Annotated in this window: 54 protein-coding genes (1 of these 54 cut by a window edge); 16 read left to right on the forward strand and 38 right to left on the reverse strand. The window is 40.4% G+C overall.

The annotated features are described in order from the left end of the window. Positions 1–12: 12 nt before the first annotated feature. The 5 genes from ACFX4I_RS01415 to ACFX4I_RS01435 all read right to left on the reverse strand — a co-directional run bounded on the left by ACFX4I_RS01415 (position 13) and on the right by ACFX4I_RS01435 (position 5960). Positions 13–1221: a competence protein CoiA gene (locus ACFX4I_RS01415; protein WP_377418630.1), complete on the reverse strand. Its 1209-nt coding sequence runs from the start codon at positions 1219–1221 to the stop codon at positions 13–15. Between the two features lie 93 nt (positions 1222–1314). Continuing rightward, entirely contained in the window at positions 1315–2823 is a 1509-nt protein-coding gene (cls, locus tag ACFX4I_RS01420) for a cardiolipin synthase (RefSeq protein WP_283932683.1), read from the reverse strand. 114 nt (positions 2824–2937) lie between these two features. Continuing rightward, positions 2938–3606, reverse strand: coding sequence for an adaptor protein MecA (gene mecA / locus ACFX4I_RS01425; protein WP_034314498.1), 669 nt, complete (start codon positions 3604–3606; stop codon positions 2938–2940). Between the two features lie 497 nt (positions 3607–4103). After that, entirely contained in the window at positions 4104–4499 is a 396-nt protein-coding gene (gene spxA / locus ACFX4I_RS01430; protein ID WP_034314502.1) for a transcriptional regulator SpxA, read from the reverse strand. An 879-nt stretch (positions 4500–5378) separates the two neighbouring features. After that, positions 5379–5960, reverse strand: coding sequence for a GNAT family N-acetyltransferase (locus tag ACFX4I_RS01435; protein WP_230301484.1), 582 nt, complete (start codon positions 5958–5960; stop codon positions 5379–5381). 96 nt (positions 5961–6056) lie between these two features. Here ACFX4I_RS01435 and ACFX4I_RS01440 point away from each other — a divergent pair, with 96 nt between their 5' ends. After that, entirely contained in the window at positions 6057–6245 is a 189-nt protein-coding gene (locus tag ACFX4I_RS01440) for an FAD:protein FMN transferase (RefSeq protein WP_230301483.1), read from the forward strand. A gap of 50 nt (positions 6246–6295) precedes the next feature. Here the strand turns inward: ACFX4I_RS01440 and ACFX4I_RS01445 are convergent, their stop codons facing one another. Then, positions 6296–7441 (reverse strand): putative glycoside hydrolase, encoded by a 1146-nt coding sequence (locus tag ACFX4I_RS01445; RefSeq protein WP_377418742.1) that lies wholly within the window; start codon positions 7439–7441, stop codon positions 6296–6298. A gap of 573 nt (positions 7442–8014) precedes the next feature. Between ACFX4I_RS01445 and trpS the strand changes: the two genes are divergently transcribed. Continuing rightward, entirely contained in the window at positions 8015–9001 is a 987-nt protein-coding gene (gene trpS, locus ACFX4I_RS01450; protein WP_098371292.1) for a tryptophan--tRNA ligase, read from the forward strand. 34 nt (positions 9002–9035) lie between these two features. On the opposite strand, the gene ACFX4I_RS01455 is transcribed toward trpS, so the two are convergent. The 4 genes from ACFX4I_RS01455 to ACFX4I_RS01470 all read right to left on the reverse strand — a co-directional run bounded on the left by ACFX4I_RS01455 (position 9036) and on the right by ACFX4I_RS01470 (position 13348). Continuing rightward, a complete protein-coding gene (locus ACFX4I_RS01455; RefSeq protein WP_034314514.1) occupies positions 9036–9791 on the reverse strand; it encodes a YjbA family protein in 756 nt (251 codons plus the stop codon). Positions 9792–9899: 108 nt separating this feature from the next. Further along, positions 9900–10670, reverse strand: a complete 771-nt coding sequence (locus ACFX4I_RS01460; protein WP_377418633.1) for a DUF2268 domain-containing putative Zn-dependent protease — start codon at positions 10668–10670, stop codon at positions 9900–9902. A gap of 453 nt (positions 10671–11123) precedes the next feature. Next, entirely contained in the window at positions 11124–12362 is a 1239-nt protein-coding gene (fabF, locus tag ACFX4I_RS01465) for a beta-ketoacyl-ACP synthase II (RefSeq protein WP_230301481.1), read from the reverse strand. Between the two features lie 50 nt (positions 12363–12412). Then, the gene (locus ACFX4I_RS01470; RefSeq protein ID WP_230301480.1) at positions 12413–13348 is read right to left on the reverse strand and encodes a beta-ketoacyl-ACP synthase III; all 936 of its coding nucleotides are present in this window, start codon (positions 13346–13348) and stop codon (positions 12413–12415) included. A gap of 202 nt (positions 13349–13550) precedes the next feature. On the opposite strand from ACFX4I_RS01470, the gene ACFX4I_RS01475 reads away from it, so the two are divergent. Next, positions 13551–13772 (forward strand): hypothetical protein, encoded by a 222-nt coding sequence (locus ACFX4I_RS01475; protein WP_230301479.1) that lies wholly within the window; start codon positions 13551–13553, stop codon positions 13770–13772. A 41-nt stretch (positions 13773–13813) separates the two neighbouring features. Here the strand turns inward: ACFX4I_RS01475 and ACFX4I_RS01480 are convergent, their stop codons facing one another. The 3 genes from ACFX4I_RS01480 to ACFX4I_RS01490 all read right to left on the reverse strand — a co-directional run bounded on the left by ACFX4I_RS01480 (position 13814) and on the right by ACFX4I_RS01490 (position 15935). After that, entirely contained in the window at positions 13814–13996 is a 183-nt protein-coding gene (locus ACFX4I_RS01480; protein WP_034314525.1) for a ComZ family protein, read from the reverse strand. Positions 13997–14279: 283 nt separating this feature from the next. Next, a complete protein-coding gene (locus ACFX4I_RS01485; RefSeq protein WP_377418637.1) occupies positions 14280–15110 on the reverse strand; it encodes a Rossmann-fold NAD(P)-binding domain-containing protein in 831 nt (276 codons plus the stop codon). Between the two features lie 102 nt (positions 15111–15212). Continuing rightward, positions 15213–15935, reverse strand: a complete 723-nt coding sequence (locus ACFX4I_RS01490) for an alpha/beta fold hydrolase (RefSeq protein ID WP_230301477.1) — start codon at positions 15933–15935, stop codon at positions 15213–15215. Positions 15936–16231: 296 nt separating this feature from the next. Between ACFX4I_RS01490 and ACFX4I_RS01495 the strand changes: the two genes are divergently transcribed. Further along, complete coding sequence (locus ACFX4I_RS01495; RefSeq protein WP_076367140.1) at positions 16232–16423, forward strand: YjzD family protein; 192 nt, start codon at positions 16232–16234, stop codon at positions 16421–16423. A gap of 90 nt (positions 16424–16513) precedes the next feature. Here ACFX4I_RS01495 and clpB read toward each other — a convergent pair whose 3' ends face one another. The 5 genes from clpB to ACFX4I_RS01520 all read right to left on the reverse strand — a co-directional run bounded on the left by clpB (position 16514) and on the right by ACFX4I_RS01520 (position 23229). Then, positions 16514–19102 (reverse strand): ATP-dependent chaperone ClpB, encoded by a 2589-nt coding sequence (clpB, locus tag ACFX4I_RS01500; RefSeq protein ID WP_283932680.1) that lies wholly within the window; start codon positions 19100–19102, stop codon positions 16514–16516. A 222-nt stretch (positions 19103–19324) separates the two neighbouring features. Beyond that, positions 19325–20524 (reverse strand): FAD-dependent monooxygenase, encoded by a 1200-nt coding sequence (locus ACFX4I_RS01505; RefSeq protein WP_377418640.1) that lies wholly within the window; start codon positions 20522–20524, stop codon positions 19325–19327. Between the two features lie 121 nt (positions 20525–20645). Then, the gene (locus ACFX4I_RS01510; RefSeq protein WP_283932679.1) at positions 20646–21758 is read right to left on the reverse strand and encodes a cupin domain-containing protein; all 1113 of its coding nucleotides are present in this window, start codon (positions 21756–21758) and stop codon (positions 20646–20648) included. A 30-nt stretch (positions 21759–21788) separates the two neighbouring features. Beyond that, positions 21789–22280, reverse strand: a complete 492-nt coding sequence (locus ACFX4I_RS01515; RefSeq protein ID WP_377418643.1) for a DinB family protein — start codon at positions 22278–22280, stop codon at positions 21789–21791. Position 22281: 1 nt separating this feature from the next. Next, positions 22282–23229: a fumarylacetoacetate hydrolase family protein gene (locus ACFX4I_RS01520; protein ID WP_230303965.1), complete on the reverse strand. Its 948-nt coding sequence runs from the start codon at positions 23227–23229 to the stop codon at positions 22282–22284. A 396-nt stretch (positions 23230–23625) separates the two neighbouring features. On the opposite strand from ACFX4I_RS01520, the gene ACFX4I_RS01525 reads away from it, so the two are divergent. Next, a complete protein-coding gene (locus tag ACFX4I_RS01525) occupies positions 23626–24384 on the forward strand; it encodes an IclR family transcriptional regulator (protein ID WP_377418646.1) in 759 nt (252 codons plus the stop codon). 53 nt (positions 24385–24437) lie between these two features. Here ACFX4I_RS01525 and ACFX4I_RS01530 read toward each other — a convergent pair whose 3' ends face one another. The 8 genes from ACFX4I_RS01530 to argC all read right to left on the reverse strand — a co-directional run bounded on the left by ACFX4I_RS01530 (position 24438) and on the right by argC (position 34527). Beyond that, positions 24438–24617 carry a YjzC family protein gene (locus tag ACFX4I_RS01530; RefSeq protein ID WP_034314546.1) on the reverse strand — a complete coding sequence of 60 codons (180 nt, stop codon included), beginning with the start codon at positions 24615–24617 and terminating at the stop codon, positions 24438–24440. Positions 24618–25074: 457 nt separating this feature from the next. After that, positions 25075–26034: an ornithine carbamoyltransferase gene (gene argF, locus ACFX4I_RS01535; RefSeq protein ID WP_230303963.1), complete on the reverse strand. Its 960-nt coding sequence runs from the start codon at positions 26032–26034 to the stop codon at positions 25075–25077. Beyond that, entirely contained in the window at positions 26031–29150 is a 3120-nt protein-coding gene (locus tag ACFX4I_RS01540; protein WP_377418649.1) for a carbamoyl-phosphate synthase (glutamine-hydrolyzing) large subunit, read from the reverse strand. Before ACFX4I_RS01540 ends, argF begins: the two co-directional genes overlap by 4 nt. After that, entirely contained in the window at positions 29143–30225 is a 1083-nt protein-coding gene (locus ACFX4I_RS01545; protein WP_377418652.1) for a carbamoyl phosphate synthase small subunit, read from the reverse strand. The genes ACFX4I_RS01540 and ACFX4I_RS01545 overlap by 8 nt, the downstream gene beginning before the upstream one ends. A gap of 81 nt (positions 30226–30306) precedes the next feature. Further along, positions 30307–31458 carry an acetylornithine transaminase gene (locus ACFX4I_RS01550; RefSeq protein WP_230303960.1) on the reverse strand — a complete coding sequence of 384 codons (1152 nt, stop codon included), beginning with the start codon at positions 31456–31458 and terminating at the stop codon, positions 30307–30309. Then, complete coding sequence (gene argB / locus ACFX4I_RS01555) at positions 31455–32228, reverse strand: acetylglutamate kinase (protein ID WP_230303959.1); 774 nt, start codon at positions 32226–32228, stop codon at positions 31455–31457. The genes ACFX4I_RS01550 and argB overlap by 4 nt, the downstream gene beginning before the upstream one ends. A 12-nt stretch (positions 32229–32240) precedes the next feature. Continuing rightward, positions 32241–33473: a bifunctional ornithine acetyltransferase/N-acetylglutamate synthase gene (gene argJ, locus ACFX4I_RS01560; RefSeq protein ID WP_230303958.1), complete on the reverse strand. Its 1233-nt coding sequence runs from the start codon at positions 33471–33473 to the stop codon at positions 32241–32243. A gap of 16 nt (positions 33474–33489) precedes the next feature. Continuing rightward, positions 33490–34527 (reverse strand): N-acetyl-gamma-glutamyl-phosphate reductase, encoded by a 1038-nt coding sequence (gene argC / locus ACFX4I_RS01565; protein WP_377418656.1) that lies wholly within the window; start codon positions 34525–34527, stop codon positions 33490–33492. A gap of 233 nt (positions 34528–34760) precedes the next feature. Between argC and ACFX4I_RS01570 the strand changes: the two genes are divergently transcribed. Beyond that, positions 34761–35450, forward strand: a complete 690-nt coding sequence (locus ACFX4I_RS01570) for a Crp/Fnr family transcriptional regulator (protein ID WP_098371314.1) — start codon at positions 34761–34763, stop codon at positions 35448–35450. A gap of 280 nt (positions 35451–35730) precedes the next feature. Here ACFX4I_RS01570 and moaA read toward each other — a convergent pair whose 3' ends face one another. From moaA to ACFX4I_RS01585, 3 genes are all read right to left on the reverse strand, one after another. Next, a complete protein-coding gene (gene moaA, locus ACFX4I_RS01575; protein WP_377418660.1) occupies positions 35731–36744 on the reverse strand; it encodes a GTP 3',8-cyclase MoaA in 1014 nt (337 codons plus the stop codon). Positions 36745–36850: 106 nt separating this feature from the next. Next, a complete protein-coding gene (locus tag ACFX4I_RS01580; protein ID WP_076367171.1) occupies positions 36851–37159 on the reverse strand; it encodes a metal-sulfur cluster assembly factor in 309 nt (102 codons plus the stop codon). Positions 37160–37277: 118 nt separating this feature from the next. Continuing rightward, the gene (locus tag ACFX4I_RS01585) at positions 37278–38066 is read right to left on the reverse strand and encodes an alpha/beta fold hydrolase (protein WP_230303969.1); all 789 of its coding nucleotides are present in this window, start codon (positions 38064–38066) and stop codon (positions 37278–37280) included. Positions 38067–38295: 229 nt separating this feature from the next. Between ACFX4I_RS01585 and ACFX4I_RS01590 the strand changes: the two genes are divergently transcribed. From ACFX4I_RS01590 to ACFX4I_RS01600, 3 genes are all read left to right on the forward strand, one after another. Further along, positions 38296–39111, forward strand: coding sequence for a Cof-type HAD-IIB family hydrolase (locus ACFX4I_RS01590; RefSeq protein WP_076367175.1), 816 nt, complete (start codon positions 38296–38298; stop codon positions 39109–39111). A 102-nt stretch (positions 39112–39213) separates the two neighbouring features. Beyond that, positions 39214–39366: a hypothetical protein gene (locus tag ACFX4I_RS01595; protein WP_283932673.1), complete on the forward strand. Its 153-nt coding sequence runs from the start codon at positions 39214–39216 to the stop codon at positions 39364–39366. Beyond that, positions 39366–39614, forward strand: a complete 249-nt coding sequence (locus ACFX4I_RS01600) for a DUF3813 domain-containing protein (RefSeq protein WP_230303970.1) — start codon at positions 39366–39368, stop codon at positions 39612–39614. Before ACFX4I_RS01595 ends, ACFX4I_RS01600 begins: the two co-directional genes overlap by 1 nt. Positions 39615–39885: 271 nt before the next feature. On the opposite strand, the gene ACFX4I_RS01605 is transcribed toward ACFX4I_RS01600, so the two are convergent. Next, positions 39886–40728, reverse strand: a complete 843-nt coding sequence (locus ACFX4I_RS01605) for a YitT family protein (protein WP_377418663.1) — start codon at positions 40726–40728, stop codon at positions 39886–39888. A 156-nt stretch (positions 40729–40884) separates the two neighbouring features. On the opposite strand from ACFX4I_RS01605, the gene ACFX4I_RS01610 reads away from it, so the two are divergent. The 5 genes from ACFX4I_RS01610 (at position 40885) to ACFX4I_RS01630 (ending at position 44551) form a co-directional block, all read left to right on the forward strand. Continuing rightward, positions 40885–41751, forward strand: coding sequence for a DegV family protein (locus ACFX4I_RS01610; RefSeq protein ID WP_377418666.1), 867 nt, complete (start codon positions 40885–40887; stop codon positions 41749–41751). Positions 41752–41819: 68 nt separating this feature from the next. Then, positions 41820–41951 carry a DUF3941 domain-containing protein gene (locus ACFX4I_RS01615; protein WP_076367185.1) on the forward strand — a complete coding sequence of 44 codons (132 nt, stop codon included), beginning with the start codon at positions 41820–41822 and terminating at the stop codon, positions 41949–41951. Positions 41952–42054: 103 nt separating this feature from the next. After that, entirely contained in the window at positions 42055–42546 is a 492-nt protein-coding gene (locus tag ACFX4I_RS01620; RefSeq protein WP_063232211.1) for a YajQ family cyclic di-GMP-binding protein, read from the forward strand. A 229-nt stretch (positions 42547–42775) separates the two neighbouring features. Next, on the forward strand, positions 42776–43651 hold the full coding sequence (locus ACFX4I_RS01625; RefSeq protein ID WP_377418669.1) for an SDR family oxidoreductase: 876 nt from the start codon (positions 42776–42778) through the stop codon (positions 43649–43651). 120 nt (positions 43652–43771) lie between these two features. After that, positions 43772–44551, forward strand: a complete 780-nt coding sequence (locus tag ACFX4I_RS01630; protein ID WP_377418745.1) for an MBL fold metallo-hydrolase — start codon at positions 43772–43774, stop codon at positions 44549–44551. Between the two features lie 40 nt (positions 44552–44591). On the opposite strand, the gene ACFX4I_RS01635 is transcribed toward ACFX4I_RS01630, so the two are convergent. The 4 genes from ACFX4I_RS01635 to ACFX4I_RS01650 form a co-directional block, all read right to left on the reverse strand. After that, entirely contained in the window at positions 44592–45635 is a 1044-nt protein-coding gene (locus ACFX4I_RS01635; protein ID WP_230303974.1) for a LacI family DNA-binding transcriptional regulator, read from the reverse strand. Between the two features lie 341 nt (positions 45636–45976). After that, positions 45977–47626 carry a glycoside hydrolase family 13 protein gene (locus tag ACFX4I_RS01640; protein ID WP_377418672.1) on the reverse strand — a complete coding sequence of 550 codons (1650 nt, stop codon included), beginning with the start codon at positions 47624–47626 and terminating at the stop codon, positions 45977–45979. 79 nt (positions 47627–47705) lie between these two features. After that, a complete protein-coding gene (locus tag ACFX4I_RS01645; protein ID WP_377418675.1) occupies positions 47706–49241 on the reverse strand; it encodes an alpha-amylase family glycosyl hydrolase in 1536 nt (511 codons plus the stop codon). 148 nt (positions 49242–49389) lie between these two features. Next, on the reverse strand, positions 49390–50640 hold the full coding sequence (locus ACFX4I_RS01650; RefSeq protein WP_377418677.1) for an extracellular solute-binding protein: 1251 nt from the start codon (positions 50638–50640) through the stop codon (positions 49390–49392). A 366-nt stretch (positions 50641–51006) separates the two neighbouring features. Here ACFX4I_RS01650 and ACFX4I_RS01655 point away from each other — a divergent pair, with 366 nt between their 5' ends. After that, on the forward strand, positions 51007–52761 hold the full coding sequence (locus ACFX4I_RS01655; RefSeq protein WP_377418680.1) for a glycoside hydrolase family 13 protein: 1755 nt from the start codon (positions 51007–51009) through the stop codon (positions 52759–52761). A 44-nt stretch (positions 52762–52805) separates the two neighbouring features. On the opposite strand, the gene asnB is transcribed toward ACFX4I_RS01655, so the two are convergent. Continuing rightward, the gene (asnB, locus tag ACFX4I_RS01660) at positions 52806–54653 is read right to left on the reverse strand and encodes an asparagine synthase (glutamine-hydrolyzing) (protein ID WP_283932670.1); all 1848 of its coding nucleotides are present in this window, start codon (positions 54651–54653) and stop codon (positions 52806–52808) included. Positions 54654–54936: 283 nt separating this feature from the next. On the opposite strand from asnB, the gene ACFX4I_RS01665 reads away from it, so the two are divergent. Next, positions 54937–55503 (forward strand): DUF2777 domain-containing protein, encoded by a 567-nt coding sequence (locus ACFX4I_RS01665; protein WP_076367203.1) that lies wholly within the window; start codon positions 54937–54939, stop codon positions 55501–55503. 57 nt (positions 55504–55560) lie between these two features. Here ACFX4I_RS01665 and ACFX4I_RS01670 read toward each other — a convergent pair whose 3' ends face one another. The 3 genes from ACFX4I_RS01670 to ACFX4I_RS01680 form a co-directional block, all read right to left on the reverse strand. After that, positions 55561–55905: a YisL family protein gene (locus ACFX4I_RS01670; protein WP_230303885.1), complete on the reverse strand. Its 345-nt coding sequence runs from the start codon at positions 55903–55905 to the stop codon at positions 55561–55563. A gap of 134 nt (positions 55906–56039) precedes the next feature. Beyond that, positions 56040–57221: a DUF418 domain-containing protein gene (locus ACFX4I_RS01675; protein ID WP_377418683.1), complete on the reverse strand. Its 1182-nt coding sequence runs from the start codon at positions 57219–57221 to the stop codon at positions 56040–56042. 41 nt (positions 57222–57262) lie between these two features. After that, positions 57263–57671, reverse strand: the final stretch of a protein-coding gene (locus ACFX4I_RS01680) for an MFS transporter (RefSeq protein WP_377418686.1). 866 nt of this gene lie beyond the right edge of the window; 409 of the gene's 1275 nt are visible here — the last part of the coding sequence; the start codon falls outside the window, past its right edge; its stop codon occupies positions 57263–57265.

The following is a 57671-nucleotide window of genomic DNA, read 5'->3' on the forward strand; positions in this document are numbered from 1 at the left end:
ATAGAAATGTTATCACTGATTATACTGGATATTCCCCTTTTCCATCATCAATTTATGCTTATCATAGAAATCTTTTTCCAAAATTTGAGCTTGATCACTGGTGAAGGGAAGGATAATTTCCCTTTCAACTCTAAAAACCCCTTCTTTCAGCTTTGATAGATAACCAAATTGCTCCAAAAGCATGATATATTGACCTACAGGATACTCGATGGGTTTTTCATGAAGCAATGGCAACGGTCTGAACTTTATTTCCCCTTTGTTTGAACGCTTTCTAAAAATATCGACAATATCAGCCATAGAAATCTTTTCCCCTGTTCTTTTCTCTTGAAACACATCCATGTATAACCATGCCTGCCATTCGATCGAGGCAGTTTCAATCAACAGCATCCCTCTGACGGGAACACCCACTTCAATTGGAATTGTCGCAGGTGAAATATGATGTAAATATAGCCCTTCGAAAAAAGGATCGCATCTCTGTGCTGTTTTCACTCGATGGAGGGACCAGCCATTTCGTTTATATCTCCATGCAGGCAGAAAAGGGAATCGAAAGCAGTTTTGGGGCAATGCCCGACTAGGGGGAAGGAGCTTTAAAGAAGCAGTTGTCAATTCGGCAAAGACGGTTCTAGGGGTAAAAGGAGTGAGGTTCTTCAATACTGATAAATGATCAGTTTCCGGGCAATACATCCAAAGAAAAGGATGATGGAAGCTGCCGGTGACGAAGAGCCAATGGAAGCGGGATAAACTGAATTCATACAAACTTTTCCTTTTTAAGCGTTTTGCAGCGAGAATCCAAATTGGCTTGATGCCTATGCTTTGATAGGCTTTTGTCCTTTCCATGAATTCAACCTCGGGGATAACTGAGCATTGAAATTCTATTGCATAGCGATTACCTCCTATCCTAGCTAAAATATCAGCCCTTTTCTTAATTTCGGGAAGGTAGGCTTCTAAATCCACTTGATAACCATGTGATAAGAACCACTGAAACAATTTTCTTTTTCCCATTAAATGATAGGCGGATTCCGGTTCTGAAGAAGCGCGGCATGACGTACTATTTTTATGGGCGAAATGCGGGATCCTGACTTTTCCCGCTTTGATGGTCATTTCCATCTTGCAGCATGGACAGAAATAATCTGCTGACTTTCTCCATTCATCAATCACGTTTGCCGGTATTTTTTCAGGGAGGGTAATCCATGTCCCATCCTTCTTTATCGCAGTTAGCATACATCTCCTCCTCATCCACTACATTCGCCTGCTTCGCTCAGGATTCCTTTTAATCCGCAAAAAAAAATGCCTGATCGGCATAAGAGAAAGTATCTAAAGAAGGGGTGAAAGCAATCGGCAAGTGGACTCCAAAACTTTCAAACCGAAATTCCGTTTGGAAAACGCATCAATCTCCACTTCTTGGGATACCTTTATATCTTCCAAAAAATCATTCACCAGCTGCTGAGTACTTTCCGTCCGGTAGAGAAAAGCATTGACTTCGAAATTCAGGTGAAAGCTTCTCATATCCATATTGGTTGTCCCAATTGATGCCAGTTGGTCATCCACGATGATGATTTTACTATGCATGAAGCCTTCATTATATTGAAATATACGAGCTCCGGAAGCTAGCAATTCGGGAAAATAAGTTCTCGAAGCATGAAATACGATACGTTTATCGGGGTTCTTCGGGACGAGCAGCCTGACATCCAAACCACTTAAAGCAGCCACCTTCAATGCTTGTAAGATATCGTCATCAGGAACGAAATACGGGGAGGCTATCCAGACGGACTTTTCTGCTGAAGTGATCATCTTAAAAAAAATGCTTTTAATGATCGCCCACTCACTATCAGGCCCTCCGCCAATCAATTGAATTCCGCCATGTCCGTGATGGCTCGGCAGTCCGGCCATGAGATATTCATCACTTAAAAAACTATTATTGGTGCTATAATACCAATCCTGCAGAAATATGAGCTGTAAAGTCCTGACCGCTTCCCCCTTTATGATAAGGTGCGTATCCCGCCAAGAACCGAATTTCCGATCTTGTCCCAAATATTCATCCCCAATATTGAGACCGCCGATGAAACCGACAGAGCCATCTATCACAATTATTTTACGATGGTTACGAAAGTTGAACTTATTATTTAATAAAGGGAGATGCACCGGGCCAAAGGCCACCATTTCGGCTCCCGCATTCTTCAGTTCATTGATATAAGAGCGTGCTAACTTCCAAGAACCAACCGCATCATAGAGAAATCGGACCTCTACCCCTTCTTTTACTTTTTGTATCAAGATGTCTTTTAACAGTCCGCCAATGCGGTCATCCCTAACAATATAATATTCTAAATGAATATGATGTCTGGCTTTTTTTATTTCTTCGATGATATTGGAAAATGTCTCCTCACCATTCCTTAAAACCCGGGTTTCAGTCTGAAATGAAATAGGGCTATTCCCCAGCCTATTTGCAAGAGTGATTAACTGCTGAGAGTTCTCGCCCATCTCCTTTATTCGTTCATTATAATCCGCTTCGCCGCTTATTTTCACGAAACTCTGTTTGTCCAAAAAGTACTTCTTGCGAAATATCCTCTCTTTCCGAAAATTACGGCCAAACAAAAAGTAAAAAATGAAACCGATGAATGGGAAAGCGCCAAAAATAACAAGCCATGTTATGGTCTGGATGGGATCTCGGTTTTCCAGGAAAATGTTGAATCCAATTACCACCAATAAAAGGGTCAATATAAGGCTAGAATAAAAAATCAGCCCGCCATCGACGCCATTTATTAGAACATACCAAGTACTGACCAATAAGAGAATAAGCAGACCGACGCCAACTATATTCTTCACCTAGACTACCTCCAATTAACAAACACAGGCATATTTAAAAAACTCCATGATAAGGCAAAAAACATTTATTCTTGGACGAAAAGGCCGATTTCTACTGAAATCGGCCTCAACAGTCTATGCGAAATATTTATCGACCGTTGTGAATACATCATTTTCGATAACTATCTTCCCGTACTCTTCAAGCATGTGCACCGTTATAGGTGACTCCTGACTATATTCCAATAAAAGACTTAAAACATTATCGATTTCTTCCTCATCAATCTCCGCCTCGGAAAATTCGATATAAAGATAATATTTATTCTGATAAACATAAAGCTTTGTCGTCCAGTCATCCAAGCCATGACGCTTGCTTAATGAAATGACATCTTCAAAATCCTCGAAAGTCGTGATGAATTCAATCATACCATCTTCGAATGTCATACCGCTTTCTTCATCTTTACCATGAAAATGTTGATCAAGAAGCGTATCCATCTTGTCTGATACATTCAAATCCCTTAACTTATCATCTGAAAGAGGCAGCTCGAGTTTCTGACCATCTTTGGCAAGCTGGGCTTTTGTGACCAAAACTTCCAAGCCTTTTTCAAGGGCTTGAACTTGAATCCATAAGGGTCCTTCAATCATGAATTCTTCTTCTTGATGCACTTCATCCATCATTTCCCAAAAAAGTTCCTCACTTCGCTCGCGGCTGTACCAAATTTCTTCGCGATCAAAGCCTCTTTCCTCAATATCTATATAGGAAATATAAAATTTAACTGTATCGTCATTAATGCGTTCGATTTCCATGATTCCCCTCTCCCTTCCTTTCTCATTTTGAAGGGATAATAACCCCCAAGCGAAAATTGCTCTTAAAAGCTCTTTACCCGTAAGTGAATACTGTAAATCATGATAGTCATTAAAACAGACTATTTTACATCATTTTATGACAAAACCTTGAAGAAGGGAAATAAAAAACGTTACTTATCTAAAAAACAATTGTTTGCCTAATATTCCATTCATTCTATAAAATAATTCATCCTCATGCAACTATCATAATGCTTTATTCAATTTTAATCTTACTGCCATTAATTCCTTATTATATACACAGCATGATGAGCTGCATGCTTTATTTTTTCTTTAAATGATGACCGGTTCAAGGGACCTGCTGCAAATCCGAAAAATCTGCTGCTCTCGCCTAAGGATTCTTTTATATTCCCCTTCATTTAGTTAAAAAAATCAGCGAAAAATCGTTATGTATAAAGAAAAAGCCCTGCACATTTCCTGGCAGAGCTTGAAAGACCTTATTAGTTGACCATACGTTGTGCTTCCCGTAACTGGAAGGTACGAACTTTACGTGGTAAAAAGCGTCTTATCTCATCTTCATTATAACCAACTTGAAGCCGTTTCTCGTCAAGGATAATTGGACGTCTCAACAAACCTGGATTTTCCTTGATCAATTTATATAATTCTTGAAGAGGCAGGCTCTCTAAATTTACGTTTAACTTTTGGAAAGTTTTTGACCGTGTTGAAATGATTTCATCGGTTCCATCTTCTGTCATTCGAAGAATTTCTTTAATCTCATCAATCGTTAACGGTTCAGAAAAAATGTTTCTTTCTTTATATCCAATCTCATGTTCCTCTAACCATGCTTTTGCTTTTCTGCATGAAGTACAACTAGGTGATGTATATAATGTTACCATGTTTACTCACACTCCCTAAATATAGAATCGGTGATCTATGAGGGGAAATCTACTATTAGTATTCATAAGTACCACTCTAATTTGAAATAATTTTAAATAAGTATTTCATTTTCTTTATTATACACTAATTTATTTAAAATGAATACCCTTTTTGATATTTGGAAAAATCCTTTTAAACTTCTAGTTTAGCCTGTACTATAGCTTTTTCTTTTTTTTATGTAATACATTAAAACCGCTTTTTCTAATTGAAAATACCTACCTACCATTCTCATTTAACTCTCAATACGGCCCTCATGATTTTTTAAATAATTCGTTACTTTTATTTACCCCCAATCTTTGTCAATAAACAAGATCATGTTAATATATTTTCTTTAATCAAATGCAAATTCCTCCTTTTACATTAAAAACCATTCTTTTAGCACATATATTTCCAAAAGTAAAAAGATAACTAGAAAGAATCAGCGATATGGGAGCAATCTACCATCCAAGAAGTTATAGATATTCATTTTACCGCAAAATATGCACAATAAGAAAAGACAGATTGCCTACAGTCTAAAAAACGATCCAGTTGTTTTCAGAAATCCCTCCCTTTCCGCCGACTGTCTGCCAAGCCTCATCAAAGCAAGCGTCTGCGTGGTCTTGGCTAGCCAGTTTTTCGGCAGGAGTGTCGCAAATTTCTTCACTCTAGTGTGAGTTTAATCCAATATGAAAAATGAGGGGAAACAAATCTTCTTTTAAAATCATGGTTCGGGGTTCTAAGCTTCCTTTTACCAATAAATTCCAAAAAAGAAGTTTGCCTCAATGTTCCGGTTGTTTTCTGCTGGAACACTTTTTTCGACAAATTAAAATGGGCCAGTGAAAAACAACCGGCCCTTTTTCTTAAATTTGCACCTCTTTAAAAATATCCGTTTCCTGACCTGCATTCAAGCTTAGTACATCCTCTACATCTTGATAAGATTTCCCATAAAGATCATCATCTTTGTAAGTATGGATTTCAGAATAAATCTCTTTCATGAAATCAAATACGTCTTCTTCATCAACAGATCGATTTGCGGGCCAATATAAGATTTCCATAGGCGTATCCTCTTTGGTGGCAAGCGATTTTCTGCTGTAGGAAATCGAAGAGGCATGCCGGAATCCTTCCCTTTTATAAAATTTCAGCCTTTTAAATGTGTCATCATCATTTTCTTGAACTGGTTCCACTTCCAGCAAGATCGTTTTCTGCTTTTTTTGCAATTTTTGAATCAATTTTCTCCCTAGTCCCTGCCCCCTTGATCTCTTTGATACAAAAAGGTAATCAACGAATATAAACTCTTCCCCTTCCACATACAATAAAACATGGTCGGGACCTTCATCTTTTTTATAAATTTCCTGCTTATCTTCTAAAAGAACTTCTATATGTTCTTTGGACTTCATTTCTTCAATAGGGAAATACTGGTTTAGCTTTTCATACCAATTCATAATTTAATCTCCTCATTTGCTAGTTTATACTTTCCAGATTATTTCTTATCCACTACAATGGAACTTGAATAGCTTGAAAATATTAGGAGGGTTTTGATGGTCAGTTACTTTTTGGACTTTTTTTTAGTCGCTGCTTGCGTTATTGGCATTACCGCTGTGAATGGCGTTGTGACGAATGGCATCGGCGAAAAATGGTTTGGCGGGAAACGTCACTCTCATATTTTCGATCAATCGAAACGAATTCAGTCAGGGTGGAGTCAAGTTGGCGGGAATAAAAAGCGGTAATTCAGAGAGAATATGGATGACCGGAAGAATCTTCCTAGGTCATCCTTTTTTCATGGGGTATAGTCTACTCCCTTTGTATATCGATTTGCTGCATTCCATAATAAGTATTCATCAATACCATTGTCATTCAATGCTTTTATTTGGGCTTCCACTTCTTCCTTACCATACCTTTGGTAATTCCCCTCTCCTAAATATGAGGCAGTAAAATCTTGTAACCAAGGTCTTGAAGTAGGTGGTGTTTTTAACTCCTTCAGCTTCCCTTTCTCTAATTTCGCATATTCCTTAACAAGATTATATGGCTCCAAATCTGGCTTATCGATACCAAAATAAGATGTCCAGTGACTTGGATAAATCATCGAGGAAATTACATCAACATTCTCAGAGATTTTTGTGAAGTTTTGCCCAATTCCGGGAGCTTCAGGCAATGTAGCCGCATATCCAAAAATATCCACTGATACTTCCACACCATATGGCTCCAGTTGTTTCCTCGCATAACTTACGAAATCTGTCACTGCCTGAACCCTTTTGGCTGTATTACTCACTTTCGCTTCATCATATTCACCTACATCATATTTCAAATCATCTTCTTTATTTTCGAATCCTTCGGGAAAACGGACATAGTCAAATTGAATTTCTTTAAAACCCATCTTTGCCGCTTCAATGGCAATACCGACATTATAATCCCACACCTCTTTTAAGAATGGGTTAACGAAGGCTTCCCCTCGACCATTCTTCCATACCTTTTCCCCATCTAAAAAAGACAATTCAGGCTTCTCTTTGGCCAAATGGGAGTCTTTAAAGACGACTACCCTTGCAATCGGATAAATCTTTTTATCCTCAAATTTTTTCAGCATTGACCTTGGGTTTTTTATGTAGTCTTTACCGATCCCAGCATATGGAGAATCGGGATCTTCGGGTTTATACGTAACGTTCCCCCTGTCATCCTTAATGTCAATGACCATCGCATTCAAATCGGTTTCATCTACATATTTAATAAGTTCATTCAATTTATTTCCGCCCGCTGCAGGCCCTGTCACATATATTCCGCGCACAGCATCCGGATAGTCGAATTTCAATCCCGAATCAAAAACAAAACGCGGTACGCTCACAGGCAATTCTTTATTTTCTAATGCCACCTGCCTGTTTTCGTTCATGCCTTGCGCATGAACTGGCTGTTGAATCAGGAATATGCACATACCTGTCATCAACCATTTACACATTGGTTTCATTTTCTCCACCTCATTCGCCATCAGTCATCAATATTCAACAAATATAATAAACCCCTTTCTTTAATACCACAAACAATTAACTTTACTCCTATATCTTATAAATAATTTAAAAAACTGCCTTACAAAGTTTCAACCTTAAGAATACGTTCACAATCCTGTATTCCCTTGTGAGTATCCTTCCCTAAAATGGTCTGCTCATTGTGATATATGTTAAACGGTTTGATTTTCCTTGAACCCTTCATTTCTTCCAAGTCAAAAAAAAGAAACGGAAAATCCGTTCTATTGGCTTGATTGCCGTTTCGATTATACATTTAATATGAATAAATGCTAAAATACAGTATAGTGGACATTTCGTATTCTCAGAATGGCATCGATACAGGACAAAACGGCCCTCCACAAGATTTAAATGAGCGTTTTTTCCCATCACAGGAGCACGCACATTTCTTTCAAAGAAAGTGGATTCATTTTCTATTTATCCTTACAATAATGAAGAGCGAATATCCATTTATCAATAAACGCATTTAGAGGAGTGACTAGCAGTTGAAAAGGATTTTCTCCGGCATTCAGCCATCCGGTTCCGTTACTTTAGGAAATTACATCGGAGCCATGAAACAATTCGTTAACTTACAAAATGAATATGAATGTTTCTTTTGTATTGTTGACCAGCATGCAATTACAGTTCCACAAGATCGCATTAAGTTAAGGAAAAACATTAAAACATTGGCCGCTTTATATTTGGCCATTGGCCTGGATCCTGAAAAGAATACCATCTTCATTCAATCAGAAGTACCTGCGCATGCTCAGGCAGGCTGGATTTTACAAAGTATATCCTATATTGGGGAACTTGAGAGAATGACGCAATTTAAGGACAAATCCGCTGGCAAAGAAGGGGTATCCGCAGCACTGCTTACATACCCGCCACTGATGGCTGCCGATATTCTCCTTTATAGTACAGATGTGGTTCCTGTCGGGGAAGATCAAAGACAGCATCTTGAATTGACACGCGATTTGGCTGAACGGTTCAATAAAAAGCATAATGACATTTTTAAAATCCCGGAAATCAGCCTTCCTACAGAAGGGGCCCGTATCATGTCCCTTCAGGAACCAACCAAGAAAATGAGCAAATCTGATCCTAATAAAAAGGCAACGATTGCCTTATTGGATGATCCGAAGCAAATCGAAAAAAACATCAAAAGCGCAGTTACCGATTCGGAAGGAATTGTCCGTTATGATAAGGAAAACAAAGCGGGTGTTTCCAACCTGATGTCCATATACTCCATCTTCAGCGGAAAATCCTATTCAGAAATTGAAGAGATGTATGAAGGTAAAGGTTATGGTGACTTTAAAAGTGATTTGGCTGAGGTGGTTCTTGGAGAAATCCTACCAATCCAGGAACGCTTTAATGAATTGATCGATTCGCCTGAATTGGATGAGATTCTGGACCGCGGTGCAGAAAAGGCGAATATTGAAGCCAATAAAATGATCAGAAAAATGTATAATGGCATGGGACTTGGCAGAAAGAGATAAAAAAAGACGATCCTCATCGGATCGTCTTTTTTTATCATAATATCGATGGGCTATCGCCAGCCTCCACTTGCCAAAGCTTTTCAAAAAAAGGCTGCCCCTTCACAAGGTTTTCACAAAGTTGAAGGTGCTTCTCTGACCAGCCTTCCTTCATTTCTTCATATAACTCAAGCCAAGCTATCTGAAAATCCATTTCTTGAATGCTTTCATATTTTTCGGGGGCCCATTCTGTATACCAATAGCGGATTTCAGCTGTGTTTTTCGCAGTGAATAATTGGTCCATGGCCATGAATAGCAATTGCTTAAGCTGTCTTTCTTTTCTTGTCAAACCGTTCATGAATAAGGGAGACGGCGACAAAATATGATATTCTTTCTCAGATGTAGGTTTTTCAGTAAAGGTGTAATCCATCTCATCGTGGTTTTCTATCATGTCATAAACAATTTGTTCCTGCCGTGGAATTATTCTGCTTTTCCTAATCGGAATATGATAACCTATCGTATCAACAGCTAAAATTCCATTTCCGTCAGTCACGATAAAACAATAGTCAAGCTGAATTCTTTCATGATTTTTCCTTGCATATGCTTTTTGATAAACATCATTGAGCAATGGCTTAGGTAATTCTGACAAGTCGTTCTCTATGTAGTGGAACAATGTTGATGACACTTTCAACAAAGGAACTTGATCTAGTAGTTCGATCCCATCATCCTTCCTCCATTCATGAAAATGACAAATATTATAGCCGTTTTCTTCTCCTTCAAACCAGTTAACCCATACATCATGAAGATATAGCATCATTCATCCCTCACTTAAACAAATTTCTGTTTGTCAATCAGTATAGGCAGGAACCATACAATTTATTCCTATTCTAGAAAACAGATTAAGAAAAAAAGAACGTATATATTAACTCTTTTTTGATAAGAATTCTTCAGATTGGATAATGAATGATTTTTTCACAGAGAGTTTTTCAAAGTTTTTCACCAGGTAATAGCCACTACAGTATCCAAGCATATATGGATATCCTTTCGTCCCAAGGAGAAGTACATCATGAAAAGGATCTGTACGTTTTATCATGTGCTTTTCTTCTAAATGCTTGTTCCAAAATTCCCGTAATTTATCTTCCTGATATAACTTAGTCCATTTCGCTAAAAATTTTGTTCCTAAATATTTTCCCACCGTTCTTTCCGCCAGTCCTTCCATGATCATCGTATCCAGGAGAGTGTATTCTTTTTGGTCCTTTTTCAAATGATGCAGACGGCAAACATGATGATATTCATGAATCAGCAGGGCCTCCATTTCCTTTTCGGCCATCCCCTTGCCGTAAAAAAGGAATAGTTTATCTTTAAATGCCAATCCTGACTTCGTTTCAACTTTTTTATTCCATATCCCTGAAGACATGAGCGGAAAAATATATATGGGAACATCAGGCCCTCCCCAAAGCTTCTTATAAGCTGTAAACAAGTTTTGTGTTTTTTCCCATGCATTATTTTCTTTTAAGTCTTCCCATGTGAGTTTTGTTTTTTGATTCGGCGAATACATGCCATGCTTTAATAAATGTTGATAAATCATGTCTGCATCAAGGGTATTGTTGAATGTACTTTTAAGTCTTTCCATCATCTGGACCGGGCGGTTGAAATCCTTCATCATCCATTCATCGGTTGAAATGACTCCCATTTCCCATACACCTCCGCTTCTATTGACTATCGTATGATTTTAAGAAGGTCGTTGACACATTTTATCTCCCTTGCATTTGCATTTTCCCTTCAAAATAAAAAGAGCAGATCCCAAAGGATCTGCTCTCAGACTGTAGGCAAATTCGAAGAATTCAAGTTTACCTGCAGTTTTTTTCTTTAAAAAACGTTCCAGTTGTTTTCAGAAATCCACTCCCTTTCCGCCGACTGTCTGCCAAGCCTCCTCGACGCAAGCGTCTGTGGGGTCCCGGCTAGCCAGTTATTCGGCAGGAGTGTCGCAAATTTCTTCAATCCAATAAGGATTTCATAAGACAGTAAGAAACCATTAAGTATAATCCAGTCTTGTTTAAATTCATGGTTCGGAAGACCATTCCGAACTCCCTTTTATCGACAAACTAAAGAGCAGATCCCGAAAGATCTGCCCTTCCTTCATACCTTATTGATACTTCTTGAAAAGAATGGTTGCGTTATGTCCACCGAATCCAAGTGAATTGCTGATGGCTGCATTGATTTCGCCCTTCCTTGCTTGATTCGGAACATAGTCCAAATCACACTCAGGGTCTGGTGTTTCAATATTGATGGTTGGAGGCAAAATGCTGTCCCTTATTGCCTGAATCGTGAATATTGCTTCCACACCTCCTGCTGCCCCTAACATATGGCCTGTCATCGATTTAGTGGAACTTATTGCAAGTTTATTAGCATGGTCGCCAAAGACTTCTTTGACTGCCATCGTTTCGTATTTGTCATTGTATGGCGTACTCGTTCCGTGGGCATTCACATATTGGATGTCTTCCGGATTCAAACCTGCATCCTCAATTGCGATTTTCATCGCCCTTGCCCCGCCTTCGCCACCTGGTGCCGGAGCGGTAATATGGAAGGCATCTCCAGTTGAGCCATAACCAGCTATTTCAGCATAAATCTTGGCTCCTCTACTCAATGCATGTTCAAGATCTTCCAGAACGATAATTCCAGCTCCTTCCCCTATTACGAAACCATCACGATTAAGATCAAAAGGACGGCTAGCCGTTTGTGGATCAGGGTTGGTCGATAATGCCGTATTTGCACAGAAGCCTGCAACCGACATTTTCGTGATTGGCGCTTCGGCCCCGCCTGTGATCATGACATCGGCATCGCCGCGTTGAATGGCTTTAAACGCATCACCAATTGAATTTGTTCCTGTTGCACAGGCTGTCACCGTACATGAATTGATTCCTTTAGCACCCAGTAAGATAGAAACCTGGCCGGCTGCCATGTCCGGAATCATCATTGGAACGAAAAATGGGCTCACCCGTTTATATCCTCTGTTTAAAAAGTTTTCATGCTGTGTTTCAAGCGTCTCCAGCCCGCCGATACCCGAACCGATCCAGACCCCGACACGTGGAGCATTTTCATCGGTTATTTCGAGCTTGCTATCATTATATGCCATAACGGAAGCTGCAATTGCATAATGGGTAAAACGGTCCATTTTGCGTGCTTCTTTACGATTTATATATGTCTCTATATCAAAATCCTTGATTTCAGCAGCCACTTTAACGGGGAATTCCTCAGCGTTCAAACGAGTTAAAGGCCCTATCCCCGACTTCCCCTCAATTATATTCTTCCATCCAGTTTCTGCATCATTACCAACTGGAGAGATTGCTCCAATACCTGTTACAACTACACGACGATTAGTCATTAAAAATGGCTCCTTCCTATTTTTAAAACTCTTACGATTTGCTTCTTCTTTTATTTACCCCACCTAAGAGCGATCGCTCCCCATGTAAGGCCACCACCAAAACCGACCATGACGATTAAGTCATTGTCCTTGATTCTTCCTGCTTCCATTTCTTCCACAAGGGCCATTGGAATGGACGCTGATGAAGTATTTCCATATTTATGAACCGTTTTTGTCATTTTTTCAAGTGGGAGACCCAAGCGTTCCCTTGAGGCTTCCATAATGCGTATGTTTGCTTGATGCGGTACAAGCAGATCCACATCTTCCTTTGTCAAACCAGCTTTGTCCAATACACCCAGGCTGGATTCCCCCATCTGACGGACAGCAAATTTAAATACTTCACGTCCATTCATATGAATGAAATCTCCTTCCTGTAATAGGTGCTTCCCACCAGTTCCATCTGCGCCTAATTCAAAGGAAAGGACCCCTTTGCCTTCAGATACAGGTCCAATTACAGCTGCACCCGCTCCGTCACCAAAAAGTACAGCAGTATTACGGTCTTCCCAATTGGTTACTTTCGAAAGTTTTTCAACACCGACAATCAACACATGCTTATATGCACCTGTCTTAATAAATTGCTGTGCCGTGATCATTGCATACATAAAACCGGCACATGCAGCACTTACATCCATTGCAGCTGCCTTCATCGCTCCCAATTTCTCTTGAATCATGCAAGCGACAGAAGGAAACGACTGATCAGGTGTAACAGTAGCTACAAGAATTAAATCTATCTCTTCAGCCGAAATTTCCGCATTTTTCAATGCAGCTTTTGCGGCTTCATAAGCCATATCTGATGTATCAATATCATCATTGGCAATTCTTCTTTCCTCAATACCCGTCCTAGTCCGGATCCACTCGTCGGAAGTGTCCATAATTTTTTCTAAATCCGCATTTGTAACGATTTTGTCGGGTAAGTAGCGGCCAAGCCCTAGTATTCCAGCATTCATCTTGCCATCCCCTTATATTTTAATGAGTTATTATAATCATCTATTATTACCTGGTACTAATTTTATATAAAAAAAGACTTCCTTGCAAGAGTTAACAGTTTGAAAAGCTAAAGAAATCTCTTTCAGAATTCGGTCAAGCGCCTATGCCAAGGGAAATTTAGGACATACATTATAAATAAAAGGAGTATAGGAGGAATTCATTGTGGACATCTTCAATCGCAACCACGAAAGAAACCCGGATGATCATTTTTCGAATTTGATGTTTGGCAGGAAAGCTGAACCGGAGCAAGAGGAATCCAAGGTTGATTACATGCAATTGATGGTGAGCGTTGAAACATTGATGGGCTTATACAGTCAATACAAACCGACCATTGATAAAATTAATCTGAACCCATTGATCGCCAAGTTCTTGAAAAAAGAATAAAAAAATTAAGGCTGCCCTTTAACCGGACAGCCTGCCTTTAATTAACGCTGAGCATCTTGTTTACCAAGCTCATAAGCTTCTTGCATTACGCTTTTAAAGAGCTCCATGAATGGCTCTGCCATCTCCATTGAGAATGGAATCCCGCTTGCTTCAAGCTTCGCTTTAGCCTCTGGGAAGTATTTCATGGCGATTCCCATAAATTCAAGAGTTTTATCTGAACTCATTCGCGTTTCCCCCCTATCTTTTGAATATTCATCCAATTGATCATTGTGATGCCAAATAAAGCTCAATATTATCATAATTCCACAAGACCCTTTCGTAAAGGGCGCACATATAAAATCATGAATATCTTTTGATGTGAATTCCTATCCTTGAACATTATAGTACAAGACATATAGATTAGAGGCAAATATACAGTTTTGTCCTTCCCTAAATATCGAAAGCTATCGATTTCAAATTTTCCCGATCATGTGCTTCGCCTTCATATCTGGTTATCGCTCTCCCAAGTTAATCTCGCTTTCTCCACTTTTTAAGTAAGTTTAATCGTTTATTATGTTTTCTTTGTAAAGCAATGCCTTCTTCTGGTTCCATTTTGCATTGCACTTCAAATATTGTTCCTTTTTTGATTTTAGTTGTTGATTGGGAAGTGAATGAATCCATACTTTCACCAAATATCAACTTGGCACATTTATTCCAATGATCATCAATACTGCTGCACAATTGGATGTCCCTATCGGAACTTGAGGTAAGCACTGCTTCCAAAGCATTAACAAAATCAGTGATATAGAGGGCATCTCCGGTATATTCGGCAGCAATTGCCGCATTGATATCAGACTGTCCAAGCTGGTTGATTCCGGCTTCAAAGCTCATGCCTTCCGATTGCCAAGGTCCATAAATCGTCGGTAAAAATATGATTTTCGCAGAATCTATTTCACGAATTGAGCTTAATATGGACTGAAATATACTGACATCTTTCTCGATGGGCATGAAAAGAACGAAATTTGGCGCTTCATCCTTGCCATTTTTGAATTTCTCAATAAAGGAAACGATTTCGCCTATCAGAAAATCGATTTTGTCCAATTTTCCGCTTTGAATATCGTAAAGTGATATGAACACCATGTCCTGCTGTGAAATATCCAATAATTTAAGTTTATTTATCGGAAAGTATATATAATTTGAATTCCTGCCTATTTCGAGTTCCTTTTCTTCCATAATATATTGACTTGCTTCGGAATCAGCCCAATCGATTCCGATTACTTCTTTACCTTTGTTCAAAAAATATTGAGTCACATAGAATCCCACAAATCGATAAGTGCCAATGACAATGTTTGTTTGCATAAATACAGCCTCCTCGTATGCCATCAAGCCCACTTCACCCGGCACGTCTAGTTTTTTTAGATGCTGTATCGTATGCAAACTATTGTAAAAATATATCACTTCTCATAAAATCTCTTCATTCTCATTGAAAAACTTTTGTATTTGATAGGGGATTTTATAACGTTTTTCGGGCAATATATACGTCAGTTGCAAATCTGCTTTCCTTGCCAGCTGGATTTGCCGATAAAGGGAGGCTTGCTCTTTCCGTAAGCTTCCAAAAACCTGAATCACTTTCATGGGAATATTCTCTGCGATTACTGAATCTTCAGTGTCCAGGATATGCTGTTCACATTCTGCCGGATCGAGCTCATATGCAGCAGCAACCTCGGACAGCCACTTTTTATAAAAGAACTTATTTTCCTTTTCTTTCTCCAGTTGTGCTTTCAACGAAAAAACCGGATCAATCAATACGACAGACCGAATTTTATTTCCAAGTTCATTCATTAGCTGTAGGGCAAGTAGTGCGCCTGTCCCCTCTGCCAATATATGAACCCTTTGATTGACTATTTCTTTTTTCATGAAAAGAATATATAGGTTAAGGGAAAGGTCCAGTGCTTTAGGACTGCCCCAGTTGGCTCCGTGAAAATTGGATGAAAATAGCGTGTATCCGTATTCCTTTAAATATTCCAATATCTGCAGCCTGCCAGGATGCTGCAGCCAAAAGCTGCTGTCTTTTTCGACAAAATGACTACGGTCTCCAATTACCATTATGGAAAAACCACTGGGCCGCTCTGGATAATAGATGATATTCCATTGGTCATCAATTTGAAAAGTTCGTTGTTCCATCGTTCAAACTCCTTTAAGGAATATTACTACTACTATATTAATTTATGAAGAAAAATAGAAAGGGTCAGTGAAAACGCCTAACTTCTTATCTTAAATTAACCAAGCAAGGACCATTTTTGTTGTATTTTCCCCCTATGATTTCCCTTTTGAAGTTTGGAACCAACTTGTCTGCCAGAAAAAGTTCTCTTATGATTTAATGTATTGAATTATTTAAAGGTTATTATTAAAAACACGTTTTAACTGTATATTAATTATGGTAAGATAAAAATGAATGTAGTGGAATGAGGTGAAATTCGATGCGTTATGCTTGGGCAATTTTTTGGACATTCTTATTAGTGCATATGACTGTATATGTTGTTTCTTCCATGATCGGAGTTTCATACGATGCTGCGCAGGGAACGATTTTAGGATTAGCTGCTGCTATCCTGATTTGTATCATCCCTGCTATCTTGCCTGCCGGGCCAGCTAAAGACTCTCATCAACATTAAGAAGCAAAAGAGGACATCCTTTTTAGGATGTCCTTTTTGTTATACCGTACTTTGCTTTTGTGTAAACTACATAACTACATTTCAACGTTTTTATATGAGGACCAATTCAGCATGATCATAATCAATCGTTATTCCTTCTTTAAGCTCAGCAGTCCCAGCTATGATTTTACGGGCGATTTTCGTTTCCAGATGCTTTTGGATGAATCGCTTCAGCGGTCTTGCTCCATATACCGGGTCATATCCTTGGTCCGCAATGAATTCCTTAGCCGCTTCTGTGACGTTCAAAGCTATATTTTGTTCAGTTAACCTTACCTGTAATTGATGAACCATTTTATCCACGATTTCAACGATTTCTTGTTTCGTCAGAGGTTTGAATAAAACAATGTCATCAACGCGATTTAAAAATTCGGGACGGAAATGGCCTCTTAATTCTTTAAAGACCTGATCTTTTATTTCTTCTTCAATGCCACCATCCACCCGGTTGGACTGTAATAAGAAATGGGAACCGATATTGGAAGTCATGATGATCACCGTATTTTTACAGTTGATTGTTCTTCCTTGGGAGTCTGTTATCCTTCCATCATCCAACATTTGCAGCAAAATATTGAAGACTTCCGGATGTGCCTTTTCAATTTCATCTAATAATATGACTGAGTATGGGTTTCTCCTAACAGCCTCCGTAAGTTGACCTCCTTCCTCAAATCCAACATATCCAGGAGGTGCACCAACAAGGCGGGACACGGAATGTTTCTCCATATATTCCGACATATCGATTCGAATCATATGTTCCTCACTATCAAATAATGTTTCTGCCAAAGCTTTTACCAATTCGGTTTTACCGACACCAGTCGGCCCAAGAAAAATGAATGAACCGATTGGTCTGTTTGGATCTTTAATTCCCGCCCTTGCTCTTAAAACGGCATCGGATACGAGTTCCACCGCTTCTCCTTGACCTATTACTCGTTCATGCAGGATATCAGATAGGCGAAGCAGCTTCTCCCTTTCACTTTCCACCAGTTTGCTTATCGGAATTCCCGTCCACCTTGCAACAATCGAGGCAATTTCCTCCTCCGTCACTTCCTGGCGAAGCAATCGTGATTCCTGTTTTTCCTTTTCCAATTCGTCTTCCATTGTTTCCAATTCTTTTTGAAGCTGCGGAATCCTTCCATGCCGAAGTTCAGCTGCCCGGTTAAGGTCATAGTCATTCTCTGCCTGTTCCAGTTCATGACGCAGTTTCTCAAGCTCTTCACGTTTATCCTGCACCTTCTGAAGCGCTGATTTCTCCATTTGCCACTTGGATTTCATGCTATTCGCTTGATCCTGAATTTCTGATAGTTCTTTTTGAAGCACTTCCAGCCTTGCCTTGCTTTGAGGGTCCTCCTCATTTTTCAAGGCCGCTTCTTCAATTTCAAGTTGCATGACTTTTCTCGTGATTTCATCCAGCTCGGATGGCATTGAGTCGATTTCCATTCGGATCATCGCACATGCTTCATCCACGAGGTCTATCGCTTTATCCGGTAAAAACCGCTCCGTTATATATCGGTTCGAAAGGACAGAGGCCGCAACGATCGCCCGATCATGTATCCTGACGCCATGGTGAATTTCAAACCGTTCCTTTAATCCCCGCAAAATTGAAATCGTATCTTCCACATCCGGTTCAGGAACCAGAACCTGTTGGAAACGGCGTTCCAGAGCCGGATCTTTTTCAATATATTGCCGATATTCATCAAGGGTCGTTGCACCGATACAATGCAGCTCACCGCGCGCAAGCATCGGCTTTAACATATTTCCGGCATCAAGTGCGCCATCCGTTCTTCCTGCACCGACAATCGTATGCAATTCATCAATGAATAAAAGAATTTTCCCTTCGCTCTTCTTGATTTCATTCAACACCGCTTTTAGGCGTTCCTCAAATTCACCGCGGAATTTTGCCCCTGCGACAAGTGCACTCATATCTAGTGAAAAAACGGTCTTGTCCTTTAATCCTTCCGGTACATCCTTCCTGACGATCCTTTGAGCCAACCCCTCGACAATCGCTGTTTTACCTACTCCAGGTTCTCCTATTAATACAGGATTATTTTTCGTTTTACGTGAAAGGATCCGGATGACGTTACGGATTTCCGTATCTCGGCCGATTACGGGATCGACCTTCCCCGATTTAACCTCAGCAACGAGATCTCTGCCGTATTTTTTCAGTACTTCATAAGTGCTTTCAGGATTTTGACTAGTCACTCGCTGATTCCCCCTTATATCGTTTATAACCCGTTTTGCTTTATCATAATCAATTCCATATGATGAAAAAAGCCTGTTTACATTCGTTTTATTTACTTTCAACGACGCAAGCAGTATATGTTCGACAGATAAATATTCATCCTCCCACAGCTGCATTTCTTTTTCGGCAGCCGTCAAAATTTGCTGTAGGGAGGATGACATGTAAACCTGGGAAACACTCCCGCTCACTTCCGGTAATCGATCCAGTTCCTTATTAAGTTCTATATCAAATTGATTCATCGGTTTACCAGATTCCGATAAAATCCTGATTAATAAACTTTCATCCTGTTCCATTAATGCCTTTAATAAATGCAGCTCCGTCAGCTCGGGATTCCCTCTATCTTTGGCTAGTTCCTGGCCGCCAATGAATGCCTGTTGGGTTCTCTCCGTCATTTTATTAATATCCATCTTAAAACCTCCCATTCATCTATATCATGAACGAATTAACACTTGGTTTGACCAACTTTGACCTTTATATTTCCATTATACTTCTAATTTCCCCCATGTAAAGGAAAGTTATAAAAAATGCAGGCAGTATGGAGGATAAACGTCAAAAGCCTTTCTTCATAGAAGAAAGGCAGATCCATTTGTAAAATGCATTAATTCCTGATTTGGATGAAACAAAACGGCTTATGCTTTTACGGCCATTTTATTATAGCCATGAAATTCATCGACGAATTGGAAATCTTTATCCGTGCGACCTGCAAGGATCGTATCTCTGAGCAGAATGCCTGCATCGGTCGTATTGTGGATGATTTCCCCCCACATTCTTGCACTCGTTTGAACGTTAGCTGTACGCGGAATGCGTTCCTCTTGATATTCCAAAAATGCCTGTCCAATGTCATTCCCATGCTTATGAAGCATATCCGACAAATAAGCTGCATCTTCTAAAGCCTGGCAAGCCCCTTGTGCCAAGTATTGAAGCATCGGATGTGCCGCATCGCCCGTAAGCGTAATCCTTCCTTTAGTCCAATTATCAATTGGTAACCGGTCATACATCGGCCAGCGGCGTTGCCTTTGAATGAATGAAATCGCATTCTGAACAAGTTCACAAGTTCCGGCAAATACACTGTCCATTTCTTCCGGGGTTCCCCATTGATCAGTTTTTTCGTTTTCTTCCGTGTATTGAGAACTTTTGAACACCACTACTTGGTTGTATAGTTCTCCCCTTCTAACCGGGTATTGAACAAGATGAAGGTTTGGCCCAATCCACATATATACATCATCTAAATCTCCATGGCTCGTAACCTCTTCCATCGGAATTGCTCCCCTGTATGCAACATATTGAGAGCAGATCGGTTGATCTTCCACAAAAAGTTTCCGTGCCTTGGACCATAATCCATCGGCTCCAATGACAGCTGTTCCTGAATGTTGGGACCCGTTGGCAGAAGTAACCGTAACTTCACCTTCATTTTCTACTGTTTCAATAATGGTTTGGTTTGTAACCAGTTCAATATACGGGTTATTTTCACAGGCTTCAGCCAGTACTTTATGCAAATCGGAACGATGCAAGACAACATACGGCGCTCCATATCTTTCTTTATAAACATCACCTAAATCCAAAGCGGAAAGCTCTTTGCCGGAAAAGGCATCCATCAGCACCAATCTTTTTGGAAATACTGCAATTTCATTGATTTTATCCATGACGCCTAAACGCTGCAATACGTTGGTGGCATTTGCTGCAAGCTGAATCCCTGCACCAATTTCTCCAAATTCGGGAGCTTGTTCAAGGACCTTTACATACTGTTTAGTTTCTGCGATTCCTAAAGCAGTTGCCAATCCGCCAATTCCCCCACCGATAACGATGAATGGTTTATTTTCTGTGTTCATCATCAATTCCCCCTAAATTAGTTGTTTTAGCACATCTTGCGGATCAATACCATAGTAAGCGTTTTCATTCGACTGGTATTTTATATATTCATCAGGATCAAGCTGTAAGTTGCAATTATTTTTAAACCAAAACAGGCTTGAATTCACTTTCAACCTTTTGGTAACCATTGTTTGCGTCAAATGCCTGTTGCTGTTCCAAATCGAATCTCTCCATTATTGGTAGGTCGTTTACCGAGAATAAGTAAGAATCCGCTTCTGCAACATGCTCATGCCATGCCCAATTCGGAACGACGAAATAATCTCCCTTGGACCAGTCAAAACGCACTCCATTAATAACTGTATAGCCTGATCCTTGGTGCACTTGATAAATTGTGGAATGGGTATGGCGATGTGCTTTCGTATGGAAACCTTTAGGAAGTTTCTGCATCCATGCCCCCATCGTCGGATTGGCCGTTTCGCCATTTGATGGATTGATATATTCCACGGCGAAACCTTCATATGGGTCAGGTTCGAAATTCATTAATCCTTCTATTGCTGCTTTTGTGCCTTTCCACTTGTAATTGGCAAGCGGTGCCACTTGTGAATAACGGTCGGATACTGGACGAACCATTCCGCCTTGATAACGGAGCTCTGAAAAATTATCTGGACGTTTAGGCGTTTCAATCCGATCTGGATATGGTTCAAAGAAAGTGCCACCTATGGAATAGATGGTTGGGATATCAAGGGCATCCATCCAAATCATTGGTTTTTCGCCAACATGTCCATGACCATGCCATAGGTTTTTAGGCGTGATCAAGAAATCTCCTTCTTCCATGAATATCCTTTCTCCCTGCACGATGGAGTAGGCACCTTCACCATTCGTAATGAAACGAAGTGCACTTTGGGAGTGACGGTGGGAAGGGGCCACTTCACCTGGCAACAATAGCTGAACTGCTGCATAAAGCGTTTGTGTCGTCGAAGCCCATCCCCAAGGCTGGCGATAAGTTAGGCCAGGGTTTTGAAAATAAATGGCCCTGCGCTCCCCTCCTCGGTCAGGTGTGAAGATTTCAGCTGCTTCCATCAATTTTTTTGTCAATAGCTCTTCTTTCCATAAATAAGCATGTGCATGAGGTTTAGGTTCATGGTCCATCAAAGCGGGAATGGCTTCCCACAGTGGCCCAAGGTTATACTGCTGAATATCCTTTGTAAAATCTTTTACGATTGTACTGTTCATGTATTCCGATTTTTCAGCCATATTAATCCCTACTTTCTTTTTTATCTTTCCTCACTGGATTTTAGAAAGATTTCGCTTAATTTGATCATAGTGTCCTGAAACATGCTCATCGATGAAGTGATCGACTATATAAGAAACTGGCTTGTTTCCGAATTTAGCGAAATTCCGGTGTGGCGATTCTTTGGATAGTGTTTCTTCATCTAAATCCCCGAGACAGCTCTCCACTTTATATTTAAGCTCCTCCACTTGCTTCATGACATCTTCAACAGTCATTTTGTCAGTATCGGTAACTGCTGCCAATCGGGCTGGATCTTGCAATCCACGCCCCCATTCGGCTCCAGGCATCGCTATTACAGTTTCCACTTCACTTAACCAATACGGAATGGCCTCAGCTAAATGGGAAAGTATCTGCATGATTGACCATTCATCATCTGCCGGCTTAAATCTGATCGTTTCTTCCGGTAGGTTTGCCGCTGTCTCAAGAATGTGGTCGATGGATTGTTGAACCGATTGGATTGATGTCCCGATCTCCTGATAAGCCATTTTATTTTCCCTCCCCGACACGTCGCACACGGTTTTCAAGATAACCTATTTTGTCGATTTCGATTTTTACAACGTCACCATCTTTTAAGAACACTTGTGGATCACGGGCTACTCCTACCCCACCAGGTGTTCCTGTGAGTACGATGTCACCTGGTTCAAGAGTCATTAAATTCGATAAGAATTCAACTAAATACTTTACATCGAATACGAAGTTGGATGTATTCGTTTTTTGGCGTTCTTCACCATTTACCGTTAATCGGACATTTAAGCCAGATGGATCGGATAGTTCATCGGAAGTGACTAACCAAGGCCCCATCGGAGCACTTCCTTCAACCGTTTTCCCTTGAAGCCACTCAAGTGTACGCCGTTGGATATCACGGTACGTTACATCATTCGCAATTGTATAACCAGCCACATAATCAAGAGCATCTTCTTTTGATACATTACGTGCCCTTTGTCCGACTACAAAAGCGAATTCCGCTTCATAATCTAGTTGTTCAGAGATTGGGAAAAACGGTATATCATCCTGGGGACCGATTACTGTATTGGCGAACTTTGCGAATACCACAGGGAATGGCGGAAGTTCACGACCCATTTCAGCAATGTGTTCACGGTAATTATGTCCGACACAAATAATTTTGCCTGGCTTTTGGACAGGTGCCTCAAGCTTTATATTTTCAATTTCATGCACTAATTTATGTCTGAAGGAATCACGATTGTTAATAGCGTAGTCCGCTGCCTTTTTCGCGATGGAAAGGCTTTCATTCCCTCCCTGTAAAAACGCCTCCATTGTTGCAGGGACATACGCTTCAGCGATTTGTTCACTGCGGAGTTTCCCTTCGCTTTCAAGTAACGCTTGATAGGCATAGTTCAAGTCAACTATTACATTATTCGGGTAAATTGCACCAATCCGTTTAAATCCTTGACTGCTGAAAGTTACTAATTTCATATTTCATTCTCCTTTATTAATCTCGATTTTTTTTAAAACCAATTTTTGATGCCACCATCCTAATTCTGCTGGATTCACTTCACAAACCAGAATTTGAATGGCTATACATCCCACTAATTTCACTTATAGGTAACACTGTTCACTATTTATATAAATAATAACTTAATTTTCGAAATATTGTCAAGAAACTATTACAATTTTTTGTGCAAATGTTATCATCTACACCATTATGAGTACTTCGGAATCAATTTTTAAAATCCGCTAAATTTATTTATTTAAAAGGAAAGTATATTGATAGCTTCAAGCAGCCGGCGGTTTTTCGTGCTAAATTCCATTTATATTTTAAAGATTCTGATATACTAGACCTAAATTAAAACAAATTAGGGAGATTGACTTATGGAAATCGTAAAATCCGGTTCGACGATTCAATCATTACAAATAGGGATGAGCATCATAGATTTACTTGCTTCCCAAAGGACTCCTTTAAGATTCTCTGATATTCAAGAATTAACGGAAATAACGAAAAGTAACCTCTATAAGTATTTGAATACTTTGACTCAGCTTGAGTTGCTATATCGCGATAAGACAACCGGTATGTATCACCTTGGGAGCAAACTGATTCAATACGGCATGGCAGCGATAGGAAATGAGGATGTCACGAGCAGAATAACTCCTTATTTACAGGAAATCAGTCACCATACTTCTTGCACAGTCCTTTTTTCCGTTTGGACATACGATGGACCAATCACGGCGAAAATTTGGAATTCAAACCAAAACTTAAACATCGGGGCACAGTTAGGTACGCGTCTTCCGCCATCATCCTCATCCGGAAAGATATTCACTGTTTTTCAGGATCCTTCCTTGACAGCCGAATGGATTGAAAAAGATCGTAATGTTACAGGCTCGTTCCTTAAAGAAACGGCTGAATATCATGAAATTCGGAAATACAAAATAGCTTTTGCCAAAGAGCCTCTTGTACCTTCTGTTTCCTCCATGTCCATTCCGGTTTTTAATTATAATTCAGAATTGTTGGGAGCGATCACTGCCGTTGGGTTCACCGAAAGCATTCCAGATCATTATGAAGATCCCTTAAGCGACTATTTAAGAAAGAGTTGTTTGGAAATCTCGAAAATATTCGGTTATTCCGCTGAATAGAAAAAAGCAGGAAAAAGGATGGCGATCATTCCTTTTTCCTGCTTTTAGATGTTTCATGGCTTCCGCTTATATGTCCAGATCCGGTTATGATTGGATGTTTCAGGAAAAGAATCCCCTGCATCAAGCTTTACCATTTTCGGATTCACTACCGTGCTGCCCGTTTCACCGATTTCTACGTAGGTCCCATTATTTGGTGCCTTCTGACCTGGCTTAAATTGGCGATTTTGCCCCATAGATTTCACCCCTTTTACATGCTTTCCCCGTTATTATTACCAGTATTCTTTCATTCATGTCAGAAAAATTAAGGACATACAGAAAATTCGGCTGAATAAAAAAAGCGTCTGTACTCTGAGCAGACGCTAAGACGGTAGACAAACTCGATAATATTTGAGTTTGTCTACCAGTCTTTTTAGGTTTTTAAAACTTGAGGTGATAAGGTTGCTTTCTAAACATGGTTCTATTCAGCGAGATCAACTTGAAATGATTTACTTTAGATCAACTGGTGTCATCGAACCGTTTGGTTCGTAAAATGGAGGCAACAATTGGTGTCTTTTTCATTTAAACTTGATGGAAGATATGTTTTTGAGGTAGGACGCCCAAAATAAAATCAAAAAGGTTTCGGAATGAGACCATTCCGAAACCTTTTTTCTACAAACTGAGCGACTGCTCTCTGAGGAGACGCTTTTTTTGTTATGACATTAAATCCACCAGGACCGCCTTTTGGGCATGGAGGCGATTTCCGGCTTGGTGGAAAACGACGGAATTAGGTCCATCGATGACTTCAGCCGTTACCTCTTCTTCCCTATGGGCAGGCAGGCAATGCATGAATAAATAATCTTTTTTGGCGAATTTTACTAGTTCGCCATTGATTTGATAATCTTTAAAAGCTTCTAAGCGGATACCATTCTCGATTTCCTGCCCCATGGAGGTCCAAACATCGGAATAGACGATATCCGCATCTTTTATAGCTTCCGAAGCGGAGGTCGTGACCACAATTTCACTGCCAGTTTCTTCTGCCACTTTTTGGGCATAGGCGACGACCTTTTCATCAGGTTTGTAGGCATCAGGACACCCAATGGAAAAATCCATTCCCATTTTTGCACAGCCTACCATCAATGAATTGGCAACATTATTGCCATCACCGATATAACTCATCTTCAAGCCTTTTAGCTGCCCTTTTATCTCGATGATCGTCAAGAAGTCTGCAAGTACCTGACAAGGATGCGCAAGATCTGTTAACCCATTGATGACTGGGATAGAAGCATTTTCTGACAATTCCAGAATTTTTTCATGCTCGAAGGTACGAATCATGATGCCATCAATGTATTCAGAAAGGACTTTTGCAGTATCGGAAATAGTTTCACCACGTCCAATTTGCAAGTCATTGCCACTTAGGAACAAAGCGTGTCCGCCAAGCTGCATCATGCCTACTTCAAAAGAAACACGGGTACGGGTAGACGATTTTTCAAAGATCATCCCCAGCGTTTTCCCTTTTAAAGGCGTATATTCTTCACCAGCTTGCAATTTGCCTTTAATGGTCTGCGCTAGCTTTAGCAAATCTGCAATTGCAGTTGGTGCAGACTCTTTCATGGTCAAAAAATCTTTTCCATTTAAAATCTTCGCTTGTGTCGGTGCCGTCATTGAACTCATACGTGTGACACTCCTTTCGAATATGGTACAAGCCATTCCTGAAGCGAGGTAACCCCTGGATCAGCATTTTCTACCGATTGTAGATAGGCTTTGAAAGTCTCTTCTTCCGTAAATGCAAGCAGTCGGTATTTCGCTGCAAGTAGCCTTAGCTTCTTATCTTCTTCCGTTGTTCCATATGCCAAAACGACTGCCGCATTTCCTTCATTTAACCATTTATCAAAATCAGAATTCCCCAGTGTCAAACCTGCTTCATTGATTAGCACTAACAAATCTTCACTTAATTGGACTGATCCGGATTGATATACACCAGAAGTATGTTTGGCTTTTTGAGCATGGAATACTTTTGTCAACGCTTCATTTACCGTTTCTCCGATGGCGATTCCTTCACCTGTTGATTTCATTTCCGGACCTACCTTCGAATCAAGTCCGCTTAGTGCAAATGTAGAGAATACCGGATACTTGACGACAGTATATGGTATTTCTTCCATTAAGCCCGTTTTTCCGAACGCATTCGACAATGAATATTTCCCAAGCAATATTTTTGTCGCTATTTGCACCATGGATACATCGGTCACTTTACTGATGATTGGAATTGTCCGGCTGGCACGAGGATTCACTTCCAATACATAAACACTATTTCCCTCAATCACGAATTGGATATTCATAAGTCCTTTATAATCAAGTTCTCTTACTAGTTTCTCGGCATAAAGGGTCATTTTATCTTTGATATCATCCGTTAAGGATTGAGCTGGCAATAATGCCATGCTATCCCCTGAATGGACGCCCGCTTTCTCTATATGTTCAGCAATGATGGGAATATATAAATCATTTCCATCAGCTATCAAATCGATTTCGGCTTCCTTCCCTGGGATATAGGAATCGATCAACACGGGATATACAAGTGCCGTTCCATTTGACATTCTATTCAATAAACCTTCCTTGGAGCGGATGATTTCCATTCCCTGGCCGCCAATTACATAGGATGGGCGTAAGAGCACTGGAAAACCGATTGCCTCTGCACTGGCAATTAATTGTTCTTCACCATTAGCCATTGAACCCGGTACATGGGGGATATCCAGTTTTTGAAGAAGCTGATAAAAACGATCACGGTCTTCTAATTGATCAAGTGTATCGAATGAAGTCCCCAACAAATTGACACCATATTCTTCCAGTCCTTTTGCCAGGTTTATCGCAGTCTGCCCTCCAAATTGGACGATAACATCTTCAATATCTTCCGCTTCTATTACATTTAGAACATATTCAAGGGTTAAAGGTTCGAAATATAGACGATCTGCCGTCGCAAAATCCGTACTTACCGTTTCAGGATTATTATTGATCATGATCGTTTCGACATTTTCATCCTGGAGTGCATAAACACCGTGAACCGAACAGTAATCAAATTCTATTCCCTGTCCGATGCGGATCGGACCGCTTCCAATCATCAACACTTTCTTTTTATCCGTTTTTTTCTGTTCGTTCTCACCAAAATATGTTGAATAATGATAGTTCGTATGTGATTCGAACTCGGCTGCACATGTATCAACCGTTTTGTAGACAGCAGTTACGCCCAGTGATTTCCGGTGTGCTCTCACTTCCATTTCATTTACTTTCCATACGGAAGCAAGATAGCGATCTGAAAAGCCCTTTTCCTTGTAAGATTGAAGTTCTTCCCTTGTTACCTGATCGATTTCCTTAGCTTCAATTTCCATTTCGTTTTGGATCAATGAAGCAAAGGATTTAAGGAAGAAATAATCTATGGCTGTCGCTTCATGGATTTCTTCAATGGTCACACCTTTTCTAAGCATTTCAAAAATGACAAAGATTCGTTCATCAGATTTTTCGGCAAGCTTTCCCCAAAGTTCAGGAACCGTTTTATTTTTCAGCGAAGATAGCTGCAGCCCAATCGTTTTCAATTCCAAAGAATCGACGGCCTTTTGGACTCCCCCTTCAAAGCTGCGGTGTAAAGCCATCACTTCACCAGTCGCCTTCATCTGTGTTCCCAATTTGCGGTTGGCGGTCGTAAATTTATCGAATGGCCACCTCGGGAACTTCACAGCTACATAGTCAAGAGCAGGTTCGAAGCTTGAATATGTGCTTTTCGTTACTGGATTAATGAGCTCCGATAAATCGTAGCCGACAGCGAGTTTTGCAGCTATGCGGGCTATGGGATAACCTGTTGCTTTGGAAGCTAGTGCCGATGAACGGCTGACGCGCGGATTTACTTCTATTAAATAATATTGCTTGCTATCAGGATCAAGTGCAAATTGAATGTTACAGCCGCCAATAATACCTAAAGCAGAAATGATTTTAATGGAAGCGGCACGCAGCATCTGAAACTCATCGTCCGATAAAGTCTGTGATGGTGCCACGACGATCGAATCACCAGTATGAATCCCTACCGGATCGATATTTTCCATATTACAGATGGTGATGCACGTATTGTTGCCATCTCGCATAACTTCATATTCTACTTCCTTATAACCAGCTATGCTTCTTTCAATCAAGCATTGTGTTATCGGGCTTTCTTGCAGTCCGCCCCGTACAAGTTCCTTAAAGGTGTCCAGTGAATCAGCAATCCCACCGCCAGTTCCGCCAAGTGTATAAGCGGGTCGAACGATGATGGGGAAACCGATTTTGTCGGCAAATTCCAACGCTCCTTCAAGTGTATGGACAATTGTACTGTCGGGAACGGGTTCACCTATTTCAAACATCAACTCACGGAACAGTTCACGATCCTCCCCTTTTTTGATGGAGTCGATCGGAGTTCCCAGTAATTTGACTTTATATTTTTCAAGTACTCCTGCATCATCCAATTGATAAGCAAGATTCAATCCTGTTTGACCGCCTAATGTAGCAAGCAGGCCATCCGGCTTTTCTTTGGAAATGATCTTTTCCAGTACATCAACAGTTAAAGGTTCGAAATAGACAGCATCCGCATTCATTTCATCAGTCATGATCGTTGCAGGATTGTTGTTGACCAGTATGACTCTATATCCTTCTTCCTTTAAAGCAAGGCAGGCCTGTGTACCTGCATAATCGAATTCGGCGGCCTGCCCGATGACAATCGGCCCCGAACCAATCACTAAAATGGTCTGTATCGTGTCGTCCTTAGGCATAAGCTTTTTCTCTCCCGCTATAATCATTTATCATTTGTAAAAAGTCATTGAATAGTAATGAACTCTCGATAGGCCCTGGATTTGCCTCTGGGTGGTACTGGGTAGTGAAGATTGGCAAGTCTTCATGCATGAGCCCCTCAACCGTGTTATCATTCACGTTTCTGAATCTCACTTGAAGCGATGTTCCTTGTAAGCTCGGTTCATCAACCTCATAACTATGATTCTGCGAACTCATATACACCTTTTTCGTTTTCAAATCGACCACGGGCTGATTCGCACCGCGATGTCCAAACAGCATTTTCTTTGTATTTCCACCTAAGGCAAGGGCCGTTAATTGATGACCGAGGCAAATGCCCATTGTTGGAAAATTCGTAATGATCTTTTTTATATTTCCTAAAAGGTATTCAAGCTGTTTTGGATCCCCAGGCCCATTTGAAAGCAAAATTCCATCTGGCTTCAAGTCCTTGATTTGTTCGAATTCAGTATCGAATGGTACGACAGAGACTCGGCAGCCTTGCTCGACCAATGAGTCCAATATAGATTTTTTATAGCCAAAATCCATCATTACAATGTGCTTGTCGCCTTCCCCAAAGCACTCGACAGCCTTTGTGGATACCTCAGCAACGTGAGCTGATAAACCATTCAGGCCAGGTACGACTGTGTATTTTTCTTCCGCTGTGATGGCTGCCTGCATGGAACCTTCCTGTCTTATATTCTTAACGACGGCTCGTGTGTCAACATGGCTTAAAAGAGGAATGTTCCACTTGTCTAAATATTCACCAAGTGAATATTTTGCTTGATAATGGGAATGGCTCATATTTCCTTCATATACAATCACACCGGCAACATGCGGCTTCTTACTTTCAAAATCATGCTCATTGATTCCATAATTTCCGATTAGCGGGTATGTGAAGATGACAATCTGGTCCTTATATGAAGGATCTGTCAACACTTCTTGATATCCGGTCATTCCAGTAAAAAAGACAATCTCTCCAGTGATTGTTTTTTCAGTCGATTTAGTCAGCAGTTCCCCTTCAAAGACGGAACCATTCTCTAAATATAGATAGCTTTTCATGATCTTCACCTCTTTAGATGATGTATATTTATATATACAATAGCATAATTATTCATTTTGTTCCATAAAAATTCAATAAATTTAGACAGTTTGTTTTATTGCCAATACTTTTTTAATTTTGTTTATAGCCCTATCGATCTCCGATTCGGTAACTGTCAGAGATGGAAGTAAACGAAGTACTTTAGGACCTGCACTCAATACAAGTAAGCCCTCTTCTTGCAGTTCCATTAAAAACCCCTGAACATCTTGTTTACATTCAATTCCGACCATCATACCCAGACCGCGAATCTCTTTCACTTCTTCCGTATCCTTCAATGCTTTTGTCAATTCGCTCTCAAGGTATTCAGCCTTTTTAACGGTTTCTTTTAAAAACCCTGATTGGAAAATTTCCTTTAAAACGGCTTCCGCTGCTGAGACACTAACAGGATTACCTCCAAAAGTGGATCCATGACTTCCAGGGTTAAAGAACTCCGACAGTGCTTCCTTTCCGATCATCGCCCCGATTGGCAGGCCATTTCCCAGCCCCTTTGCTGACGTGATGATGTCCGGTTGGATATTAAAATGCTGGAATGCAAATGGTTTCCCTGTACGTCCTATTCCAGTCTGAATTTCATCTATGATAAGAAGTGCTCCGTGTTCTTGGCATTTAGTTTGAATCGCATCCAGATAAGATTGCTGTACAACATGGATGCCGCCCTCTCCTTGAACAATTTCAATCATTACAGCTGCCGTATTTTCATCGATGGCTTCTGTCACGGCATCATTATCATTAAATGGAACATATTCGAACGAAGCTAGCATCGGTCCGAAACCGGTCTTGATTTTTTCCTGCCCCGTCGCAGCCATTGTTGCAAACGTACGACCGTGGAAAGACTGCTGACATGTGACAATTTTGCTTTTCCCAGTAGCTTTACGTGCTAGTTTGATAGCTGCCTCATTTGCCTCGGCACCGCTGTTGGCAAAGAACACCTGACTTAAACCAGAGGCATCAGCCAGCATTTTTGCTGTCCGTTCCTGTAGGGAACTTTGAAACATGTTCGATACATGCCAATACTTATTAAGCTGTTCCATGACGGCCGATTGTACCAACTCATGACAATGTCCAAGATTCAAAACCCCGATTCCGGATGTGAAATCAAGATACTCTTTACCTGATGCACTCGTAATCTTCAAACCTGACGCTTTTCTTGGCTCAATGTTCCACCTTGCATATGTTGGAAATATATTACTCATTGAAATACCCCTTCTTCCTGAAGAAATTTCGTACCGATGAATTGTCCGTCTTGATAAAAATGATCTTTCCCACTAACGATCATCACTTCTTCTATCCCTTTATTCAGTACCGACAACGCTGTAGTGACTTTCGGGATCATTCCCCCATGGATGCTTCCATCCTTTATTAAATTCTTCGTTTCCGTTTCATTCAATCTCTCAATGATTTGCCCATTTTTCAAGACCCCTTTAACATCGGTCACAAATAAACACATATCGGCCGATAGTGCCTTCGCTACAGACCCTGCAGCCATATCGGCATTCACATTTAATTTAGTGCCTTCTCCGGTAGTTGAAATGGGCGTCAATACCGGACAATAACCTTTTTCGAATAAAAGTCCGAATAATTCCGTATTGACTTGTTGTATCTCACCAACAGCTCCAAGTTTCTTTTCATCGATATAATCACCTGTGAGAATTCCACCGTCAGAGCCATTTAAACCAATTGCCTTGATGCCGTGGGATTCCAATTTATGAACGAGGCTGCGGTTCGATTTGCCTGCCAGCATAAGTTCCACAATTTCCAGCACTTCTGTGGTCGTTTTTCTTAAACCATCTTCAAATACTGGATCAATTTCAAATTTTTCAAGCATTGAATTTATATCAGGGCCGCCTCCATGCACAAAGACAATATGGTACCCGCGGTTTTGTAACTCTTTAACACTATTGAAAAACGACTCCGTTAAATCATTAATGATGCTGCCGCCGCACTTTATGACTAATATGTCCATACTTTTCACCTCTTACGAACGATAGCTCCCGTTTATTTTCACATAATCATAGGTTAAATCGCAGCCCCATGCCGTGCCTGATTCATTACCATCTTTCAAATAAACATTAATGATGATACTTTCATTTTCCAAGTATGCTTTGGCTTCTTCCTCAGAAAACATTATCGGCTCACCATCATTAAGTACGACGATATCTCCAAAAACGATCGTTGTTTGATCCGGATTGAATTCCACTCCGCTTCTTCCCATTGCAGCAATGATTCGTCCCCAGTTTGCATCCGCTCCAAAAGCTGCCGTTTTCACTAGATTTGACCCAACGATCGTCTTCGCCATCATCTGTGAATCTTGCTTCGTAGGCATGCCATGAACATTCACTTCTATCAATTTTGTGGCACCTTCTCCGTCTTTCGCAATTTGTTTGGCGAGATTTTCGGAAGTTTGTTTTAATAACTCCAGGAAAATGGACCATTCAGGATGGTCAGGTGTCAAAGGTTCATTGTTCGCTTCTCCATTTGCGAGCACTAACACCATGTCGTTCGTTGAACAGTCACCATCAACCGTGATTTGATTGAATGTATCATTTGTAATGGAGGAAAGTGCTTGCTGTAAATCATCCGGTTCAATTACAGCATCCGTCGTAATGAAACCAAGCATTGTGGCCATGTTTGGATGAATCATTCCCGAACCCTTCGCAGCACCGCCCATTTTCACGGTTTTTCCGTCAATAATCGTTTCATAACCACAGCTCTTCGTTACAATATCCGTTGTTAAAATGGCTGTACCAAAAGCTTCAGCAGCTTCAGGTGTATTTTCTGGCTGCAATGACTCTATGCCTTTTTTCACTTTTTCCATTTCCATGAATTCACCTATGACTCCCGTTGAAGCCACTGCAAATGAATGGTCCTCCAAACCGAACTTTTGAGCCGCAAGCTTCCTCATTTCATTTGCATCTTTTAAACCCTGTTCACCTGTACAAGCATTCGCACAAGCACTATTCACTACAATGCCATGAAGTTTTCCATTAACGGCTATGCTATCTTTCGTTACATTGATTGGAGCGGCTTGAACTACATTTTGTGTATAAACCGCCGCGGCTGATGCTGGGACATCGGTAAAAATGATGCCAACGTCCTTTTTAGAATAGCGTAATCCTGCATGTACACCTGACGCTTTGAACCCTTGGGGCATTAAAATATTTCCTTCTTGAATTTGTTTGATTTCTTCAACTGGCTGTAATGTTTTCATTATTTCCCTCCAAAGTTTACGGATATAGCGGACTGTTCCATAGTCCTGCCGTTTCTTCTAGTCCCATTAATATATTTGCATTTTGAATGGCCTGCCCTGCAGCACCCTTCACTAAATTATCAATAACTGAAACCACCGTTACCTTACCTGTTCTTTCATCATAATCAACGCCTATGTCGCAAAAGTTAGATCCATATACTTGTTTCGTGGATGGAAAACGATCAAGGGGCTGTATTCGGACAAATGGGTGGTTCTCGTAAACGGTTTCGTATAAATCCTTTAATTCAACATTTGAGGTTTCCCGATCTACCTTTATATACATCGTTGCCATAATCCCTCTTGTCATTGGTACAAGATGGGTATTGAAGGTAATAGGCTGTAAACCTGATGACCATCTCCCAAGCTGTTGTTCGATTTCCGGTATGTGTTGATGTTGATTTACCTTATATATCTTAAAGTTCTCATTCATTTCACTATAATGGGTGACTGCCGAAAGTGATTTACCCGCCCCTGAAACCCCGGATTTTGCATCGATGATCACATCGGCAGCTGTTCCGGCCAATCCTTCAGTGAATAAAGGGGCAAGACCTAATAGTGATGCGGTTGGGTAGCACCCTGGATTTGCAATAATCGTTGCTTTCTTTATTGCTTCGGCATTCCATTCAGACAATCCGTATACGGCTTCTTCAATAATGTGCTGAGACGCTGCTGGTTTTTTATACCAGTGTTCATATTCACCCGGAGTTTGAAGCCTGAGGTCTCCTGATAGGTCGATTACTTTAATGTCAAGGTCAGAAAATTCCAAAATCAATTGCGAGGAAACACCAGAAGGAGTTGCAAGAAATACAATATCGGATTTTTTTGCAATCGCCTCCGGGTCAATTTCTTCTAATTTGTCTTTCATATGCATTAAATGTGCATTTTCTTCAGATAAACTTCGGCCAAATTGGGAAGAAGTATGCAATGATTTTATTTTAAATTGCGGATGATTATTCAAAAATCTTATTAGTTCCATTCCTCCATAACCCGTTGCACCTACTATTGATACGTTCATAAAACCATCTCCTATAATTTCAGGTCCCTGTCATTCTTTGATTCTATTATTATAAGACTGAATAAAAATAAAATCAAATGTATTTTTATAAAATTATAAACTTAAATTCCAAATGAAAAATTATCCATCAAAACTCCTAGAATTATCCAAAGTTGTTGACTACTAGTGTTTTTTCCGTTTAAATCAAAGATAGCAATTGAGTTTTAACGGTATTTGGAAAGGTGGTCATTTGCATGAATGAATTATCGTTATCTAATCGGATGCATTCAATTTTAGATAATAAACAGCAAGTTAAACATATGGAAAAAGGGCGCTACCTTTTTCAGGAGAGCACCCCAGCAAGTGATTTGTATTACATTTTAAAAGGAAAAGTAGAAGTGAGTAAGGTTGTTCCTGACGGTCGGGAATTAACTATACGCATTAGTTCGGAGAATGATTTGGTTGGGGAAACAGTCTTATTTTCTCCAAATCCTAAATATATGATGAATGCAAAGATGATGGAAGATGGAACTGTTGCGGTAATTTCCAAAGAGGCATTAGAAGAGAAAATCGCCTCCGATAGCCATCTTGCAGTCGAAATGATGACATGGTTATCGGCTCAAAACCGTAAAAATCAGGCTAAATTCCGCGATATGCTCCTGCACGGCAAGAAAGGTGCATTTTACTCCACCCTTATCCGTTTATCAAATAGTTATGGCACTGAAGCAGAAGACGGTAAAGTTATCAATCTTCCCTTTACAAATCAAGAACTCGCTAATTTTTGCGGCACATCCCGCGAGGTAGTCAATCGAATGCTCGCTCAATTAAGGAAAAACAATGTCATCTCCATTAAAAAGGGACGAATTACGATTCTTGACTTTGACTTTTTGAAACAGGAAATCGACTGTGAAAACTGTCCAATAGAAATCTGTACCATCGATTAAATCCCACATAAAAAGCAGTAAATACATAATGCCTTACTCACCTTAAAATGATTGGCGTTTATTTTAAGGCTGAATTTTCCCTAGGACCATTTAATTATTTTCATTTCCATGGATTCCTATAAAAAAATTTATGGGCACATAAATATGCATAAAAAAAAGCATAAAAATCGATTTCGTCCATTGACTGTCATCAGAAGTTCCTAAATAACTATATAAAAAAGGGATGGCATAATTGCCATCCCTTCAGTTTGTATTCATTCGGAAGGAGTATTTGTATATTTTACCCGCCAATGAATGACATTTCGATTTTTTCCTGTTTCTTGGCCGTTCCCGCTGCCCGCTCATCCGAATAGCGGTCGTCCCTACGATTCCAAAGCGAAATGATGAACCCGGTCAATTCTTCATCTGTCATGCCGGAACGGAGCAATGACTTCAAATCATGTCCCTTTCCATTAAACAGGCATGTATATAAACTTCCGTTAGCAGAAAGACGTGCACGTGTACAACTTGGACAAAAAGACTCGGATACCGAGGTTATGAAGCCCACTTCTGCAGTAGTGCCCTTATAACGGAAGCGTTTTGCCACCTCTCCAAAATAATCTTCATCAACCGGTTCTAGATCGAATTCGGTTTGGAGCATCGCAAGCAGTTCTTTTTTCGTAATGACATTCTTCAACTGCCAGCCATTTGTATGTCCGACATCCATGAATTCTATATAGCGTAATTGAATGCCCTCATCTTTACAAAATCGGGCCATCGGCAGGATTTGAGATTCATTGGTTTCTTTTTTCACTACCATATTCACTTTAACGCCAAGCCCAGCTTCTTTGGCAGCTGCGATGCCTTCAATAACAGGCTTTATGCCGATATCCCTGCCGTTCATCTTCTTGAAAAGTTCATCATCGAGGCTGTCTAAGCTGATATTCACCCTCTGCAAACCAGCTTCCCTCAAATTCACGGCATGTTTTTTCAAGAAGACACCATTCGTAGTCAGTCCAATATCTTCAATACCTTCAATTTTAACGAGATATGAAATCAGAGTGGTGAGATTTCTCCGGAGTAATGGTTCCCCGCCTGTCAACCTTAGTTTTTTTACCCCTAAGCTTGCAAATATTTTAGAAAGCCTTACAATTTCCTCATAAGATAATAGCTCACTTTTAGGCAGGAACTGAAAATTCTCATGAAAAATTTCAGCAGGCATGCAATACTGGCAGCGAAAGTTACAGCGATCTATGACTGAAATCCTTAAATCCCTTAGTGGCCTGTCCAATGAATCTTTAATTTGACTGTTCAATTAACCACTCCTAGCCGAAAGTATTAGAAAAAACCAGACCATAAACAGTGACTCAATTGACTAATTCACTGTTTTTTGACTGGCTTTTCATTTCTATATAGAGTTATTATTTGATTCCCAATGCAATTTTAGCATATCTGGACATTTTGTCCTTCGTCCATGGCGGACTCCAGACAATCTTCACATCCGTTTCCTTTACCTCGGGGATATCTTCCAGAACCAATTTAACTTGATCGACGATCGTGCCAGCTAGCGGACAGCCCATGGAAGTCAATGTCATCGTCACGGTAGTCAGACCTTCCTCATCCATATCCACATCATATACCAAGCCTAAATTAACGATATCTATACCAAGCTCAGGGTCAATGACCTGCTCCAAAGCTCCAAGTATAATGTCTTTTGTATCTTGATCCACTTCGATCACTCCTTTTATGGAAAATCTCTTCGTTTTAGATTTTCGGTTTCATCATTATGTCCATTTTAGACTTTATTTTATGTCCGTATTAGAATCATAACAGATTTTGAGTAAGTACTTAAGCATTTTGCACAGTTGACAGTAAATGTTTCGCGAACCAGTCTGCAGTCATAAGTACGCCTTCCCTACTCACTTTATGTCCAGCCTTAGGATCAAGGATAAAATCAATTTTTTCATCTGCCTCATTATACCCTGCTTTGACAGCTTCATAAAAACGATATGCATGTTGATAAGGCACAACCGGATCTTTGGCACCATGCCAAAAAAGAAGCGGACGGTTGGAAAGCTTATCCTGATTTAGACTCAAATCAAATGGCTTGAGCTGTTCAATCACCTTGGCAACTTCCTCATCAGTAGCTGGGAAATTAACTTTCCTTTTCTTAATCTCCGCCATTTGGAGCTCTGCATACGCGACATATGATGGGTTTCCCATTAAACTGACTCCGGCGGATATCCATTCATAAGCAGCCAGGGCCCCATTAGTCACTATTCCCCCCATAGAGGTGCCAGCTACGCCAATTCTGTTTGGATCAATTAATTTTCGGGATAATAAATCATCCTTCAACAAAGATAAATCCTGGATTGTCTGTAAAACCATTTCCCAAAAACGGGGCATCATTTGAGAATCACTTAAACCAGCTTCCCTTTCCCCATGATGAATCACATCGGGAAGTAGCACACGAAAACCCTTTTCTGCCAATAAATAAGCATAGTGAAGATTGTGTTCTTTTGCACTTTGAAAACCATGTATAAAAATAATAATCGGCAATTCCTGATTGAAAGTGGTTTCTTCACCTAGGTGCAATACAGGAATATGTCCAATTAGTTCTTTTTCAATTATTATCAAGTTAACCCCTCCGAATAATTTGTTCCGGTCTTTTCAATACCATTATCAAAATGGCATTGGCATTCATCATTCCACTCCTTAAACAAGAGCTTCGCTTTAATCATCATGATCCTGAATATAGTAATATCATACAGGAATGCATAAAGAATGAAAAAGATTTACATTTACTTTAAAATAGGCTTAACAATATTTGCATATAATGAAATCAAAAAGAACAGAAGGTGTGTACATGGCTGAGAAACATTTAATCGTATTGGATCTTGATGGTACTTTACTTACAGATAACAAAACAATTTCTTCAAGGACTAAAAAAACACTCCTAAAACTAAAAGAGGATGGACACGAAGTTATGATCGCTACCGGGCGCCCCTTTCGCTCAAGTGAACTTTATTACCGGGAATTGGGTTTGACTACACCAATCGTTAATTTCAATGGCGCTTTCGTCCATCACCCATTACATACAAGCTGGGGGGTATACCACTCTCCACTTGATATAAGTGTTGCGAAAGATATTGTTGAAGCGTGTGATCAGTTTAAATATCACAACATCATCGCAGAAGTCCGGGATGAAGTTTATGTTCATTATCATGATGAAAAGTTGATGAACATGTTCAATGTAGGAAATCCGATCATGAAGACAGGTGACTTGCGCAATTATCTTCAGGATTCCCCAACTTCGATGCTAATTCACACAGATAGTGAATTCGTAGGACAGATTCGCCAGCATTTATCCGATGTACATGCAGAATTGGTCGATCATCGCCGCTGGGCAGAGCCTTTTCATATCATCGAAATAATAAAAAGCGGGTTAAGTAAAGCCGTAGGTTTAAAACGTGTATCAAACTATCTGGAAATTCCTCAAAACAGGATAATCGCTTTCGGTGATGAAGATAATGATTTGGAAATGCTCGATTACGCGGGAACCGGGGTGGCCATGGGAAATGCGATTTCACCAGTAAAAACGGTAGCAAATACGACTACATTGACGAATGAAGAAGATGGTATAGCGGTCTTCCTCGAAGAAAAATTCAATATAAAAGCCTAATACGTCATTTTTTACCTTCATAATATCTCTCTTTCAAGCCAAACTAATATGGACAACAGCTTCCATTGTTGTCGACAACGCTCAGAATCGGAGGAGATAAGAATGGGTAAAAGCAGTAAATCTAAACGATTTGTACAGCAAGGCAGAGAAAGTGTTGCCAGGCATGCCGAAAAAATCCCTTATCACACTACGTTTGAAGAGGCTGAAAAAGACAGGTTAAGAATTATGTCAGAACAAAGCTATGGTGGCTTCTAATGGGAAACAATTTATTCCAGAAGGCAAGGGAATTTGTTGAAGAAGCTCTCCACTCTGAGCATGACGGTGACCAGCGTAAGACAGAGGAAATCGCTAAAAATGCTCTCCACTCTGAGCATGACGGTGACCAGCATAAGACAGAGGAAATCGCTAAAAACGCTCTTTCATCAGCCTTTGCCAATACGACCGAGGCCGAAAAAGAACAACTGCGAGAACTCCAGGAAGAGCTGGAAAACCACTCGAAATAACGTGAAAGCCTCCAGGATTACTGGAGGCTTTCGCTTTGCTTTCATCAATTGTTATTTCGTTCCTTACCGCCTTTTTCACCGATTTCTTTATAAAAGTCTTAAACACGGGAATCAGCAGTGGCTTCCACGCCTTTACGACCTGCTTCCTGTCTGTAAGATTTTAAATTGGCGCTACAAGATAAGAATTAGCCGTTTGTTACTGGCAATAAACTTAAAACGCCTAAATACTTCCTTTTGTAATAGAAGTGTAATGGCCTTAATTTTGTTAAAATCATTCCCTGCGGAAAGTTCCAACAATGCCTGAAGTTTCTATGATGTTTGTGAAAGCGTGTGGATCCACTTCCTTAATGATCTTTTCAAGGTCATACAGTTCATACCTTGTTATGACAATCAATAACATTTCCTTAGTTTCGTTGGTGAACGCCCCTTTTGCAGGAACCCTTGTGATTCCGCGAACTAACTTAGCATGGATTGCCTCTTTAAGCTCTTCACTTTTCTTTGTAATGATCATGGCCGTAAGCTTTTCATGACGCGTATGAATCGCGTCAACGACACGGGTCGATGTGTAAAGGGTAACAAGTGTGTACAAAGCTTTTTCCGGTCCATAAACAGCACCTGCCGTTATAATGATCACGCCATTCAGCAGAAATAAATAAGTACCCACGGGTTTGTCTTTCTTCCGTGACAGAAGCATGGCGATAATATCCATTCCGCCAGTCGACGCACCGTATTTCAAGGTGATCCCCACACCTACTGCAGCTATGACTCCGCCAAATACCGCATTTAATAATATGTCAGGTGACCAGCGTGTAATCGGAATGATTTCCATAAAGAAGGACATCAAGACAACGCTGAGGAAACTATAAAAAGTGAAAGACTTTCCAACCTTTCGCCAAGCAATGATCGTCACTGGAATGTTCAATAAAAGCAATAGAATACCTGTCGATACATTAAAAGGAGCAAAAGAACCAATCATCCTCGATAGAAGCTGGGCCACTCCTGTAAAGCCGCTTGCATATACGTTTGCCGGTATTAGAAAAAAGTTCATTGCGACGGCATTCAGTAATGCTCCGACCACAACTATGATAATTTTCTTCATTTCACCACTGTACATCCTAAAAACCTCCATTTCACCCTTATTCTATTATCTTTTTACCCTTAATTATTTATTCTATTTACGTAGAGATTGAATTTTCACCGTTACGTGCTACACTAAAATGTAGAGTGACCACTCATTTTCTAAAAATTGTAAAAAGAAAGCAGGTGTATTATGGCTATCACAATTCTTGCAGATAGTGCATGTGATTTGCCGTTGTCTTTCTATAAGGAAAACAATGTTTCATTAATTCCTTTACAAGTCCATCTTGACGGGAAAAATTATGAAGATTTACTTACCATTAATTCTCACGAAGTCTATCAGGCGATGATTGAGGGAAAAGCCCCGAAAACATCGCAAGCTTCCCCAGAATGCTTTATAGAACTTTTCACACAGTTTGCCAAAGAGAAAAAACAAGGGATTTATATAGCCTTTTCCTCTGAGTTATCAGGAACATATCAAACGGCAGTGATGATTCTTAATCAAGTGAAGGAAGAGTACCCTGACCTAGACATTGAAATCGTCAATACTAAATGCGCTTCGATGGGCGCCGGTTTAATTGTAAAGAAAGCAGCCGATCTAGCAGCAAACGGTGCCACTAAAGAAGAAATCCTAGCTGACATAGAATTCCAAACCCGGCATATGGAGCATCTATTCACTGTAGATAACCTTGAGTATTTGGCCCGTGGCGGCCGCATCTCCAAGACATCTGCCCTTGTTGGCGGTTTATTAAACATTAAACCGTTATTGCATGTAGAAAATGGGAAGCTTGTTCCGCTTGAAAAGATACGCGGCAAAAAGAAATTGATTAAACGTGTAATCGAATTAATGCACGAAAGAGGAAAAAATTTAAATAACCAAACGATTGCCATCAGTCATGGTGATGATGAAGCGACGGCCCTGGAATGGAAGGAAGCCATTCAAAATGAATTCGGGACAACCGACTTCATGATCCATACAATTGGCTCCGTCATCGGTGCACATGCCGGTCCTGGTACAATTGCCCTCTTCTTCTTAAACGATACCCCTGGGAAATCATAAACATACATACTCCCTTCCATAATTGTGAACAATATATATTGATCAGATAATGGAAGGGAGTTTTCTATATGTCAAAAACAACCGATGACAATAAAAGGCCAAAAGATAACCAGGCGAGAAATGCTGAAAAAAATGTCGCCTATCAGGAAAATCTTGCTGCAGGTAAGCACTCCTATTCGAAGAAAACAGACCATAAATGACGCGAGGGGCTTGTCCCCTTGCTTTTTTAATATGGTTTAGATAGTTGTCTTCCTATCACACTTTCTCTATAATAAAGGAAATAAAACCTGCTGGAGGTAAGTGATGGCAAAGGAAAATTCATTTGATATTGTTTCGAAAGTAGACTTTTCAGAGGTAACGAATGCAGTTACCATGGCTATGAAGGAAATACAAACACGCTATGATTTTAAAGGGAGTATAAGCAGCATCACCATTGAAAAAGAAGACCTGGTTTTAGTGTCCGACGATGAATATAAGCTCGAACAGCTAAAGGATGTTCTCATTAGTAAACTCATTAAACGTGACGTACCAGTCAAGAACCTGGACTATGGCAAATTAGAAGGAGCTTCTGGTGGAACCGTTCGCCAACGTGCTAAGTTGATTCAAGGCATCGATAAGGAACAAGCAAAAAAAATCAATACCATCATTAAAAATAGCGGTCTTAAAGTGAAAAGCCAAATCCAAGATGATCAAATCCGTGTTACCGGTAAGAACCGGGACGATTTGCAAGGAATCATTTCCGCAATCCGGGGCGCTGATCTGTCCATTGATGTACAATTCTTAAATTACCGCTAAGTAGGAAGGCCTTACCTTTGGGTGGGTCTTTTTTTATTTGCGGCAATGCCTCAATAACCGTCTCCACCCCTTTTTCTTAAATGAATCTCCTTCATGTAACATGGAAAGACTAGTCATGTTCCCTTATATAAATTACCCATGATTTATTTGGTCATTTTTTCCACGTTTTCTTTTTTCTAAAAAAAGGAATAGAAAAAGCATAGATAATTAAACAGGAGGCGTTTTAATCTTGACTACCCAAAACCAAAATCAGAACAAACAAGGATTTCCACCTCAACATCAACAGCATCAACCTGGATTGGAAACAAAAATGGAACCGAACCCTGATTCAGTTAAAGCTGCCTACAAAGGAAGCGGCAAACTAAAAGGTAAAACGGCAATCATAACAGGAGGAGACAGCGGAATCGGTAAATCGGTTGCCATTTATTACGCCAAAGAAGGAGCGAATGTGACAGTTGCTTACTTGGATGAACACGAAGATGCCAAAGAGACAAAAGAATTGATCGAAAAAGAAGGCCAAAAATGTTTACTCATTTCCGGAGATATCGGTGATGAAGCCTTCTGCCAGGATGTCGTCAAAAAAACGGTTGATGAATTTGGCGGTTTGGACATTCTAGTCAACAACGCCGGTGAACAGCATGTGCAGACAAGTATCCTTGACATCTCAGCTGAACAATTGGAAAAAACGTTCCGCACGAATATTTTCTCGATGTTCCACTTAACTAAAGCTGCATTGAAGCACCTTAAAAAAGGAAGCAGCATCATTAATACAACCTCTATCACAGCCTATCAAGGCAACCCAAAACTAATCGATTACTCTTCAACAAAAGGTGCAATACTGGCATTTACAAGGGCCCTGTCGAACTCCATTTCAAAAGATGGCATCAGAGTGAACGGTGTTGCACCAGGACCGATCTGGACACCGCTGATTCCCGCCTCATTCGGAGAAGAGGATGTCGCCAAATTCGGACAGGATACTCCAATGGGCCGCGCAGGGCAGCCAGAGGAATTAGCACCAGCTTATGTATATTTGGCAAGTGATGATTCATCCTATGTCAGCGGACAAGTCATCCACGTAAACGGCGGGACCGTGGTAAACGGATAATCCTTCCCCTTTCAAAAGCAGTGGATTTCAAAAATCCACTGCTTTTACTTTTTCAAGCAGGATATTTCCGGTTAAAGCGGAATATATGATTGGGAAGGAGTGGAGTCATTTTTGAAAAATATTGTAGATCCATGGTTCACCGTTCAGGAATTGGACTCAGGAACGTTTGCAATCAGTGAATATGGTCATTGGGAGAAAGTTCATTCCTTTTTATTACTTGGGGAGACCCGAGCTGCGTTAATCGACACAGGATTAGGCATCTGTTCGATTAAGCGGATTACAGACCAGCTTACCGATCTTCCGATTATCGTCCTGACGACACACGTTCATGCGGATCATATTGGCGGTCATGGGGATTATGATACAATTTATGTTCATGGTGATGATGCCAATTGGCTGATCAACGGCATTGAGGGTTTGTCCTTGGAACAAATAAGAGAGAACATGGACCGGGATATCACTGTCCCCATACCCGAATCATTCGATCCTTTTACATACAAGCCATACCAGGGGTCCCCTGATAGGCTCTTATCGGATGGGGACACGATTGATCTTGGGAACCGCAGTTTAGGCATTTATCACACACCTGGGCATTCACCTGGCCACATCTCAATTTTGGATAATGAAACAGGTTATTTATTTACTGGGGACCTACTTTATTCAGATACTCCAATTTATGCATTTTATCCCTCGACAAGCCCTGAAGACCTTGTCAATTCATTAGAAAAAATCGCAAAAATCAAGGCAGTATCCAAAATTTATGGCGGACACAACCAACTCGGCCTCGAACCAGGGATCTTTGAGGAAGTCCTTGAAGCCATTCAATATCTTAAAGAGAATAATTTAATCAGACACGGAACGGGTGTACATGCATTCAAAAGTTTCAGTGTACATTTCTAGGAAAAAAAAAGGCATTGCTTTTATGCAATGCCCTTTTCGTTCAATAAGTCATGGCCATTGCACCTTGCGTGATCGATCTACAGGAATGCCTTTCCACGAAATGATGTGGAATGATGGTCCCAGCAGGAGCATCTCCAGTCTGCAGCATTTGAATGATGCCCTTAGCTGCCTGATATCCCAAATCAAAAATATTGATATCTACGGAAGTCAAGGCTGGTAATGACAGTTCAGAGAAAATAACGTTATTGAAGCTGACGATTGAAATTTCTTCAGGAGTGCGCACGCCCATCTCGCGAAGTGAATGCACGATGCCAAGTGCCATAAGATCATCACTGACCACCAAAGCGGTTGGTGGTTCATCGATGGATAGTAACCTTTTTGCAGCTGCTTGTCCCCCTTCATGCAAAAAATCTTCATGCAGGGTATATTCCCTCCTTCGATCGATTCCAGCCCTCTTCAATGCCCGTTCATATCCTGACAAGCGATCAAGGGTCATCACAAGGGTTACGTCACCTCCGATGAATCCAATCCTTTCATGTCCTAACTGTATGAGGTAATCCGTTGCTTGTTCGGCAGCCAAGACATTATCATTATCAACGTATGTTATCTCCTCGATAAAATCATAGGGTTTCCCAATGATCACAAATGGAAAAGCCCTTGCTCTCAAATAGGTCAGAATGTGATCGTTCATCCTTGAATACATCAGGATTATTCCATCAACCATCCCCCCCTGCACCATATTCACTACTCCTTCGTAGATTTCATCTTCTGTTTTTCCCGTGCTTAGCAACAGGGAATAATGATTTTCCTGAGCTCCTTCACTTAGACCCTGAAGGATCGTCGGAAAAAACGGATTTTGATAATAATCATTTGACGAACTTGGCATTACCAAGCCAATAATCCTGGTCGATTGATTGGCAAGGCTACGTGCAATGAAGTTTGGATGGTATCCTAATTTACTCATCGCCTTACGTACCCGTACCTTTGTTTTTTCACTTATCCGAGGATTGTTTGCAATCACTCGAGAAACTGTTGAAGGAGCAACATTCGCTAACTGTGCCACATCTTTTATTGTTATGGCCATGCATTTCCCCTCTCCCCTCTTAGCCTTTATTGACTTCATTTAATACAAGGTGAATACCAATAAACACTTCTCTAATATTCCTTTTATATTTATACATTTTGTATGTATTCATAATACACTCAGTACGATAGTTATATCCATACTTTTTTAATGTTTGTTAAATTTTTCAGAAAATACTCACTTTTCCGTTTTTTTCACTTCTGTTTTAAAATTCAAAAAGAAGCTGATGTATGATCAGCTTCTCAAAAAACGGCATGTCTATTGAAGATCAAGAAGTCAGACGACTAACTACATAGGTTTTTAGCTGATTTCCAATCAAGTCCATAAAAGTGATTTCCAAATTAATAACGATAAACCCTCGTTTCATATGGACGTAAATCAATAAGGGACACCTCAGGACAATCCTCATAATTAGCTAGTAAAAGTTCCATTTTCCCCCAGTAAGAGAGGTCGATTTGGTGGTGATTCATACTAAAATTACATATCACCATAACTGAATTATCATTCATGTTTCTTGTATAAATATAAAGTTCAGGATGATCTTCCCATAATAATTCATATTCCCCATAAACAAGGACCTGATGTTTTTTTCGAAGATCAATCATCTTTTTATAAAAATGATAAATGGATGACGGGTCATTTTTCTGCTGTTCTACATTAATGGCTCGATAATTGGGATTAACCTTCATCCAAGGTGTTCCGTGCGTGAAACCGCCATTTTCAATATCATTCCATTGCATCGGTGTTCGTGAATTATCACGGCCGCTATGCCAGATAATGTTCATGATTTCATCATGCGGACGACCTTTGGCGGTCTCTATCCGGTAAAAGTTTTTCATTCCTACATCATCATAATCATCAATCGAATCAAATTGGACATTCGTCATGCCAATTTCCTGACCTTGATAAATAAAAGGTGTGCCTTGCATGAAAAAGTATAGAGCCCCAATCATTTTTGCGCTTTCCAACCAATATTGATGATCATTTCCCCAGGTGGATACACTTCTTGGCTGGTCATGATTTTCAAAAAACAAAGCATTCCATCCTTTGTTTTTCAGCCCCTTTTGCCATTTGGTCATTGTGCGCTTTAACCCCTGAACATCAACATCGTGATTCTGTCCCCTATTCCATAGTCCAAGATGTTCAAATTGAAATATCATATTGAACTTCCCATTCGATTCCCCGACCCATTCTTCCGCCTGCTCAATCCTGACTCCATTGGCCTCACCGACCGTCATGATATCATACTTAGAGAAAGTTTCTTCTTTCAACTCCTGAAGGTAATCCAGAATCCCGTCCTGATTGGTGTGCATTTCAAACGCAGGTACGTACTGATGCCAATAGGGATTGGGCATATCCGGAAGGCCATCACGCTTATGAATATGCGTGATCGCATCAATCCGGAAGCCATCGATTCCCTTATCGAGCCACCAATTGACCATTTCATATAATGCCTTTCTTACATCAGTATTTTTCCAGTTTAAGTCTGGCTGCTTTTCGGCAAATAAATGTAAATAGTATTGATTTGTCCTTTCATCGAATTTCCAAGCACTTCCGGAAAAGATGCTTTCCCAATTATTTGGCTCACGACCGTCCTGCCCATCCCTCCATATATACCAATCCCGTTTCGGATTATCGCGGGACGAACGTGACTCTACGAACCAGGGGTGCTCATCACTTGTATGATTCAAAACAAGATCGAGTATTACCTTCATCCCACGCCCGTGAACATCTTTCAATAACAGATCAATATCTTCGATTGCACCGAATTCATCGGAAACTGCTTGATAATCACTAATATCATAGCCATTATCCGCATTGGGCGATTTATAAAACGGACAAATCCAAATAACATCAATCCCTAATTCCTGCAAATAGTCAAGCTTTGAAATCAAACCTTTTATATCTCCGACTCCATCACCATTACTATCCATGAAACTGCGCGGGTATATTTGATAGCAGACCGCTTCTTTCCACCAGGTCTTATTCATGCTATAACCTCCCGATCCTGTTTTCCACAAAGCCTTAGGGACAATGTTTGGCGGCTACCGACAATCGAGAGGTATATGATTATTTTGGTTGGTTCCGTTTTGAACGCTTAATAACCAAAGCAATGAATATACCAAAAATAAGAAGAACCAATCCTATGACTAACAGGTAAGGAATATTAATAATCGATTTAGGTGACAGCGTGTAGACTTCTGTCGTCTCCCTGTCGATTACGATAGAGTAGCTGTTGTCCTTACTGCGGACCAGATCCCCATTCAGCATACCTCTCAACTCTTTATTACTTTCAAGTTCCTTATCAGTAAGGTTTATCGTTTGAGTTTCAGTCGTATTGTTCATGGCGACGACAATCGTTTCATCACCATATACACGTTTGAATACCGAAGCTCCACCTTTTTCATATAAAAGCTCCATATCCCCCTTTACCAGCGCTGGGTACATGTCTCTGAGATCAGAAAGCTTTGTTATATATTCCACCAATTCCTGTTCTGTCTTAAAATCCATCAACTTGTGATTATCCGGGGCAATATCCCCATTTAAGGCAATTTCCGATCCATAAAATACGATTGGCACCCCTGGCATCGTATATAGATACGACAGCGCCATTCTCCATCTGGAACCTGGATTTTCGTTATGGTCGGCTGCATCCTTTGTAAAACGGGGCATTCCCTGTGTATCCATGAATAATGCCTGCTGGGCATTGCCCCCTAATTCAACTTCGCTTTTCTCAAACGCATTAAAAACAGGTTTCAAATTTTTATCGGGTGCAGCAAATGCTTTCCGTAACTCAGCATTTTGTGGATAATCCATAAAAGCATCGATACCCGTCTTCTTGTAGCTTGATATCAAATCGGCATCACCTTGTACATCGCCGATTGTATAGAAATTTGATTTTTCAGATTTGACTGCATCCACAAATTCCTTCCAAAAATCTTTTGCTACGTATTGGACTTTATTTATACGGTAACCATCAATATCGGTTTCCTTTATCCACCATTTGGCAGCATCAAGTAAATATTTCCTTGTTTCCTCATTATCTTGATTCAAATCGGGAAGATCATCGACCCAGCCTGTTTCCAAATCCGTTTGGCTACCGTCCTGGGAAATCTTTTTTTCTTCATGGAACCAATCTTGTTTTTTTGGATCGGTCAGCCACGTGGAGTCAGGACCCACATTATTTGCTTGAAAATCAATGATCACCTTCATATCGCGTTTATGTGCCTCATTCACGAGTTTTTTAAACTCTCTCATTGTCCCATAATGTTTATCCGTTTTATAGAAATCTGCCACCCAATCGCCATGATAGCCATTTTCATCATTAGCGAAAATCGGTGAAAGGATGATAGCGGTATAACCCATATCTTTTAAATAATTCAGTTTCTTCGTGACACCTTCGAAATCCCCACCATTAAACGTGGAAGGGTCATTCACGTTCGCATCTCCATTATTTTGAGTATTCCCATCGAAAAATCTGTCGACCAATAATGAATATACGATTTCATCCTTCCAAGTTCGTTGTTCTTTTTCAGCTGCTCCTACTGGAATGGCGTAAAAAAGAAGCAACGGAATTAAAGCGAGTGATAACACTCTTTTTCTCATATCCGCTCTCCTCCTAGCTATCTCTTTACGCCTTTAAGATTAGCCTTTTGACCCCTTAACGTCAATTCCATTTATAAAAAACTTTACACTAAAGGGACAAATTGGTGATACTGGTTATGGTTACCGAATCGGAAAAGGCAGAACACGATTAACGTTCTTTTTTTATCGTCTTAACCGCTTTATCCAAGGCCCTTTTTGGTTTTGCTTTTTGAGTGCTTATATCACCCATGGCTGCATTCATCGGTCCCCATACCCTATTCATTTCCGGTATATTCGGCACTGGTTCAGCGTATTGTAATTGTATGCTTATGGCTTGTGCCCTTTCATTTTCATTGATTGCGGCATTGTGTTTGATTGATTTATTAGGAGGGATTTCCCCTGTTAAATCATAACGCTGCATTGCATTGTCATCATTTGTCAAATATTCAACTAACTTAGTAGACCAATAAGGATGTTTTGTGAATGCTGTTACATGCCAGCCTTTGATTTCCATCAACGTTTTCATTGGCTGGCCATTGGGTAATTCGGGCATGGGGGCAATTCCTGTATCCTTTCGCCCGGTAAATGAGTCACCGTCACTCATGATAGAAGCCAGATTCCCTTGTATGAACAAATTCTCGATTGCTGTTTTGTCGCCTTTAGGAATCAAACCCGCCCTATACCATTTTTGGATGTACGCAGCCCCTTTTATGGCACCCTTATTATTCAAACCAATGTCGGAAGGGTCCAGTTTTCCATTCTTATCTTTAAATATATAACCTCCCATTCCAGCGATCACTCCATACGAATCATGGAAATCATTCCATTTGGCATAGTAACCATGCACGTTACCCTTTCTTAATTCCTTCGCCATTTTATAAAGGTCATTCATCGTCTCAGGAGCCTTAGCCATCAATTTTTTATTATAAATGAAAACGGATGTGTTTACGGATTTTGGCAATCCAAATACCTTATCTTGATACATCTCCCCACTAATTGATGGTTCAATGAAGGCATTCAATACCTCATCTTTCACCTTCACTTCCTGAATTAAGCCTTCCTTCACGATTTGCCCTACTTTTTCATGAGAAAAAGTTACGACATCCGGGGCCTTTCCGTTTCCGATTGGCCCATCACTTCGAAGCCGCTCATACATCTCGGTAGCTATTTCAAGCTCTTCATGCCTAACTTTGATTCCATATTCTTTTTCAAAAGCTTCAATCACCGGCTTTAGGGCCTCCGCTTTACCTTTTTCCTCCCAAATGATCAATTTTTCCGGCTTCGCTTCATTGCTGGCTTCGTCTTCTTTTTTCTTATTTTCTTTCACTACTTCATTTTCCAAATCTGAACTGGTACCACAAGCACTTACACTAACGATCAAAAACATGGACATGAACAAATGAAAAATCAGCTTCTTCACTTTCATTCTCCTTTTTAAAATGTTTATTCTATCATGTCCAAAAGCACCAAATAATACTGTTTTTCAGTTCATTCATTCAAACAAAGCCACTTAATGAAAACGGTACCAAGGCTATTTTTATCATTATATGAACGGCTTTGGTTTTTACAACATTTTCCTTGGTGTATTTATTTCCTTGTAGTGATGAACACTTTTTGTTATTTTTTAGTTAATAAGTGCTTCTTACAATTGAAATTGGGTATATAACCATATTGAAAAAAAACACTTAACTGGCTTAGTGCAACTACATAGAGACCCCCTCATAAACAGCCGGAAGTTTCCCTTTTTCACATCCCCAAATACTTATAGAATTGGAGTGGTTTTATAATGGAATTTTCATCCATACACCATAGACCTAATGACAATTACGGCTATCCCATCAACACTGAAACCTTACATATCCGCCTACGTACGAAAAAACAAGATATCTCCTCAGCTGGATTGATTTTTGGGGATCCATACATTTCAGATAATGATGGTCAGTGGCAGTACGAAGAACTTCCCATGAGTTTATCAGGCAGCGATAACCGTTATGATTATTGGCATATTTATGTGAAGCCTCCCTACCGAAGAATTCGATATGGGTTCAAGGTCTCCTCAGAAGATGAAAGTGCCATTTATACGGAAAAGGGGTTCTTTAATGAAGCCCCCAGAGATCCCGGGAGCTATTTCGCGATACCCTATCTACATCAAAATGAAGTTTTCGGGGCACCGGAATGGGTCAAAGATACAATTTGGTATCAAATTTTCCCTGAACGATTCGCGAACGGAAACCCCGACAATGATCCGGAAGATGTGAAACCCTGGGGAAGTGAAGATCCGGCCGTGGATAATTTTTTTGGCGGGGACTTCGAAGGAATCATTGAACATTTGGATTACCTAGAGAATCTCGGCATCAATGGAATTTATTTCACACCAATCTTCCATGCCTACTCCAATCATAAATACGATACGATTGATTATCGGAGTATCGATCCGCAATTCGGAACGAAGGAAACGTTGAAAACACTAATAAATGAATGTCACAAACGGAATATCCGGGTTATGCTTGATGCCGTTTTTAACCATAGCGGCTACTATTTCCCCCCTTTTCAGGATTTACTCGAAAAAGGGGAGAAATCGAAATATAAGGATTGGTTCCACCCACACAGTTTTCCTCTTAAAGGAGGGGAAATGCCCAATTATGAAACATTCGGCTTTTTTGAATCGATGCCAAAATTGAATACTGCGAATCCGGAGGTGAAAGAATATCTGCTTGAGGTCTCGGCTTATTGGATCAAGGAGTTCGATATAGACGCCTGGAGGCTTGATGTGGCAAATGAAGTCGATCAGCCATTCTGGCGTGAATTTCGAACAACGGTGAAAAATATAAAGCCTGACCTTTATATTCTTGGGGAAATTTGGCATGACTCGATGCCATGGCTTCGCGGCGATCAGTTCGATGCGGTCATGAATTACCCGTTTACCAACCAAGTTTTTCGCTTGGTCGCTTCACAAACCATCAATGCACGCGAGTTCACAGAAGAAATGACAGCCATCTATCACAGTTATCCTACCAATGTTTTTGACGTGACATTCAACCTTCTTGGAAGCCATGATACACCGCGGATTTTCACGGATTGCGGGGAAGATCTAGCTCGTGCCAAGCTCATCCACGCAATCCTTTTGACATTCAATGGCAGCCCTTGTATATACTATGGAGATGAAATCGGCTTAACCGGAGGCATGGATCCAGGGTGCCGAAAATGCATGGTTTGGGAAGAAGAAAAACAAAATACCGAGCTTTTCAATGAAATTAAAACATTGATCCTCTTGCGAAAAGAAGAAAGGTTACTTGCCAATGACGGAAAGTTCAAATTCCTTGATACAGCCGGTAACGAAAATATCGTGGCCTACCAAAAGTATAATGGAGAACGTTCTGTCGTGATCCTCATCAATCCGACGGATGTCCAGCAATCCTTTACACTCCCTTTTGATTTGAAAGGACGTACACTAACCGATTTAAGAACAAAAGAAACCACACAAGTTGGTAACTTTGAATTGGGTGGTTATCAATATAAAATTCTCGCATTCAATCATTGAGGCAATGAAAAACGGGGCAATGAAACTCATCCGCCCCGTTTTTTTCAATCGATTATTTGGATATCATATTCTTTGAACCATACATGGGTTTGTGCCAAGTGAGCGAGCAACTGTGGACCTGACATCAATTGCCCGAACCACGGCACTTTAAAAGCGGCACCCTTGGAATCTACTATATCGGTTAGCTTCTGTTTATCGAAAAACTCATGCAGGACCGAATTTTTATCCGTAAGTAAGTCTTTCAACCACGCCTGCACACTGTCTGTATATATAGGGTTATGGGTTTTTGGATATGGACTTTTTTTACGATACAATACCTCATCAGGTAACAGCCCCTCCAACGCTTTCCTTAGAATACCCTTTTCACGGTTGCCTTCCATTTTCATTTCCCAAGGAATGTTCCATGCATATTCAACAAGGCGATGGTCGGCAAATGGCACGCGCACCTCTAGACTTGCACCCATACTCATCCGGTCCTTCCGGTCAAGGAGCGTCGTCATGAACCATGATAAATTCAAATAGAAAAGCTCTCTCCGCTTTGCTGCCACACCGCTTTCCCCTTCCAATTTAGGCGTTTCGGCAAGGGTGGTCAAATAAGCTTCCTGCGCAAATTCCTCCAGCTTCAATTTCTCGCGCCATTCCGTTTTTAATAAAGATACCCGCTCCCCAGTCGATCTCATCCATGGAAAACCAGCACGATTCAAATCATCCTCACGATGAAACCAAGGATAACCGCCAAAAATTTCGTCCGCACATTCGCCGGATAGGCCTACGACAAAATCCCGCTTGATTTCCTTACAAAACCAAAGTAAAGAAGAATCGACATCCGCCATGCCTGGGAGGTCCCTTACAAGGACAGCTTCCGTTAAATAATCCGTCAACTGCTCTTGAGTGATGATCGATGAATGGTGAACCGTGTTAAAGGTATCCGACATCTTTTTAATCCAATACCCATCAGAGTTAGGCTGAAAATCATTTGCCTTAAAATAACGCTCATTATCTTCATAATCGATGGAATACGTATGAAGCTGGCCTTTTCCTTCTTTTTGATAGGCGTTTGCCGCAATGGCTGTTATCGCGCTTGAGTCAAGCCCCCCCGATAAGAAGGTACAAAGCGGAACATCTGATACAAGTTGCCGTGTGACTGCATCTTCAACAAGGCAGCGAACCTTCTCGGCCGTCTCATCAAGAGTATCCCGATGTTCTTCGCTTTTCACATTCCAATATCTCCAAATCCGGAGGCCTTTCCTTGATAAGGTAAGCGCATGGGCAGGCCTTAATTCCTGGATATTATGAAATACGCCTGAACCTGGCTTTCGGGATGGACCAACACCAAAAACTTCAGACAACCCTTCCCGGTCAATCTCCGTTTTAACATCCGGATGGGCCAGAATCGCCTTAAGCTCCGATCCGAAAATGAACCCGCCGTCCCTTTCCGCGTAAAAGAATGGTTTTACCCCCATGCGATCTCTTCCAACGAATAATTTCTGTTCCTTTTCATCCCAAATCGCAAATGCAAAAATCCCATTGAACAAGTCAATGCATTTTTCTTTCCATTCTATATAAGAAGTTAGTAAAACTTCTGTATCAGAATGACCGTTAAAGGAATATCCTTTTAATAATAGCTGTTTACGAATATCCTCGGTGTTATATAGCTCACCATTATAACAAAGTGTATATCTGCTGTTTTCGTGATTTTTCGTCATCGGCTGTTTTCCGCCTTCCGCATCGACAACCGTTAACCGTTTATGACCAAAGGCAACATGGGCTTCGCTCCAAACATTTTCTTCGTCTGGCCCCCGCTTTGCCAACGTTTTTGTCATGTTTTCCAGTGTTTTCGTTTTTGTCCGTAAATCTTTTTGAAAATGCACCCAGCCTGTTATCCCACACATTTTACACTTCACCCTTTCTATCCGGACTATCAAAAATATTGGCTCCCTGTCTTAAAAAAGATTTACAGTCCCTAAGTATCGATCCCCAATTCCGTAGGACTACCCTGCCCACATCGCCCGGCGTTGTTAATGAATTGTTGAGCAAAGCATCCCGTGTTTAAACATAGCCTATGCAAAGACGGAAAGATGGTTATTTGTCCATAATATTTTAAAATATACAGTTATATTTTCACTGGATTTTGACTAAAAAGTAGGTGAGGATTCCACTATTGGAGGTATATGTATGAGTCAGCAACAACGAATCAAGTTAATGAACAGGCAAACAAGAGCTTTTACCGAAGGAACAGTGGAAAATATCAATCAACAATGGATTTTTTTCGATGATGAAACAGATGAGGCCTGCTCCATTGAAGACCACGTTGATAGCATCATTGAAGTGTACAGGGGTGGGCGCTGGCAGCAAGGAGTAGTTGAAGAAGAGGGGAAAATCCTGCTTCACCGGGAAATCACCTTCTTAAGGGAAAATGAGCCCATTCGGATCCGCAAAAAACTGCTTTACTCTTTTGAACGATTATTGGAAGAATTGAACGACGATTCCTTTTTCCAATTTGTAACGACCTTGAATTCACTTGATTTTTCTATTTATGATTGTATATATAGCTATAACCAGCTCACTTTTTTAAGAGCCGTCCCTAATCAGTCAGGCGTGAATTTCTTCACCTTTGATAACGAGAGCCAAATATGCCTCGTCCAGCACCACTTTTCTTATGGGAAAAAGGATCACGATCGTTTTGAATTCACCCTGAACACTGGAAAAAGAATCGTCATTGAGAAAGTGAATTCACAATAATGGGTAAAAGAAAACGGGTAAATGAGATTTCCTCATTTACCCGTCTTCAATTCTGTATTAAAAAAAGTCCATTCCTTGTGGCAGCGAAAGCCCTAAATAAAGGACGAATACAAGCGCTACGATGAACAATATCCACATGGCACTTGTGCTTTTTCCTTTTTTCGTACGGACCAGCACCATTTCCATCGCCGCAATCACGATGATTCCGACAATCATCTTTACTGCGTAAGCACCAAAATCAGTGATCAGCATACCGCCAGTCAGGAAAATCAATAGATAGAACAACCGCGTTATCATATGTAGCATTTTCGCTTTCGGATTTCCACCTTTAAGCATCGAATATGTGACAAAGAAAAGAATGATTCCGATAACCCAAGCCGTAATATGCATATGTGTAGTCATTGTTTTGCCCCCTCGTTCAGTTTCCATTTCATCATATCATAGGCTTTTACAAAAAAACAAAACTAAGGATCTACCTGAGTGGGTAAAAACCAACAATTTAATGAACATCATTTACATTTATTCTTAATAGGTCCCTACCTACGCATAACCGGCTTTTTACCATATGTAACCAAACGCCATATATATTCAACCGGTCCGTATTTAAACAGCCCCATCCACAATAAGGAAAGCAGAATTTGCAGGCAAAACAGGGCTATTAAGAAAACAAATCCTGTCGTATATGAGACTAATCCATATAAACCAAGGCCATATGAATAAAAAATGGCCGTACATACCATTGATTGGAACAAATAATTGCTCATCGACATCCTTCCGATATACGAAAGCGGGTGTAAGAGGCGGAAAGGCCCTGCATGTTCCGCCAAAAGCACGATTGCCGTGATATAAAAAATCGTAAGTAACGGCCCTCCCAAATAATCCTGCACGAATATCGTACCAAAATGGTAAACCGTCACATATGGCAGAATCTTAATTGACATGCCCAATAGCAAGCTTACAATCGAAATCATTTTCAATTGTCGTTTATATTGGGTTGGATTTTGGAGAATGCCTTGTTTTGCAACGCCTGCTCCAATTAAAAAAAACGGAAAAATCGATAAAAAAAGGATAATGGCATTAAAAGGGTTGTTCACCATATACCAATCCAGTGCCCTTTGACTCATTATGTCAGTAAATGTACCAGATTGATAAACTTCCAAAGACTGTTTCATCATCGCCGAATCAGTCGGTATTGCCATCCATTCCCTATCAAAAATGCCCAATATAAGAAATAGCGAACCCAATATCGCAAAAGGCAGGACATAACAAACCGAGCCTAGCAGAATTAAATTCCTGCCCTTCATTTTATAAAAAAATAAAAATGCAAACCCAAATACAGCATAATTAATGAGGATATCCCCATGCCAGATGAAAAAAGCATGAATGCACCCAAGTATCAGCAGGAAACTTAGCCTTTTCATAAATAGTAAAGGAAATGAAATACCCTTTTCTTCAGTCCTTACAGCTAGTATGATTGCCCCGAAACCGAACAGAAAGGCGAATAACGGATAAAAGCTGGCCTGTGCGACAATATCACTGAATCTGTACAAACTCCTGTCCCATCCCTCGGACCACCGCTCGGCACCATCTATGTACAAGAGCGGAGAGTGGAAAGAAGGCATATTCACTAAAAAAATACCTAAAATGGCTAATCCACGTAAAACATCGATGCTTACGATTCGTTTACTTTCCTGTAATGGTACCATTGTGCCCTTCATAGGGTACACCCTCTTTCATCCATACAGATTTAACATCTTTTCTATAACTCCATTACATCATCTTTAACTTTCGTGACCGCTTTTTGCTTTTTTATCAGTATGACAAACAAGCTGCCCAATAAGCAAAAGATTCCTGCAAGGAAGAATGCCCATGTATAGGAATTGAATATTTTGAAGATAAGCCCTCCACCGTACGCCGCCACTGCTGCACCCACCTGATGGGCCGCGAATATCCACCCGTATACAATCCCGCTTTTCTCCACGCCAAACACTTGCCTTGAAATGCTTATGGTCGGAGGAACGGTGGCTATCCAATCCAAACCATAAAAAACGGAGAAGATGATCAATAGACCGATTGAGCCTTCATTTAGCGCAAAAGGAAGCAATACGAGGGAAGCACCCCTTAGAGCGTAATACCAAAATAACAGCCAACGGTTATCAAAACGATCT

It is taken from the genome of Peribacillus sp. YIM B13472, from assembly GCF_042788005.1.
In the GTDB taxonomy this organism is placed as follows: domain Bacteria; phylum Bacillota; class Bacilli; order Bacillales; family DSM-1321; genus Peribacillus; species Peribacillus simplex_E.

Bases quoted from the DNA above. Each gene is read 5' to 3' on its own strand.
- ACFX4I_RS01415 (WP_377418630.1), bottom strand. From the start codon at position 1,221: ATGCTAACTGCGATAAAGAAGGATGGGACATGGATTACCCTCCCTGAA.
- mecA (WP_034314498.1), bottom strand. From the start codon at position 3,606: ATGGAAATCGAACGCATTAATGACGATACAGTTAAATTTTATATTTCC.
- spxA (WP_034314502.1), bottom strand. From the start codon at position 4,499: ATGGTAACATTATATACATCACCTAGTTGTACTTCATGCAGAAAAGCA.
- ACFX4I_RS01435 (WP_230301484.1), bottom strand. From the start codon at position 5,960: ATGAATTGGTATGAAAAGCTAAACCAGTATTTCCCTATTGAAGAAATG.
- ACFX4I_RS01440 (WP_230301483.1), top strand. From the start codon at position 6,057: ATGGTCAGTTACTTTTTGGACTTTTTTTTAGTCGCTGCTTGCGTTATT.
- ACFX4I_RS01445 (WP_377418742.1), bottom strand. From the start codon at position 7,441: ATGTGCATATTCCTGATTCAACAGCCAGTTCATGCGCAAGGCATGAAC.
- ACFX4I_RS01455 (WP_034314514.1), bottom strand. From the start codon at position 9,791: ATGCTATATCTTCATGATGTATGGGTTAACTGGTTTGAAGGAGAAGAA.
- ACFX4I_RS01460 (WP_377418633.1), bottom strand. From the start codon at position 10,670: ATGGGAGTCATTTCAACCGATGAATGGATGATGAAGGATTTCAACCGC.
- fabF (WP_230301481.1), bottom strand. From the start codon at position 12,362: ATGACTAATCGTCGTGTAGTTGTAACAGGTATTGGAGCAATCTCTCCA.
- ACFX4I_RS01470 (WP_230301480.1), bottom strand. From the start codon at position 13,348: ATGAATGCTGGAATACTAGGGCTTGGCCGCTACTTACCCGACAAAATC.
- ACFX4I_RS01480 (WP_034314525.1), bottom strand. From the start codon at position 13,996: ATGAGTTCAGATAAAACTCTTGAATTTATGGGAATCGCCATGAAATAC.
- ACFX4I_RS01485 (WP_377418637.1), bottom strand. From the start codon at position 15,110: ATGCAAACAAACATTGTCATTGGCACTTATCGATTTGTGGGATTCTAT.
- ACFX4I_RS01490 (WP_230301477.1), bottom strand. From the start codon at position 15,935: ATGGAACAACGAACTTTTCAAATTGATGACCAATGGAATATCATCTAT.
- ACFX4I_RS01495 (WP_076367140.1), top strand. From the start codon at position 16,232: ATGCGTTATGCTTGGGCAATTTTTTGGACATTCTTATTAGTGCATATG.
- clpB (WP_283932680.1), bottom strand. From the start codon at position 19,102: ATGGATATTAATAAAATGACGGAGAGAACCCAACAGGCATTCATTGGC.
- ACFX4I_RS01505 (WP_377418640.1), bottom strand. From the start codon at position 20,524: ATGAACACAGAAAATAAACCATTCATCGTTATCGGTGGGGGAATTGGC.
- ACFX4I_RS01510 (WP_283932679.1), bottom strand. From the start codon at position 21,758: ATGGCTGAAAAATCGGAATACATGAACAGTACAATCGTAAAAGATTTT.
- ACFX4I_RS01515 (WP_377418643.1), bottom strand. From the start codon at position 22,280: ATGGCTTATCAGGAGATCGGGACATCAATCCAATCGGTTCAACAATCC.
- ACFX4I_RS01520 (WP_230303965.1), bottom strand. From the start codon at position 23,229: ATGAAATTAGTAACTTTCAGCAGTCAAGGATTTAAACGGATTGGTGCA.
- ACFX4I_RS01525 (WP_377418646.1), top strand. From the start codon at position 23,626: ATGGAAATCGTAAAATCCGGTTCGACGATTCAATCATTACAAATAGGG.
- ACFX4I_RS01530 (WP_034314546.1), bottom strand. From the start codon at position 24,617: ATGGGGCAAAATCGCCAATTTAAGCCAGGTCAGAAGGCACCAAATAAT.
- argF (WP_230303963.1), bottom strand. From the start codon at position 26,034: ATGAGTTCAATGACGGCACCGACACAAGCGAAGATTTTAAATGGAAAA.
- ACFX4I_RS01540 (WP_377418649.1), bottom strand. From the start codon at position 29,150: ATGCCTAAGGACGACACGATACAGACCATTTTAGTGATTGGTTCGGGG.
- ACFX4I_RS01545 (WP_377418652.1), bottom strand. From the start codon at position 30,225: ATGAAAAGCTATCTATATTTAGAGAATGGTTCCGTCTTTGAAGGGGAA.
- ACFX4I_RS01550 (WP_230303960.1), bottom strand. From the start codon at position 31,458: ATGAGTAATATATTTCCAACATATGCAAGGTGGAACATTGAGCCAAGA.
- argB (WP_230303959.1), bottom strand. From the start codon at position 32,228: ATGGACATATTAGTCATAAAGTGCGGCGGCAGCATCATTAATGATTTA.
- argJ (WP_230303958.1), bottom strand. From the start codon at position 33,473: ATGAAAACATTACAGCCAGTTGAAGAAATCAAACAAATTCAAGAAGGA.
- argC (WP_377418656.1), bottom strand. From the start codon at position 34,527: ATGAACGTATCAATAGTAGGTGCAACGGGTTATGGAGGAATGGAACTA.
- ACFX4I_RS01570 (WP_098371314.1), top strand. From the start codon at position 34,761: ATGAATGAATTATCGTTATCTAATCGGATGCATTCAATTTTAGATAAT.
- ACFX4I_RS01590 (WP_076367175.1), top strand. From the start codon at position 38,296: ATGGCTGAGAAACATTTAATCGTATTGGATCTTGATGGTACTTTACTT.
- ACFX4I_RS01595 (WP_283932673.1), top strand. From the start codon at position 39,214: ATGGGTAAAAGCAGTAAATCTAAACGATTTGTACAGCAAGGCAGAGAA.
- ACFX4I_RS01600 (WP_230303970.1), top strand. From the start codon at position 39,366: ATGGGAAACAATTTATTCCAGAAGGCAAGGGAATTTGTTGAAGAAGCT.
- ACFX4I_RS01605 (WP_377418663.1), bottom strand. From the start codon at position 40,728: ATGTACAGTGGTGAAATGAAGAAAATTATCATAGTTGTGGTCGGAGCA.
- ACFX4I_RS01610 (WP_377418666.1), top strand. From the start codon at position 40,885: ATGGCTATCACAATTCTTGCAGATAGTGCATGTGATTTGCCGTTGTCT.
- ACFX4I_RS01615 (WP_076367185.1), top strand. From the start codon at position 41,820: ATGTCAAAAACAACCGATGACAATAAAAGGCCAAAAGATAACCAGGCG.
- ACFX4I_RS01620 (WP_063232211.1), top strand. From the start codon at position 42,055: ATGGCAAAGGAAAATTCATTTGATATTGTTTCGAAAGTAGACTTTTCA.
- ACFX4I_RS01635 (WP_230303974.1), bottom strand. From the start codon at position 45,635: ATGGCCATAACAATAAAAGATGTGGCACAGTTAGCGAATGTTGCTCCT.
- ACFX4I_RS01640 (WP_377418672.1), bottom strand. From the start codon at position 47,626: ATGAATAAGACCTGGTGGAAAGAAGCGGTCTGCTATCAAATATACCCG.
- ACFX4I_RS01645 (WP_377418675.1), bottom strand. From the start codon at position 49,241: ATGAGAAAAAGAGTGTTATCACTCGCTTTAATTCCGTTGCTTCTTTTT.
- ACFX4I_RS01655 (WP_377418680.1), top strand. From the start codon at position 51,007: ATGGAATTTTCATCCATACACCATAGACCTAATGACAATTACGGCTAT.
- asnB (WP_283932670.1), bottom strand. From the start codon at position 54,653: ATGTGTGGGATAACAGGCTGGGTGCATTTTCAAAAAGATTTACGGACA.
- ACFX4I_RS01665 (WP_076367203.1), top strand. From the start codon at position 54,937: ATGAGTCAGCAACAACGAATCAAGTTAATGAACAGGCAAACAAGAGCT.
- ACFX4I_RS01670 (WP_230303885.1), bottom strand. From the start codon at position 55,905: ATGACTACACATATGCATATTACGGCTTGGGTTATCGGAATCATTCTT.
- ACFX4I_RS01675 (WP_377418683.1), bottom strand. From the start codon at position 57,221: ATGAAGGGCACAATGGTACCATTACAGGAAAGTAAACGAATCGTAAGC.